Source organism: Phyllobacterium sp. 01N428 (genome assembly GCF_056399405.1).
In genome coordinates this window covers 283,164-340,834 of record NZ_JBFTRH010000002.1, presented here as the reverse complement: position 1 = coordinate 340,834, position 57,671 = coordinate 283,164, and the positions used below count along the sequence as shown (strand labels likewise).

Genomic DNA, 57,671 nt, shown 5'->3' with positions numbered 1-57,671 from the left:
ATTGCCGAGGGGATCAACGCGTATGTGATCATATGACCGACAAACGGAACGTTCAGAAAATGGCCGGCCTCCGCATTGGTGGTATCCACGGCGCTTTGCAGCATTTCGACGTCGATTATGACGCCGTAGTGATCCATGAACCACGCGCCAAGCGCGCTGACGACCACGAAAAAGATCAGGGCAGGCTTGATGACGAACTTGACCGAGAAAGCGAGAAAGAGCGCTACATATCCACAAGCGATGCCAACGACCAGAAATGCGAGGGCGGCCGGCTGACCGTGCAAATAGGCAGCCGATTTCTCCCAGAACGTCCAGTTCGCGGACGCGAGAATAAACACTGCGGTTATGATAGTGAGCGGAACGCTTCCGATTTTCGGACGTGCAAGACGTCTGTCGAATTGACGCGTTGTAACTGACAAGGTGAACTACCCCGCACTCCTGGTTGATGCGCAAGCCGGTTCTGTCCAGGCTCTTCGAAAGGAGGGGCATTCACTGGTTTCCTGACACCAACCTGAACGCAGCAATTAAAAAACCGCGGCGTTAAACCGTTGTCAGATCCGATCAGGCGGTTTGGAGGGCTGCAAACATGGGTCTGGTGACGTGCGATCGCAGCGCTGGCCGTTGTTGAACGGCTGTCACATTACTGCAGCATTATGCGTACTACGTGCATTTTATTTGGAGAGAGTGAGCGATGGGCGACGATAAAGTATTTCATGTCTTGTTTCTTTCGCATCGCGATTCGGTCAGAGGCGTCGTTGCCGAGACACTGCTCAATCGGCTGGGCAAGCTGCATTTCGTCGCCTACAGCGCCGGAACGGACCCTGATGGAGAAATAAACCCTGAAGCGCGCGAATTGCTCGAGCAGACCGGCTTTTCGGTCGAAGGCCTGCGTCCCAAGCATTATAGCGAATTTGGGCTGGAAGGGGCCCGTGAACTCGATTTCGTTTTCACTCTGCATGATGGGGCCCATGGCGAAGCCATGCCCGAATGGCCGGGCGTCCCGGTGACTGCGCACTGGGAATGTCCCGACCCGCTGCTGTCGGAGGGCGAACCCTGGGAGCGCAAGCAGGCGTTCAGCCGTATGATGAGCGAGCTCGACCGCCGCCTGAAGATATTCGTCAATCTTCCGCTTGCGTCACTGGATCGGCTCAGCATCCAGCATCATGTCGATGAGATCGGCAAATCCGTCGGACCGGCCTGAGCCGATCCGACTTTTCTCAAGCGCGGGCCTGGCGGACCGCCACGCTCTCGCGCGAGAACATCACGACCGCGAAGATCAGTACACCGAGGAAAGTAATCATCGAACCTATCCCGACCAACGGCTCAAGCTGCATGTTGCCACGCTCCATGAAGTAAAGGGACGGCAGCATCACGATAAGGCCTAGCATGTAAACGGCATAATGGACGAAGGCCAATCGCTTGGCTGCCTTGGCCGGATTGAGTGCGTAGTAACCGCCGAAAATGGCGCTCGTGACCCATCCGAGCAGGTTGATGTGGGCGTGGGCTGCGATCACCGTGTGATTGCCCGACATTCCCATCTGCAAGCCGGCGGCTATGCCAATCAGCAACCAAATGACGGCAGACTTGAAGAAGAGTTGAGAAATATTCGGCATTGTAGTCCCCCATTTTTGTGCAGCGGAGGATACACGCGCCCACAACCTCTTTCCAGCGTGCCGACCTAATCAAAAGGGGTGAAGACGAGTGGGACTTGCGTCGTTAGACGGAAGCTGCCCGGATATTCTCCATGGGCGCACGCACGGTCCAGACAATGCGATTGACGGACTGTTCGAGCATGCCTTCGCCGCCCAGCGACAAGGGCGTTATCCGCTCGAGAACGGTCTTGCCAAAGCCGCGCGTGCGGCCGAGCTTGACCGGTGGCCCACCTGTTTCGGTCCAGGCGAGGTAGAAGGTCTTGCCCTCGTCGCCAACGAACCAGTCCACATTGATCTCACCGGTTTCCGATGAGAAGACGCCATATTTCGCAGAATTGGTCGCCAGTTCGTGGAATGCAATCCCGAGATACTGGACGGCGTTGGGTTGCAGAACCATGGACGGTCCGGTCATGGTAAGCCGGTTTTCGTCGCCGAAAGGCTTGATCTGCTCAAGCAAAAGATCGGAAAGCGTCGCTCCGCGCCACGTCGCGTGAACCAGCAAATCGTGAGACCGGGCAAGTGCCATGATCCGCTCGCGGATCTGCTGTTCGAATTCGACGACATCCGTTGTACGGCTGCTGGTTTCGCGGATCATCGACAGAATGACGGCGTACTGGTTCTTGACGCGGTGATTTACCTCCCGCATCAACATCAAAATCCGCTCTTCGCTCTCCTTCTTGTCGGTAATATCGCGGGCGATTTTCGATGCACCGACCACGCGTCCGGAAGCGTTCTTTACAGGTGATACAGTGAGCGAGACATGGATGCGCGTTCCATCCTTGCGCTGCCGGACTGTCTCATAGTGATCGATCCTCTGGCCGTTGCGTACGCGCTCTACGATGCCGGGTTCTTCGTATAGCCGATCGGGCGGGATGACTGTCGTGATAGATCGGCCGATCATGTCTTCGGCGGTGTAGCCGAATATCCTCTCGGCCGCCTTGTTCCACGTCGTGACCATGCCCGAAAGATCCTTGCTGATAATCGCATCGTCGGACGATTCAACAATAGCGGCGAGGCGTTCAGCCATCGCTTCGTCGCGTCTCTGTTCAGTGATGTCGCGTAACATATTGAGCGCGCCGACAATCTCCCCTTGCTTGTTGCGCAGCAGCACAGGGAACGGCATGAAAGCGATGCGGCTTCCATCGGGCCTCTCGGCGATGGCATCGACGTCGCGCACCTCGCGCTCCTCGCGCAAGGTCGTCGCCAAGGGGCATTCATCGTGCTGCATTGCCGTTCCGTCCGGCCAATACAGGCGCAGCGCTCCAGACCAGCGTTCCTTGCCGATTTCAGGCATGCGGCCCCAAAGTTCCGCCGCCGCCTTGTTATAGAATGTAAGGATGCCGGACTTGTCCGTCGTATACACGGCTACCGGCAACTCCATGATGATCGAGTCCCGGCTGTAGCTGTCCAATCCGTGCAGTGCTTCGAGAGAAGCCGCAAAATTGCTTTGTGGAATGTCCACGATTTCCCCAATTCAACATTATGTCTCGTTGCGAAAGCGCCTGCTGGAGAGCAGACTTCCGGTCAATCGCGCACATTAAACTATTTATGGTTGCATTGGTTCCATCAATCGTACCGATCAAAATGGTTTATCCCTCGTCTGGAGGGCAGCGAAATCGGCCGAGATTCATATGCGCCGGGGCCAACAAAGCCATACGGGCCAGGTCTCCAAGGAAACCTGACCCGCACAAAATGATAGGCGCCATCGACTTGCGCCGCAAACGAAAGCCAACCGGATGTTATCCGGGGGATCAAATCGCCAGGATGATCGCTGCAACTGCCAAAGCGCCGAACAGGCAGATAGAGCAGGTCATCCAATTGGCGATATCGCCGTTTTCCTTTGTATGCCGCAACATCATCGCCCTGTATCCTCCTGAGCAAAACCGGTAAACCGGCCCGTTCTCAAAAAAACCACGAACAACCACCGCTGATTTTGGCTTCCAGCTTGTATTTCAAATTGTCATGATCATTGCTCAAACCGGCGTGGCAGAAGGCTTAATTCCGTCATTCCGGTCTCAACGTTTCGGATTATAGCGCTTTCAATCTAGGCGTTCAATTTGTGTTGCAAAGGCGATAATCACATTTTGATAGCGAATGAAAAGATTCCGATATTGGCGGTTTTCAGGCGGCAGCTGCCTCGGCCAGGCGCGGAAAAACCATGCGCACGAGGGCGCCCCGACCGCCGTGGAAATTGGCCGGCGCATCGAGCATTTCGAGATGCCCGCCATGGTCCTCGACGATCTTCTTGACGATGGCGAGCCCGAGGCCGGTCCCTTTTTCGCGCGTCGTCACATAGGGTTCCAAAAGCTGGTGGCGGTTCTCGCTGGGAAGGCCCTTGCCATTGTCGAGCACCTCGACGGTGATGGAAGCGCCTGCGCTCTTTGCGCGAACGAGAATATAGCCGGTCTCGACAGCGCCGGACTGCAACGCCGCCTCGATGGACTCGGATGCATTCTTGATGATGTTGCCAAATGCCTGGCCGAGCAGGCGGCTGTCGAAATTGCCGACCAGCGGTTCGTCGGCTATCTCATGTTCGAACTTGATCTGATTGTTGCTGATCTCGACGAGGAACGAGGCATCGCGCAATACAGTGCGAATATCTGTTGCCGCCAGCTGCGGCTTGGGCATACGAGCAAACTCGGAGAATTCATCGACCATCCGACCAATATCGCCGACCTGGCGAATGATCGTCTCGGTGCATTGGTCGAATACCGCGCGATCCTCGACAATGACTTTGCCGTAGCGACGGCGGATGCGTTCCGCCGAAAGCTGGATCGGCGTCAGCGGATTCTTGATCTCGTGGGCGATCCGGCGCGCTACATCCGCCCAGGCGGACGAGCGGTGCGCGGCGACGAGATCGGTAATGTCATCGACCGTCACCACGTACGAGGTGTTCTTGATGTCGGCGTCTTCGCGCGTGATCTGTACGTTCAACGAACGCGCGACACCGCTGCGGGTGATGCTTATCTGCTTGCGGCTGGATGAACGTCCATTATCCCGCGCCACGTCGAAGACGGCGCCGATTTCCGGCAGGATAAGGCCGAGGCTCTGGCCAACGGCCTGCGATGCGTCGACCGCCAACATCTGTTCGGCCGGACGGTTAAGACCCGCGATGATCCCCTCGCTGTTGACGCTGATGACGCCTGCGGTAACGCCCGATAGGACCGCTTCCGTAAAGCGCCGCCGCTCGTCAATCTCGTCCTTGGCCGAAATCAGGTCGCTGTGTTGCGTTTTCAACTGCTCGACCATCTTGTTGAACGTGTGCGACAGAGAGCCGATATCGCCATCCGAACCGCGTACGGGGACGGAAACGTCGAAATTGCCGGTCGCGACGTCTTCGGCAGCGCCGATCAGCTGGCGGATCGGCAGGACGACGCGATTGGCAACAGCAATGCCGCTCCACACGGCGGTGAGCAGCAAGAGCAGGGTGAGTTCGATGTACAGCAAGGCATAGGCGATCTGGGTAGTGGACCGGTTGCTCGCCAGCGCCTGGTATTCGGCATTATTGTCTGTCATCACCCGCATATTTTCGAGCGCAGAGCGATCGACCGAGCGAATGGTGTAGAGGTAAAGATCGGGCAGGGCCTGCGTCTTGATCACCGCGCCGACAAGATTGGTGTCGCCCGGCGGTATCAGAACCGGCTTGTCGCCGGCGGCACTTCGCAGGGCCTCGATCGGGGCGTCCGGCAGCGAATGATCGTTGATGAGGTTGGCCGCGACCACAACCTCCCCATCCGATTTGACCAGGGATGCGCCGAGTAGATTGTTGCGGCCGGCGTCGTAGGTGAGCCAGTCCGAAAAGGCGCCGCGGTCGAGGCTATAGAGCATGCGGCGCTGGTCGAGATCGATTACCATGGACAGCGTCGTCGTCAGCAGGCTTTGGGCGTTGTCCTCAGTGTAGGATTGCGCCGCCTTGATCGACATGTCGATGATCTGGTTGTTCTGATTGTTGATCCACGAATCCATTCGCTGGTCGAGGACGATAAGCGAGAAACAGGCGACGATGATCGACGGTATCGAGGCGATCAAGGCGAAGATCATCGCGACATTGGTGTGAAGGTCGTTGTGCTTTGCCTTGCTCTTGAAAAGAAAGAGCTTCTTCAGCGTCGCGTAGGACAGATAGATCAGGACAAGAATCGACACCGCATTGGCGGCAATGATCAGCTGGGTCGTCTGTTTGGTGGGCGAAATATTGGTTATGCCCATCATGACCAAGAACGAGACGATCATCGTCGCAAGGACGAGGAGCGTCATGATCACGGCTCCTCGCGGCAGCACCTGCGGCTTGGTTATCGTCTTGCTGGCGGGCATTCAATCGCCTCGTTGGGCTCTCCGCGACAGTGCAGGGATGGCCGCATGGTTTCTTTGTCGATTATCGGTAGCGACGACGCTTGTAAAGCTTGCTTCCTCGGCGGGAATTGAGGCAACAGGATGGACGCGCTGTCGCGTTCGCACATTGGAGCATGTTCATGGCGATTCGGCCAATCCTGACATTCCCTGATCCAGCTTTGCGAAGGCCCGCCGACCGCATTGCGGATTTCGGCGCGGCAACGCAAGAATTGGCGCAGGACCTTCTCGCCACAATGCGCGCTGCCCCGGGAATTGGCATCACGGCACCGCATATCGGCGTGCCACTGCGTCTCGTCGTGATCGAGATCGAGCCCGGTGCGCCGCGCTTCTACATCAATCCGGAAATCGAATGGTCGTCAGGCGATCTTGCGCGGCGGGAGGAGGGCAGTGTGTCGATGCCGGGCGTCTCCGACGAGATCGAGCGACCCGCCACCATTCGCGTGCGCTATCAGGATCTCGGCGGGAACATGTTGAGCGAAGAGGCGAGTGGTCTGCTTGCCACTTGCCTGCAGCATGAGATCGATCAGTTGGACGGCATGTTCTGGATTTTCCGCCTGTCGCGATTGAAACGCGAGCGGCTCGTCAAGCGGTTCGAGAAGTTGCAGCGGCTTGGCTGATTCAGCCGCTCAGCGATGGATGGGATCGATCCATGCAACCCCTTCCGGTTTTTCGACCGGATCGATGTCGAGATTGACCACGATCGGCTCCTGACCGGAGCGGACCACCACGCACTCCAGCGTTTCGTCCGCGTTCGCATTGATTTCCTGATGCGGCACGTAAGGCGGCACGAAAATGAAATCGCCCGGACCGGCTTCGGCGACATATTCCAGCCGCTCGCCCCAGCGCATGCGCGCACGGCCTTTGACCACGTAGATAATGCTTTCAAGGTCGCCGTGATGATGTGCACCGGTCTTGGCATTGGCGTGAATGGTGACGGTACCCGCCCAGATTTTCTCTGCCCCCGCCCGGGCCCGATCGATCGCTGCAGCGCGGTTCATGCCAGGCGTCTGCGCGGTGTTCGGGTCGAGAGAATCCCCGGGGATAACCTTGACGCCGTGTTCGCGCCAATCGATGGGGTGATCATGTTCGTGGGTGTGATCTGTCGCCATGGCTCTTCTCCGCTCGTGGGCAAGTTTAATCATCTTGGCAGCGGCGCACCAGCCGTTGCTCGGTACAATTAATTAACCGCAAATCGCAGTAATTGCCTTGACGGTCTGGGCCTCCGCTCGCCAAGGTAGGGGTGCTGCGAGGCAATCTCGTAGTGGTCGGATACCTGAGTGATGCCAATCAGCAAATCGCGAAACGCACCATTTGACCGAGGCGATGAGCGCGGAAGCGACCGTCTTCTGCAGATCGAAGCGGTCTATGACAAGGTTCCCGTCGGGCTCTGCTATGTCAATCATCAGGGTTTTCTGGTCACGGTCAACGACCGGTTTTCCCGTATCTTCGGCATTGCCGGCGAAAATGCCGTGGGCCGGTCCGTGGAAGACGTCGTTCCAGACCACGCATCACTGCTGCGCGCAGCCATCAGCACTGCGCTCTCCGGCGGTTCGGTGTCCGACGCACAGATCGAAGTCACCGGCGAATCGTTCATGGTTGCTGCGGCGACCGTCACCAATGATCTTGGCGAATTCGCCGGCATTTCGGTCGCTTACACCAACATCACCCACCTGAAGGATATTGCGGAACGGCTGCAACAGGTGGAGCTGCGCACCTCCTACGCTCTTGAGAGTGCGGGACAATGGATATGGGATTTGAATATTGCGACGATGCGGGTGTGGCGCTCGCCGCAGTATCGGGCGCTGCTCGGCCTTGATCCTGCCGGACATGAGAGCGAAAGCGTGGCGTGGGATATCGTTCATCCCGACGACAAGGAGCGGGCGATCGAAGCTTTTGAAGACGTCCTCAGCGGGCGCAAGGCGCGCTTCGAAGCAACCTACCGGGTATCGCGTCCGGATGGCGGTGACATCTGGATATTGAGCCGCGGCAAGATCGTCGAATATGCGCCCGACGGTTCCCCGCTGCGACTGCTGGCAACGAGCGTCGATATTACGGCGCAAAAGCGGGTTGAGGCGGAACTCTCGGCCATGGTCCGCGAACGTATGGCGCTGGAGCAGAAACTCCTCGAAGCAAACCGCAAGCTCCGTAACCAGTCCGAGCGCGATCATCTGACCAATCTGCCGAATCGGCGCAAATTCAACCACGTGTTGAAGCGTGCATTTCAGCGCGCCAGCGAGACTGGGGAACAATTGGCAGTTCTCATGGTCGATATCGACCATTTCAAAGCCTACAATGATTTCTACGGGCATCTTGCCGGTGACAAATGCCTTATCCAGGTGGGGCGCGCCTTGAACAAGGTCGCCAAGCAGAACGGCGGTTCGGTCGCCCGTTTCGGCGGCGAGGAGTTTGCGACGCTTATTCCCGGACGGGCGCTTCAGCCTTCCGCCGAAATCGCCGGCGCCATGCTCGACGCTGTGGCGGCCATGAAGCTCGAACACGCCGCAAGTCCTCAGGGCGCAATTTCCGTCAGCATAGGCATGGCGATGTTCGATCCCCGAATGGGCCTCAAGCCGCAGGGGCCGGAGGAGTTGCTAAATCTTGCCGATGGTGCGCTCTACCAATCCAAACATCGTGGCCGCGCGCGATTGACCATCGCAGGGATGTCCGACAGCTAGTCCGGCGTTGGCTCTATCGGTTTCTGTGCGTGCCCCTGATGGTTTTCCGCCAGATCAGCGGGGCATGCAGGGAAGCAGAGCGGCTGCTTGCGGCACCGTCGCCGTTGACCAGCCAGGCAATGCTGTTTCTGACGATCTCGTCCACGGGCTGGGTGAAGGTCGTCAGGGCGTAGGATGACCATCCTGACTGCTCGATATCGTCAAACCCGACAACGCAAAGATCGTCAGGAATGCGCCGGCCAAATTCGTGGCGCGCCGCGTCCATCAAGCCAAACGCCATGAGGTCGTTGACGCAGAACACCGCATCGGGAGGCTCAAGGCCGGAAAACAGCGTCCTGCCGATCGTCCTTCCGCTTTCATAGACGGTGTTGCCGTGACGAACGACAGTTACATCAAGGCCAAAGTCCCTCGCCGCTGCCACGAAGCCCTGTTCGCGCGCCATGAGGCTTGGTGTTCCCACGGCCGAGTTTGCAAAAGCCAATCGGCGGCAGCCCGCGCGCAGGAAGGCACTGACCGCGACCCGCGCCGCCACTCCATCATCGAGGTTGATCCGAAACGGCCCCTCGATCTCATCGTCGCGGTTTATCAGGACGATGCGCTGGCCGCTATCGAGGCAGAGTTTGGTGATCGCCTTGTCGGGCAGCCCAGACAGCAGGATCGATGCATCCGCACGATAATGAAGTGTTTGGCGCAGGGCGGTATCGACGCTTCCGTCCGACCGGTCGGTGTTGATGAGCATCGAGATCTTGCCGGCCAACTGCAATTCATGGGTGAGGGCGCGTACGAGGCGGGCACGATAGGGCGTATCCATTTCGGAGACGACGAGGCAGACGATGCCGCTCTCGCTGCGCATGAGGCCGCGCGCCAGCTGATTGACGTGGTAACCGAGCGCCTCGGCTGCTTGCATGACACGCTGACGCGTTTCTTCTGAGACGCTTGCCCCAGGGGTAAAGGTGCGTGATACAGCCGAGCGGGACACGCCCGCGCGTTTTGCCACATCGTCGGCGCTGACGAACGTCTTGTTCAAGCAAAGGACCCATATTTCAGTTCTGCGGCGCAGTTTGCACGCGATTGCGCGCCTTCGCAATCTCCCTCATTCAAAACATTTAAAGGTTATAGTTGATGAGCCGGCTTGACAGATTGGACGCGCTCGTGAAAGTTTTGCACACGCTTGCAAAATGGCGTGCGGCATGGAGGTGCCGCTTTCTAGGGAGGAAAGATATGCGTTCTGTATTCGCCATTGCTGCTGCATTCGCCGTGGGCCTGCAAGTCATGCCAACCGAAGTGCGCGCCGCAGATAATCTCAACCTGATCTGCTCTGCCGACGTCGTCATCTGCGAATTGATGAAGGGCATGTTCGAAAAAGAGACCGGTATCCAGGTCAATATGGTGCGCCTGTCATCAGGCGAGACCTATGCCAAAATTCGTGCCGAAGCGCGCAATCCCAAGACCGACATATGGTGGGCTGGAACCGGCGATCCGCATTTGCAGGCTGCATCCGAAGGGCTGACGCTGGAGTACAAGTCGCCCATGCTCGATCAATTGCAGGATTGGGCTAAGAAACAGGCGGAGAGCTCGGGATACAGGACAGTCGGCGTTTATGCCGGCGCGCTTGGTTGGGGCTACAACACCGATATCGTCAAGAAGAAGGGCCTCAAGGAAGCAAAGTGCTGGTCCGACCTGATCGACCCTGCTTACAAGGGCGAAATTCAGATCGCCAATCCCAACTCGTCAGGCACGGCATACACCGCGCTTGCGTCGCTCGTGCAGATCATGGGCGAGGACCAGGCATACGACTATCTGAAGAAACTCAACGCCAATGTTTCCCAATATACCAAGTCGGGTTCGGCTCCGGTGAAAGCGGCGGCACGCGGCGAGACAGCGCTCGGCGTGGTCTTCATGCACGATGCCGTCGCGCAGATCGCCGAGGGCTTCCCGGTGAAGGCCGTGGCTCCCTGCGAGGGCACGGGCTACGAAATCGGCTCGATGTCGATCATCAAGGGCGCACGAAATCTCGATGCCGCCAAGAAGTGGTATGACTGGGCGCTGACCGCCGATGTGCAGTCGCACATGAAGGATGCCAAGTCCTTCCAGTTGCCTTCCAACAAGTCGGCGACGGTCCCACCCGAAGCACCGAAATTCGAGGACATCAAGCTCATCGATTACGACTTCAAGACCTATGGTGACCCGGCCAAGCGCAAGGAACTGCTGGATCGCTGGGATAAGGAGATCGGCGCGAGCGCGAACTGATCTACCTTCGCCTTGTCAACCATATGTCCGGCCTTATCCGGACATATGGTCCATAAAAGCATGAGTCTAGGATGAGCGGGTGGCGTGATGGAGCGTAGCGACCGGAGACTGAACATTGCGCTCGGCATCGGGCTCGCAGGGCTTGTCCTCGTGCCCTGGTACAGGATCGAGGCGGGATTCTATGGGCTAAGTTGGCTCAAGAATTTTCCGACAGGTTCCGCCGAAGCACCCGGCATCTTGCAGGCATTCGAATTCGGTCGTTGGAACCTGGCGCTGATCGCCTTGATCTTTGCCGTGGCCATTGCAGCAAGGTTTTTGAAGGTCTCGGCGCTTCGTTCCAACTTGTTGATTGCAGCGGGTGGTGCCGGCATCCTTTTCCTTGTCTGGCAAGGCCTTGCGATTGGATATACGGGCTGGTCGTGGACGATCAACGAGACGATGTTCGGACCGCTGGCGGATGGTCAGCCATCCATGGGCGCCGGCGCTGGGTTAACGGCTTTGGCACTCGTTCTCTTTTTCGCCTTTGGCCTTGCCGAACGCGGCGTTCTTCGCGGCGATGCCTTCGTGGTCGCGTCGATTACGCTGCTCGTGTTCCTTGTCGCGATTTTTGTGTTCTATCCTGTCGGCAGCATGTTTGTCGGCGCTTTCCAGAGCTTCGACGGGTCGTTCGATCCTTCGGGCTTTGTCCGAAACATTCAGGATCCATCAATATGGAGCCTCGATTGCGTCGTGGGCGGAAATCGGTGCGGCATTGCCTGGCGCACCTTTTTTCTGGCGGTCCTCACCGCCTCCGGATCCACCATTCTCGGACTGTGCTTCGCACTTGTCGCAACGCGCACGCGCTTCCCCTTCAAGAAGGGCCTGCGCCTGTTGACGATCCTGCCGATTATTACGCCGCCGTTCGTTATCGGCCTCGCGCTTATCCTTCTGTTCGGCCGTGCCGGTGTCGTGACCCAGCAGATCTCGCATATCTTCGGTGTTGAGCCTGGCCGCTGGCTCTATGGCCTGACTGGCATCTGGATTGCGCAGGTCCTTTCGTTTACGCCGATCTCGTTCCTTGTCCTCATCGGCGTCGTCGAAGGGGTCAGTCCTTCCATGGAAGAGGCGTCGCAGACGTTGCGTGCCGACCGCTGGCGCACCTTCTGGCGGATTTCGCTGCCGCTTATGAAGCCGGGCCTCGCCAATGCCTTCCTCATTGGCTTCATCGAGAGCATGGCGGATTTCGGCAACCCGCTCGTTCTCGGCGGGAGCCATGGCGTGCTTTCGACGGAAATCTTCTTCGCCGTCGTCGGTTCTCAAAACGATCCTTCCCGCGCCGCTGTGCTCGCGATCATCTTGCTGGTCTTTACGCTGTCGGCATTCCTCGCTCAGCGTCTCTGGCTCGCGGGCAAGAGTTTCGCCACAGTTACCGGCAAGGCCGACTCCGGTGCGCATATCGCCTTGCCGCGTTCCCTGTCGATCGGTGTCCACGCCATCGTCATCCCATGGGCGTTGTTCACCCTTGTCGTCTACGGCATGATCCTCGTCGGCGGCTTTGTCCGGACCTGGGGTCTCGACAACACCTTGACCTTCGAACATTACCAGCGTGCCTTTTCGTTCGCTTTCGAGAATGGCGCCATCGCCTGGACCGGCGTTGCCTGGAATTCGTTCTGGACGACGATGGAGATCGCGCTGATTTCCGCGCCGCTCACGGCAGCTGTCGGCTTGCTCACGGCCTATCTCATCGTTCGCCAGCGCTTTATCGGACGCAGCGTCTTTGAATTTGCACTGATGATGAGCTTTGCCATCCCCGGCACCGTCATCGGCATCAGCTATGTCATGGCCTATAATTTGCCGCCGCTTGAGATGACGGGCACCGCCCTGATCCTGGTAGCCTGTTTCGTCTTCCGCAACATGCCGGTGGGCGTGCGTGGCGGGGTTGCCGCGATGAGCCAGCTCGACAAGAGCCTCGACGAGGCGTCCCTGACCCTGCGGGCGACGAGCTTCCGCACCATCCGCAAGGTCATCCTACCGCTGCTGCGCCCGGCAATCGTAGCAGCGCTCGTCTATTCGTTCGTGAGGGCCATTACCTCGATCAGCGCGGTCATCTTCCTGGTAAGTGCACAGTACAATATGGCTACATCCTACATCGTCGGCCTCGTGGAGAACGGCGAGTACGGCGTGGCCGTCGCCTATTCGTCGATGCTTATCGTGGTGATGATCATCATAATCACCGGTTTCCAACTTCTCGTCGGGGAACGCCGGCTGCGGCGCGAGAATCGTGTCGCCACCGCCTTCGTTCCCGCCGCCGTGCCGCAAGAAAAGGCCACGTCATGAACAATCGTACCGGGTCAGTCGTCTTTACCAACGTCAAGAAGCAGTTTGGCAGCTTCACTGCCATTCACGACCTGTCGCTCGATATCGAGCCGGGAACCCTTGTGACGCTGCTGGGACCGTCAGGTTGTGGCAAGACGACGACGCTTCGCATGCTGGCCGGTCTCGAGCACCCGACCTCGGGGCGCATTCTCATCGGCGGCAAGGACGTAACGATGCTCCCCGCCAATGAGCGCGACGTCTCCATGGTCTTCCAATCCTATGCCTTGTTCCCGCATATGTCGGTCCTCGAGAACGTCGCCTACGGGCTCGAGTCATCCGGGATGAAGAAGAGCGAAGCGCGGCAACGGGCGGAAGAGGGGCTGACGCAGGTCGGCCTCGCCGGCTACGGCCAGCGACTGCCGGCAGAGCTTTCGGGCGGCCAGCAGCAGCGCGTCGCCGTTGCCCGCGCCCTGGTGCTCGAGCCACAGGTCCTGTTGCTTGACGAACCGCTCTCTAACCTCGATGCGCGCCTTCGCCGACGCGTGCGGACGGAGATCCGCGAACTTCAACAAAGGCTTGGGTTTACCGCCGTCTACGTGACGCACGATCAGGAAGAAGCGCTCGCGGTCTCCGATCGCATCATCGTGATGCAGGATGGCGTCATCGCGCAACAGGGATCGCCACGCGAACTCTACGAGGCGCCGGCGTCGTCGTTCATTGCCGATTTCATCGGCGAGGCCAATGTGGTGCCTTGCGAGGTGCTGGGCAATGACGGGACAGAGGCGATCATCCGTGTTGCCAGGCTGGAACACAGGGTGCCGGCGCGCAGCGCGCGTCCCGGGCCGGCCAGGATTGCCGTTCGGCCGAATGCCATTACCCTTGAAGCGGCGGAGGAGGCGGCATTTCCCGGCAGCATCCGACATGCGGCCTATCTCGGCGACCACGTCGAGTATGAGGTTGAAACCGAAGCCGGAACGCTTTTTGTCGTCGATCCGGCAATCGACAGGAATCTTGCACCGGCGACCAATGTGAGCATCGGCTTCCATCATCGCGGAATCGCCATTATCAACAACTGATCGCTCGTACCGAGGAAAAGACATGATATCGCATACCCAAGCGGAGCTTGAGGCTCGCTTTGCCCTTGCCAAGACAATGGCCGCAGAGGCCGGAGCGAAGGCTCTCGGCTACTTCAATGCGCGGGAACGGCTCGTGATCGAGACCAAGGCCGATCCGCATGACGTTGTTTCGATCGCCGATCGCGAGGTTGAAGATCTCATCCGCCAAAAAATCGCCGCCGCATTTCCGCAAGATGCGATCCTCGGCGAGGAACATGGCCTGAGCGCGGGAGCCTCCGGTTTCACCTGGGTCGTCGATCCGATCGACGGAACGAGCCCGTTCGTCAACGGCATGCCGACCTGGTGCGTCTCCATCGCCGTCCTTGCAGGAGAAGAGATCGCGATAGGCGTCATTCATGTCCCGTGCAACGACGAATTATACGCTGCGGCTCAAGGGCTCGGCGCTACCCTCAACGGCCGGCCGTTGAAACTCGGCTCCGACCGGACCGTCCGCAATGCGGTGACGGGCATCGGAGCCAACAGTCACGTTGCGCCAGCAGCGCTGGCGGGGATCGTGGAGCGGCTGCTCGATGCCGGGGGAAACTTCATCCGCAACGGTTCGGGCGCGCTGATGCTCGCCTATGTCGCGGCCGGGCGCCTCGTCGGCTACTATGAGCCCTATATGCATGCGTGGGATTGCATGGCGGGTTATTGCCTCGTCAAGGAGGCGGGGGGCTGGCATCACCCGTTCCCGGTTCAAGGCGAAGCGTTGACCAAGGGATCGCCGGTGCTTGCCGCCGCCGAAGGTGCCGTGGACGACCTGCGGGCAATCGCCGGGCTTTAGCCCCTTGCTCAAAATCCGGCGGGGCACTGCAACTCATACGCGAATTCCGCCGAGATCGATTGCAACGATTTTGACACTAATGGATCCTATGCTGCACCCGGTCGATATTACCGCCGGGTCGTCGATGGTGCTTCGCTGAACAGGACGAGAAATTCTGGTTCTTCACTTGCCACAACAAGCACGATCATTGACTTATCCGAGCGAATAACATCGACTAAAGTTTGAAGCTGTAGAGTTGCGTTTTTAAAGCTGGATAGTCATGACAGTCGTGCGGAATCTTTTGTGGGCGCCAACAATTGGCTTGTCCTGGCTATGGGGTCTGGGGTTCTTTTATTCGATCCACGTGACCCTCACCTATGGCTGGCTCGGATTTTTCGGCTTTGCCATCTCCAATGTCGCGGGCCTTTGGCTGTTCGGCTTTATCCTGGGGCGCACCAAGCGCTCGCCGGACCAGATCATGAAGGATATAGAGGGCCGCTACGCGGGCGTTTTCCTCCTCTTCCAGATGGCGGCGCTGGTGGTCACCATTTTCGGGTTCGTGGCCTATCTCTGGCAGCCGATCGTCGGCGAAGGCTCATCGATCGGTGTTGCGATGCTGCTGCTCTTTGCCTGCGCCATCGGCCATGCACTGACGCTGCAGCAGATCAAACTTTTGCACATCGTCTATACGGTCGTCGGCGTTTCCGCTGGGATCGTTCTTCTTATTGGCCTGCGTGAAGCCTCTACCTATCCCGGCGTGCCGCTTGCCCAGTTCGATAGCCGCTTTTACGGCCTGGTCCTACCCACGATCATTGGCTTCCTGCTCGGGCCCTGGCTGGATATCCAGCATTGGCAGCGTGCAGTCACAATCAAGCGTGAAGGCGGGAATGTCGGCCTCGCCTATGGCGTCGGCGCCCTCATATTCTTCGGCTTTCTGTTTCTGAACGCCCTGACGGCATCGGCGGTCGGTCCGATCGGCAGCATTCTTTCCATCGACGGCTTGCCGAGCGCGCAGGGCGCCGTATCGGCAGCGACGGTACTCGCCGCCGAGAACGGCCAGTCCTATCTCGCCATCGCCTTTGTCATCTGGACGACGATCGCTCTTGCATCGACTGTCGACAGCTACTACTGCGCGACGGCATGGTTCTTGAAGGGAAAGAACATGCGCAGCAACAGTCCGTTGCTGGCCCTTATCCCCGATGGGATTGCTTCGTCGCCGCTCTGGCTGCTGATCGGTGCTGTCTGGGTTGCCTTTACGGCCGTACCTGCGAACTTCTCGCTCATGTATTTCATGATGCCGTTCGCGACGCTTTTCGTGAGCGCAGCGGCAAATCTCGCCTGTGAGTCATTGGGCGCGAAGCCGAAGTTTGATCCGGTCTTGAGCTTTCTGATCGGCTGCGGATCGGCGGTTATCTTCGTCATCGGTTATGTCCAGCCGATACCGGAATTCCTGGCCCTTTCGCCGTTGATCGGCTTGATCGGCGCGCTTCCCGTCATCATCGAAATATTCGGTCCGGCCTCGAAGGCCATACCTGTTGAGATTGTCGACCAGCCAATCCGCATGATGTCACCGTCACCGATTGGCACGCCTGTCGCCCAGGGCGATGAGATGTCGCCTTCGCATGGGTTCGACGGCGAATGGTTCGTCATGCAGCTCATTCCCACCTATGACGATACGAATTCGGTCGGCAACGTCTACTTCGCCAACTATGTGCGCTGGGTTGGCAAGGCCCGCGAACTTTTCTTCAATGTTTGCATGCCGGATTTCGACCTGGCGACGACACGCTTCTATATCCTGACGCGCTCGTTCACTCATGATTACCGGCGTGAATCGAAGGAGTTCGAGCAGATCAGCGTGCGCATCAAGATCGCCAGACACAATCGCAAGTTCGTCACGCTCGAACATGAGATCCACAGCGCAACACAGGGCCTGCTCGGCCATGGCGAGCAATCGCTGATGTTCGTCGATCGGGAGAACTACAGCCCACTGGATATTCCGGGCGAAGTGATCAAGGGCTTCCTTGCCTATTGGCCCAAAGACTCGCGCCTGTCACCCAACCACCGGCCGAACATCGCGGACGTCAAGGCGAAGCGGCAGGCTTAACGATATCATCATTGGGATTGCCCCAAGGGTCCCATTGCCGGCTTGTTCGTTCAAACTGAGAATGTAAGTTCCGAAAGGTAACGAGCTCAGTGTCCGCACAGAGGCGTCGAGTGGGGTTGTCTCTATTCAACCGGGGGAGTGGTCGGTCTCGGCCTCCGGGTATCCGGATTGGCGTCCTGCAACTTTCCAAGGTGCCTTTGTCCTATGCGGGGACATCGGCTTTGCCGCGTCTTGCCGTCCTGGACAGAATTGTTTCTATTTGAACAGGGCAGGCAGCTGAACCGTCAAGGATGCTCAGCTTGCGACCTGATAGCGCTCGCTGTCGAACGTCAGAAGCTCGAAGGTCTTCTCCACCGGCTCGGCGGGGCTGAAGAGGAAGCCCTGTACCTGATCGCAGCCTTCCTTTTGCAGGCAAGCGAGCTGCTCGCGGGTTTCGACCCCCTCGGCGGTGATCTTCATGCCCATGCTGGCGCCAAGGCCCATTACCGCGCGGATGATGGCGAGACTTCCGCGATTGTGCGGCAGATCGCGCACGAAGGACTGGTCGATCTTGATCTTGTCGAACGGCATCTTGCGCAGATAGCTCAAGCTGGAATAGCCGGTACCGAAATCGTCGAGCGCGATGCTGACGCCCATGGCCCGGAACTGGCGCAGCAGCGAGATCGCGGCGACGTTGGCTTCGAGAAAGACCGATTCCGTGATTTCGAGCTCAAGACGGTTCGGCTTGAGGTTGTTCTTGCTGAGCGCGTCGCGAACGATCGAGGCGAGATCGGAATGGCGAAACTGAATCGCTGAAATATTGACGGCCACGTGGATGTCCTGCGGCCAACCGGCGGCGATGCGGCACGCTTCCTGGATGATCCATTCGCCAAGCGGGATGATATTGCCGGATTCTTCGGCGATCGGAATGAAGATCGTTGGCGAGATGAAGCCATGAACCGGGTGTTTCCAGCGCAAGAGCGTCTCGAAGCCGACTGTCTTCAGCGTTTGTGCCGAAACGATGGGCTGGAAATGCAGGATGAACTCCTGCCGGGCCAGCGCCCCGCGCAAATCCATGGCCAGGGCGCGTTTTGCCTCGATGCGCGCATCCATCTCGACTTCGTAGAAGCGGTAGCTGTTGCGGCCCTCGTTCTTGGTGCGATAGAGCGCAAGGTCAGCACAGCGCATGATGTCGTTGACGCTGTCGGTCGGCGCTATGGCAATACCGATGCTGATGTGAATGTTGATCTGGATACCATCGATCCAGAAGGGCTGGGAGATGCTCTGCACCAATTGTTCGGCAAGTTCAGTCGCCGCTGCCTGATCCGCTCCGCGCGCAAGCAGCGCGAACTCGTCGCCGGAAAGGCGTGCCACCGTGTAGGTGGCTGGCGAGGTGCCTCGCAGCCGGTCGGCCACCTGCTTGAGCAATTGGTCGCCAATGCCGTGACCGAAACTGTCATTGACGGTCTTGAACTCGTCGAGATCGATACAGAATACGGCAAAGCTGCGCAGGCCCTTCTCAAGGTCCTTGGTCGCTTGGCCGAGCTGGTCGGTAAACAGCGTGCGGTTCGGCAGGTCCGTCAGCACATCGTACCGCGCAAGATAGGAAAGCTGGTCATCGGACTGCTTGGCAGCCGTTACATCGGAGCCAACGCCGCGGTAGCCGACAAACTTGCCGGCATTGTCGAATATGGCCTTGCCAGTCAGCGACCACCAGCGTGTCTCGCCCCGAATATTGACCGGGAGAATATGGTTGCGGAATGTGGTGCGGTTTTCGATGGCCTGCCAGATGGACCCGACCTGCGTCGCTTCTTCCGCATGCGACTGGTCGACCTTGAAAAGTTGCGCGAAGGGCATGCCCTGCAATTCCTTCGTCGTCTTGGCGGCGATCTGGGCAAGGCGGGGGGAGGTGTGCTGCAGCTTGAGGTCAGCATCCGTTTCCCAGATCCAGTCACTGGCATTCTCTTCAAAATCGTAGAGCAGGAGGCTGATCACTTCCTTCTGCTGTTCAACCTTGATCTGATCCAGCGTGCGCATGACGATGAGGTTGCTCATGTGCACGATCGTGAACAGGATAAAAAGCGCGTAGAACGCGAGCAGGATTGCAATGAAAAGAAAGAAATCTTCGCCGGTAGAGGCGAGGGCGAAGAAGGATCCCGTGATGATCGTGCCGGAATAGGCGATTGCCGCAAGCGGCACGACCGCGACACCAATACCCGTGGCCATGAGACCCGCCGCAGTACAGGCAATCAACAACCGGTGATATGGGTCGGCGTCGAGGAACAGCATAAGCGGTATGCTGGCGAGGCAAATACCGTAGAGCGCAGAGACGATAATAAGGTACTTGATGGCATCGAAGCCAAGCTCTTTCACCTTCGGCAGCTTGTACCATTGCGTGCACGCGAACAGCGAACCAACGGTCAACAGCGCCACCACCGTCGCGACACCGGCGAGATACGGGCGCGGTCCGAGATTCCAGAAGACATAGGCAACGACAAATACCACGCACATCGCAACAAGCACCGTGAATGGCGCCAGTCGCAGGGCGACGTCCATCTGTTCGGCATAAACACGGCGTTTGACCGCCGGATTTATGGCGCCGCGCATTCCGAAGATCGATCGGATCGCGTCAACTGTGTGGAACTTGGACGACACGCAAAGCCCTCAAATACGTGAGTTCGTAATTCCCCATGTTAGATTTTTTACGTTCGGCATTCGTTAATGTACTTAGCATTTTTTTTAATAGTTACCAATGTCTTTATCGCCTCATAGTACATTTTCATTAAGATGATTTTTTCAAGTCGTGTATGATTAAATACGCGTTTCCGATTATAAAGAGTACTATTTCATATTGATTTGGTATAGCTATCAATTATATAAGTATAACATTGTAGAATGTTCCATTTGATTGGATTTGTATTTTCGAAGCGCGTCGATGGGTGACTGGCGTCGCGATAATGAGATAACACAACTAGCTGTAAGCGTTCGCGTGTACTTCATTAATAATTGGTCATTTGATCGCCGATGAAGTTCGGCCGCCCCAAGGTCTGATAAATTATAGACCTTTGTTCGCAGAAATATCATTTTGTTCAGCGAGGGACGGAGAGAATGGCCCCCAGCAGTCCGGGAAAAGCGCTGTCCAGATCGTCTCGGCGCAGGGTATTCATGTGTGACGTTCCATCGTTGCGGGTGTGGACGATGCCCGACTCTCGCAGCACCCGGAAATGGTGCGACATGCTGGATTTGGGGCGCCCGCCGTCAAGTGCAGCGCATGTCGCCTCACCCTCGCGCGCAAGTTGCCGCACTATGGAGAGGCGCACCGGGTCGCTCAGGGCATATAGAACCGACTCGACCTGCAATTCGGAAACGGATGGATGACGGAACTGTCTCATGGCCGATAAAGTAGCACAAAATTTTGTGTATTGCTATTGTTCGAATATTATCGAACTATCAAAGAAATTCTGCAAGCCAGATTGGAGAATAATATATGGCATCGCTTTTTGACCCGTTCACCCTCAAGGACGTCACGCTGCGCAATCGCATCGCTGCATCGCCCATGTGCCAGTATTCCGCCAATGACGGTCTCGTCAACGATTGGCACAGCGTGCATCTCGGGTCGCTCGCGCGCGGTGGCGCAGGTCTCGTTGTGGTCGAGGCAACCGGCGTCTCGCCTGAAGGGCGGATCACCCCGAATTGCGTGGGTCTGTGGAACGACGAACAAGCCGCTGCCCTTGCACCGAATGTGCAGTTGATCAAGGATGCTGGTGCCGTTCCGGGAATCCAGATCGGTCATGCCGGACGCAAAGCCAGTGCGAACCGGCCCTGGGAAGGCGACGACCATATCCCGGCCGGCGATCCGCGTGGCTGGGAAACAATCGCGCCATCACCGATCGCCTATGGCGGAGGCCTCAGCAAAGTGCCGCATGAGATGACCAAAGCCGATATTGAACGCGTCAAGCAGGCATTCGTCGATAGCGCCAAGCGCGCGCTGGCGAGCGGCTTTCAATGGCTGGTGCTGCACTTCGCCCACGGCTATCTGGCGCAGAGCTTCCTTTCCAGGCACTCGAACCAGCGCACCGACGAATATGGCGGCAGTTTTGAAAACCGCAGCCGCTTCCTGCTTGAGACACTGAAGGCAGTGCGCGCCGTCTGGCCGGAAAACCTGCCGCTCGCTGCGCGTCTCGGCGTCATCGAGTTTGACGGCAATGACGAGGAAACCCTGGGCGCGGCAATTGAGCTGATCAAGCAGATGAAGGCGGAAGGGCTCGATTTCATCGATGTCAGCATCGGCTTCTCCCTCGGCAAGGCGGATATTCCCTGGGGACCGGCGTTCCTCGGTCCGATTGCAGCGCGCGTGCGCCGCGAAACGGCGTTGCCGGCCTCGACCTCCTGGTACATCAGCACGCCGCAACAGGCCGAGGGGCTTGTGCGCGATGGTTCGGTCGATCTCGTCATGCTGGCGCGTCCATTGCTCGCCGATCCGCATTGGCCATACAAGGCAGCGACGGAACTCGGCGTGGAAAAGCCTGCCTGGATTCTGCCAGCGCCCTATGCGCATTGGCTCAATCGCTATCGGGCGGCATAGGCGCGTTGCGCGCACTGCAACTAGATCCTGGGATGCTTGGAAACGCAGTGTCATGAGCCAGGCTTCGGAGAGAGGAACGAGCTTTCGCCCGTCCCTCTCTTTCTTGGAGGTTGAATCGAGCCCGGACTGTGCCTCGCCCGCCCGTCCGGGTTGGAGTTTTGCCAAACGGCGAAACCGAAGCGATGTCCCCCAGGTTTGAGAGCAAGACCGTTGCCACGGTCGGAGGCCGATCTCCCGACGCAGCGGCTGGCTCTGCGCTTGCGCATTGAAAGCCGTAAGCTCTTCGGTTGTTTTAGAATGCGAATCCTGAAACCTGCCAAAATATGAAACAGGCTTCGTGTCGTCTGAGGCGGCCTTTGCTTATGTTCGGGCACCGGCAAATGCCGCGCCATCCCATTCCAACCTGCCTGGTCGCTCAACCTGAAATGTTCATGCCCGTCTCCAACCTCTATCGAAAATTGCAGATGGTCTGTATAGACGGTCGCAAACAGGCAACAGGGCGGGTGTGCGAGCACCGCAAATGAACATGGCAATTGTGAAAAACAGGGCTAAGGGCCCGGTTGCCGTGGCGGCAAATGATGAGCCGGCCACGCAAGCCACCAAACCGATGGTCGCATTCGAGCAGGTCTCCAAACGCTTCGCGGCTGGCCGCAGCAGCAACGAAGTGGTCGCGCTCGACAATGTTGACCTTGTCGTGCCACGGGGGTCGGTGACCGGAATCATCGGTCGTTCCGGCGCTGGCAAGTCAACCTTGATCCGCCTCGTCAATGGGCTGGAAAGGCCGACCACCGGCCGCGTGCTTGTCGACGGCGTTGATGTTGCGGGGTTAGGCGAGAAGGACCTGCGCTCCGTGCGCCGCGCCATCGGCATGGTCTTTCAGCATTTCAATCTGCTGTCGTCGCGCACTGCCTTCGACAACATCGCTTTGCCGCTCGAAATCGCGGGTGTGGACAGGCAAGCCATCGAGAAGCGGGTGACGCCGCTCCTTGAGCTTGTCGGACTCTCCGACAAGCGCGACCGTTATCCATCCGAACTTTCGGGCGGACAGAAGCAGCGCGTCGGCATTGCCAGAGCGCTTGCGACCGAGCCGAAGCTGTTACTCTCCGACGAGGCGACCTCGGCGCTCGATCCGGAAACGACGCGCTCGATTCTGGACCTCCTGCGGAAGATCAACAAGGAACTCGGCCTGACCGTCCTGCTGATCACGCATGAGATGGAAGTCGTGAAGACGATTGCCGACCATGTCGCAGTGATCGACGGCGGCCGTATCGTCGAGTCGGGGCCGACATTCGACGTCTTCACCGGCCATACCCATGCAACAACCCGGGCGCTCCTTGGCGGTCTTGCCGGCATGCGCTTGCCCGAATTTCTGACCAAGCGGATGTCGAGCGAACCGCATGATGGTTCGCGCACGATACTGCGCGTTATCTTCAAGGGCGAAAATGCCACCGAACCGATGTTGGCCCGGCTCGGCAGCGATCTTGGCATCGAAGTCAACATTCTGGCTGGCGCCGTGGACGAAATCGCCGGGCGTCCGTTCGGCATGCTCGTCGTTTCGCTGCGTGCCGATGAGGCGAAGATCGCCGAGGCGCGGCAATTCCTTGCCCAACATGGCCTGGCTTCGGAGGTGGTTGGCTATGTCTCCTGATATCATCGCGCTTATCGTCAAGGCGACGGGCCAGACGCTCTACATGGTTGCGGTTGCCGGTCTCGTCGGCTCGTTGTTTGGCATTCCGCTCGGCGTATTTCTGGCAACGAGCGGGCGCGGCGAACTCTTTCCTGCGCCCTCGGTCAACAAGGTTCTGGGCGCGATCGTCAACGCGACCCGCTCGACGCCGTTCATCATTCTCGTCGTCGCGATCATTCCGTTCACGCGCCTTGTGGCGGGGACTTCCATCGGCACCAGCGCCGCGATCGTTCCCCTGACCATCGCGACCATCCCCTTTATTGCCCGCCTCGTCGAGACGGCGATCCGCGAAGTCGATCCCGGATTGACGGAAGCTGCCCGCGCCATGGGCGCAAGCCCGATACAGATCGTATTCAAGGTTTTGCTTGCAGAAGCGCGCCCCGGTATCGCCTCGGCCTTGACGCTCAGCGTCGTCAGCCTGATCGGCTATTCGGCCATGGTCGGGGCCGTGGGCGGCGGCGGACTTGGCGACCTCGGCATCCGCTATGGCTACCAGCGTTTCATGCCCGATGTGATGGCCGTTGTCGTCGTGGTTCTCATCGTCCTCGTGCAACTCGTCCAAAGCGCCGGCGACAGGCTGGCGCGCCAGTTCGACAAGCGTACGCGTCCGCGCTGAGCTTGTTATTCTTCAAAAGACAGGAGTTAGAAATGTTGAAGAGATTTCTTGCCACCGCTGCTTTCGCGGCTGTTCTGGGTGCATCCAGCGCCTGGGCCGAAACGATCAAGATCGGCGTCACGCCGGGCGAGCACGCGCAGATCATGGAAAAGGTCAAGGAGATCGCCAAGCCGAAGGGTCTCGATATCGAAATCTTCGAGTTTTCCGACTATGTCGTGCCGAACCAGGCGCTGAACGACGGCGAGCTCGATGCCAATTCCTTCCAGCATAAGCCCTATCTCGATAACCAGATCGCCGACCGCAAGTTTGACATTGTCGATGTCGCCTACACGGTCAATTTCCCGATGGGCGTCTATTCGAAGAAGGTCAAAAGCTTCGATGAACTTGCCGAAGGCGCGACGATCGCCATTCCGAACGATCCTACCAATGGCGGCCGTGCTCTGCTGATCCTTGCCGACAAGGGCGCGATCAAGCTGAAGGAAGGCGCCGGTCTGAAGGTCACCGTCAACGACATCGCCGAGAACCCGAAGAACTTCAAGTTCGTCGAACTCGACGCCGCGCAATTGCCGCGGTCGATCGACGATGTGGATGCTGCCGCGATCAACACCAATTACGCGCTGGAGGCTGGCCTCGATCCGATGAACGGCACCATCCTCAAGGAAGGTGAAAAGGCGCCTTACGTCAACCTGATCGCGGTTCGCACGGCCGACAAGGACAAGCCCTGGGTGAAGACGCTGATCGAGTCCTACCACTCCGATCCGGTCAAGCAGTTCATCCTCGACAAATACAAGGGTGCAGCTGTTCCCAGCTGGTAATCTACTAAATAGAGGCATCTCCCAAAAGGAGGTGCCTCGCCTCAGATGCGCTTCCCCCTGGCGTCGAACAGGTGGAGCTTTTCCTTTAGGACGATCACCCGCAAATGATCGCCTGGCTCGACGACGGATCGCCCGGCCACCCGCACGACCACTTTGTCACCGCCTATATTGCCGTAGACATAGCTCTCCGCACCGACCGGCTCGACGCCGCGAACGGTCAGGTCCAATAGCAACCCGCCGATATGTTGCTGGCTTCCAGCCGCAACCTCGAGATCTTCCGGCCGAAAACCGATCTGCGCTCCCTCTGCTGGAATTGCGAGGCCCTCAGCGCCGATATGCGTGCCATCCTTCAGGAGAAGACCGGCACTGTTTGCTGTAACATGAACAAGGTTCATCGGCGGCGCGCCGATGAAGCTCGCAACGAAGGTGCTGGCCGGCTTTTCATAGATGTCGAGCGGCGCCCCGATCTGCTCGACGACACCGCCATTCATCACGACGAGAATATCGGCGAGCGTCATCGCTTCGAGCTGGTCATGGGTGACATAAACGCTGGTCACGCCGAGTTGCCGTTGCAGGTTCTTGATCTCGACGCGCATCTGGCCACGCAGCTTCGCGTCGAGGTTGGAAAGCGGCTCGTCGAACAGGAACACTTTCGGATTGCGCACAATCGCGCGGCCCATGGCGACGCGCTGGCGCTGGCCACCGGAAAGTTCGCGCGGGCGGCGCTCAAGCAGGTGCCCGAGTTCGAGCGTCTGCGCTGCTTCCCGCACGCGCTTGTCGATCTCACCCTTCGGCATGCCGCGATTGCGCAGGCCGTAGGCCATATTATCGTAGACCTTCATGTGCGGATAAAGCGCGTAGTTCTGGAACACCATAGCGATGTCGCGTTCCGCCGGGCCAAGGTCGTTGACCACGGAATTTTCAATCTTGAGCACGCCTTCGGTGATCGTTTCGAGACCCGCGATCATCCGGAGCAAGGTCGATTTCCCGCAGCCTGACGGCCCGACGAGCACGCAGAGCGCGCCATCGTCGATGGCGATATTAATGCCCTTCACCGCCTCGACGCCGCCGCCATAGACCTTGCGGATGTTGGTCAATTCCACGCTTGCCATTTCATTTCTCCGTTTCGACCAATCCGCGCACGAACCAGCGTTGCATCAGGACGACGACGAGGATCGGGGGGAGAATGGCGAGAATGCAGGTAACCATCACCAGATGCCATTCGGTGTCGGCGTCGGCGAAGGAGATCATCTTGCGCAGGCCGACGACGATGGTCGACATGTCGTTGCGATTTGTCATGAGAAGCGGCCAGAGGTACTGCGTCCAGCCGTAGATGAAAAGAATGACGAACAGCGCCGCAATGTTGGTTTTCGACAGCGGCAGCAGAATGTCCTTGAAGAATCGCCAAGGGCCGGCGCCATCAACGCGTGCCGCCTCGACGAGTTCGCCCGGAATGGTCATGAAGAACTGGCGAAACAGGAGCGTCGCGGTCGCCGAGGCCATGAGCGGCAAAGTAAGGCCCGTATAGGTATCGATGAGGCCAAGATCGACCATGACCTTGTAGGTCGGCAGGATGCGCACTTCGACCGGCAGCATCAGTGTGATGAAGATCAGCCAGAAGAAGAACATGCGGCCGGGAAAGCGGAAGAACACGATGGCATATGCCGAAAGCAGCGAGATGATGATCTTGCCGATGGCGATGCCAAGCGCCATGACCACCGTGTTCCAGAGGAGGCGATCAACGCCGACGCCGCCGATGCGCCCGACACCGCCGAACAGCGCCGAAGAATAATTCTCCCAGAAATGGCGGCCCGGCAGCAGCGAAAGCGGCGGCCGGATAATTTCCTGCAGCGTCTGCGTCGAGGCGACGAATGTATAATAGATCGGGAAAGCGACGACGACGATCCCAAGGATGAGAACGAAGTGTGCAATCAGGCGGCCGATGGGGTTGTTCTGGATCATGGTCACCTCAGCCGTAATGGACTTTGCGTTCGACATAGCGGAACTGGATCGCCGTCAAGGCGATCACGATGATCATGAGGATCACCGACTGCGCCGCCGAATCGCCGAGGATGAGATTGACGAAGCCGTCATTGTAAACCTTGTAGACGAGCGTCTCGGTTGCCTTACCCGGACCGCCGCCGGTCACGGCGTGAATGATGCCGAACGTGTCGAAGAAGGCGTAGACCGTGTTGACGACGAGAAGAAAGAACGTCGTTGGGGCAAGGAGCGGAAAGACGATGGTCCAGAACCGCTTGTTCTCACCGGCACCGTCGATGGCGGCAGCCTCAATCAGCGATTTTGGAATAGATTGCAGCCCGGCAACGAAGAACAGGAAATTGTAGCTGATCTGCTTCCATGCCGCGGCGGAAACAACCAGAACCATCGCCTGGTTGCCGTTGAGCAGCGGGTCCCAGTTATAGCCGGCGGAACGGGCGAGATAGGCGAGCGTCCCCATCGATGGATTAAACAGGAACAGCCACAACATGCCGGCGATGGCGGGCGCAACGGCGTAGGGCCAGATGAGCAGCGTGCGGTAGATGTTTTTGCCGCGGATGACCTTGTCGGCCATGACGGCGAGAAGCAACGCGATCGTCATGGCGATAAGCGTCGTGGCGACCGAAAAGACGATCGTGGCCTGCAGCGAATTCAGATAGTTGGGATCGCTGATGACCCGCCTGAAATTGCCAAGGCCGACAAATTGTGTCGACAGGCCGAAGGGGTCTTCGCGCAGGACGGACTGATAGATCGCCTGCGATGCCGGCCAGTAGAAAAAGATGAGCGTGATGGCAAGCTGGGGCGCCAGCAGTAAATAGGGCAGCAGCTTGTTGGGAAACGTCACGTTGTTGGACGATGCCATGAATGCCTCACATTAAAGGAAATCCCGGCCGCAAGGGCTTGCGGCCGGGTTTCAGACGGAAGGGCTTATTGGCCGAGCGCCTGCTTGATCGCGGCATTGCCGCGCTTGACGGCATTGTCGAGCGCCTGCTGCGCCGTCTGTTTGCCGGCTAGCATGTTCTCGAACTCTTCATTCTCGATATCGCGTACCTGCGGCAGGTTGACGAGGCGCACGCCCTTGGAATTTTCCGTAGGAGCCTTGCCCAGCATCTGCTTGATCGGGATCTCGCGCGCCGGGTTCTTGTCGTAGAAACCGGATTTCTTGGTTGCCTCATAGGCCGCCATCGTCACCGGCAGATAACCCGAGACCTGATGCAGGCGAGCCTGGATATCGGTCTTCGACAGGAAATTAAAGAAGGCGGCTACACCCTTGTACTGCTCGTCCGACTTGCCGGCGAAGACCCAAAGCGAGGCGCCCCCCGGAATCGTGTTCTGCGGCGCTCCTTGCGCACCTGCCTCGTAGGGAAGCTGGCCGGTGCCGAAATTGAGGCCCGACTTTACCACGTCGCCAAGGCCGCCTGACGATTCAGTGAAGATGGCGCATTCGCCTGAGGTGAACAGCTGTTTTGCTTCGGAGGTACGACCGCCGTAACGGAAGGTGCCATCCTTGGCGAGGTCGGCGATCTCCTGGAAGTGCTTGACGAAGGTCGGCGCGTTGATCTTCAACTCGACATCGGTGGCAGCGATGCCGTTCTCGTTGGTGCCCCACGGCAGATTGTTCCAGGCCGCGTAATTTTCGGTCTGGATCCAGGTGAGCCAGGTCGAGGTGAAGCCGCAAGACGCTGCACCGCTGGACTTGATCTTCTTGGCGGCGTCCCACACTTCCGTCCAGGTTTTTGGCGGATTGTTCTCATCGAGGCCAGCCTTCTTGAAGGCGTCCTTGTTGTAGTACAGGATCGGTGAGGAGCTGTTGTAGGGGAAGGACAGCATGGTGCCGTCAGGCTTGGAATAATAGGCGACGATGCCCGGCAGATAGAGGCTCTTGTCGAACTTCGAGCCGCCCATGGAAAGAATGTCAGCAACCGGCTTGACCGCGCCTTCCGCGCCCATCATCACGCCAGTACCGGCGTCAAATACTTGAAGAATGTCCGGGGCCTGCTTGGCCCGGAATGCGGCGATGCCGGCATTCAATGCTTCCGGGTAGGTTCCCTTGAAAACCGGAACAACCTTGTAGTCGCCCTGGCTCGCGTTGAATTCCTTAGCCAGCGTCTCGACAACTTCATTGTTGGCGCCGGTCATTGCATGCCACCAGCTGATTTCGGTGACGGCGAAGGATGCGGTGGAGGAGGCAAGGACAAGGCCAAATGCAAGGCTCAACGAGGTAATACGATAGGTCATATCAATCTCCCATGGATGAAGGCGTCATCTATAGTGCGCTTGATGCCAGTATCTCTATTATGTGACAAACAGACAACAGTAATGTGCCTTGTCCGGTTCCGCCTGTGGAAAAAATGCGCAGCTGTTCATTCGCCGGCGACGGCCGAGGCTGCGGGGCGGTTCCGGGATCGCGGCGCACCTGCCGATGATTTATTTGCCGGCTATGGTCAGACGAGGGTGACGCCGGCCTTGCGCATTTCGCCGACCATGGCGGCCAGCGAACCGCCGAGATTGATGCCGCGGCAGGCATCGAGAAGAACATCGGCGGCAAAGCCGTGCTCCACGGCGTCGAGCGCGGAATAGGCCACGCAGTAATCCGTGGCAAGTCCGGCAAAGGTCACATTGGTAATCCCCCGGTCACGCAAATAGCCGGCGAGGCCAGTTGGGGTCTGGCGGTCGTTCTCGTAAAAGGCCGAGTAGCTGTCGATGTGATGGCGGAAACCCTTGCGGATGACGAGTTCGGCCTTGGTCCATTCCAGCTCGGCATGAAATTCGGCCCCGACGCTGCCCTGGATGCAGTGATCGGGCCACAGCGTCTGATTGCCGTAGAACATCGGAATAGTCTCGAAAGGTGCCTTACCGGGATGGGTAGAAGCGAAACTCGAGTGACCGCCGGGATGCCAGTCCTGTGTCAGGATGACATGGTCGAAGCGCATGATCAGCTTGTTGATGATCGGAATGATCTCGTGGCCACCTTCAACGGCGAGGGCGCCGCCCGGGCAAAAATCATTCTGAACATCAACGACGATCAACGCGTCCTTGGCCATATCCATCTCCAATGTCTCGTGAAGAATTCAAGTATGACCAATCGGCGAGCCGCGTCAACGCGCGTAATGCAGATCGCCGTCGATCCATACCTGATTGACGTCGAGCCGATCGTCAAGATGCACGATGTTGGCGACGTAACCGGGCAGAAGGCGACCGTAATGGTGGTCGATGCGCAGGCTCTCCGCCGGATAGAGCGAGGCCATCCGCAAGGCTTCTTCCAGTGGTAGACCAAGCTCGTTGTGCACGAAACGCACCGCTGAAATCATGTCGAGGTCGGCGCCCGCAAGCGTTCCGTCGTCGAGTGTCAGGCGTCCGCCGGCGCGGGTTATCCGGCGCCCGTTCAGCGTGAACGAGGTGATGTCGGTGCCGATGGTCGACATGGCGTCGGTGACGAGGAAAATGCGCGACGGCCCTTGCTTGGCTCTGATGGCAATTGCCATCGATGCCTTGTCGACGTGGAACCCATCGGCGATAAGACCGGCGGAAAGCTCGCCCGACTGCAGCACAGCACCAACGACCCCGGGGCTGCGATGGCCAAGCTGGCTCATGGCGTTGAACAGATGTGTCGCCATGGTCGCGCCGGCTTCCGTTGCGGCGAGGGCGACTTCGTAGGACGCGCCACTATGACCGAGGCTGACAATGACGCCGGCATCGGTCAAAGCCTTGATCTTGTCGGCGGGAACCGTCTCAGGCGCCACCGTGGTCAGGAGCACAGGCAATTGTTGTGCCGCCTCGATAAGCGCGACAAGATCGGCATCCTCCATGGGCCGGATGAGCTTCGGGTCGTGCGTCCCTTTGTGGGATACCGAAAGGTGGGGCCCTTCGATATGAAGTCCGATGAAGCCCGTCACCTTGTCGAGCGCGGCAGCCTTGCCGGCATTCAGCGCCGCCGCGGTGATTTCAGGCGTGTCGGTAATCAGCGTCGGCAGCAGGGCGGTCGTCCCGAAGGCGAAATGCGCATCGCAGATCGTCCGGATGACGTCGACACTCGGACCGTCGTTGAGAAGGACGCCGCCGCCGCCATTGACCTGGATATCGATAAACCCGGGCACCAGCTTGCCGCCGCCGAGTTCGACACGGCGGATATCGTCCGGCAGGGCGGCGCCGGAAATGCTCGAGACAACGCCCTTGTCGATGACGAGCGCCGCGTCGCTATGCCAGTTCGCGCCGTCGAAGATCTCGGCGCCCGTCAATGCGTAGGCGGTGCTCATATTGTTTCCGTCACCTTGCGCAGATGCGGTGGTTCGTCGGGATTGAGGCCGCGGCTGCGGGCAAATCCTTCCACGAAGGCATAGAACGAAACAAGCAGGGCGAGCGGATCGGTGAGTGGGTGCGATGTGGCGACGAAGGGCAGCGCAGTTGCCTTCGACGGCTTTGATGAGGTGAGGAACACCGCCGCGCCCTGCTCGGCGAGGCGGTCCGCCGCTTCAACAAGCGAATCTTCGGCAGCGTCGCGCGCCGCCAGAACCAGCACGGGGAAGCCCTTGCCGACAATGGCCTTCGGCCCGTGCATCACTTCCGCGCCGCTATAAGACTCGGCATGAACGCCGCTCGTCTCCTTGAACTTCAATGCCACCTCATTGGAGATAGCAAGGGAAGGCCCGCGACCAAGCACGAACAGCGAGTTTTCGTCCTTGAGTGCACCGGCAAAGGGCGACCAATCACATTCGACGGCTTTGGCCAGCGCGTCGGGTAGGGCATCGATAGCGGTCAGCAGCTTTTTGTCCTCGGTCCAGTGGCCGATGAGCGCCAGACCGGCAACGGCGGAACTGACGAAGGATTTGGTCGCCGCCACGCTGCGCTCGGGACCAGCGAGAATATCGATGGGGAAATCGCTCGCATTGGCAAGGTCGGAATTGATGACGTTGGTGATTGCGATGGTGAGCGCGCCGCTCTCGCTTGCCGCGCGAGTCATGCTGACGATGTCCGGGCTCTTGCCCGATTGCGATATAGAGAGCGTCGCTGCTTCGGCGAGCTTCAGCGTCACGCCATAGATCGAGGCGACCGATGGCCCGAGCGAAGCGACCGGAACCCCGGCGGTCAACTCGCTCGAATATTTGAGAAACGAACAGACATGGTCCGACGAGCCGCGAGCAATCGAGGCGAGGAATGGCGGGTTCTTCTCGCGCAGCTTCGCGCCGGCAGCGGCAAGGGTTTCGCGGGAACTTTTGAGGAACCGTTCTGTCACCGCGGGAATGGAAAGGATTTCCTCCCGCATGAGGGTGGTCGTTTTGGTCGTCAAAGCACTGCTCCTGATATTTCGGAAGAGTCGCCAAGCTTCAGCTCGGCCACAAATTCATAGGCATCCGCACGGTAGATCGATCGGGTGAACTCGATGACCTTGCCCGATTCCAGATAGGATATGCGCTCTATATTCAGGCTGGCGGAGCCGGCCGGAACCTGGAGCAATGTAGCATCATTTTCCTTCAAGATGGCCGCAGAAATGCGCTGGATGGCGCGCACCGGGCGGTTGCCCCCTTCGGCCAGCACCGCATAGAGCGAGACTGTGACCAACTCGGGATTCGGCAGCACGTTGATGGACAGCGCAGCGCGTTCGATGGCCATGGGCGTGTCGTTGGCAACGCGCAGGCGGCTGATCCGCGCCACCTTTTCCCCCGAGGAAAGTCCGAGCGTGACCATCTCTTCGGGTGAGGGCGCATAGATACCGCGATCAAGCCAGGTAGAGCGCACCACCATGCCGCGCCGGGCCATGTCTTCTGTGAACGAGGTAAGGTGCGACAGCGATTGCTCGACACGGGCCGAGCGCGGTGCAACGAAGGTGCCCGAGCCATGCCGCTGCACGAGCAGGCCGCTGTTGACGAGACCCTGCACGGCCTTGCGCACCGTGACGCGTGAAATCTCGGCCATCGCCGCAAGTTCGCGCTCAGGCGGCAAGGCGTCGCCGGGCCGCAGCATGCCGTCGCGCACCGCATTCTCGATAAGCCGCTGGAGCTTTACATAAAGTGGGCCGCCGCTTGCCTGCTCGTTGAGCGAAGGAAGAATGTCAATCAGACCGTCAGCCATGCATATGCTCCACGCCTGCGCCGGAAAAGTGATGCACGGCGAGTTGGACCGCGCCCGTCAGGGGATCGTTGAGCGGCTCCTGCAGCCGGGCCTTGTAACGTGGTGAAAGCAGGGGGCCGTAGAGCGAGCCAAGCCCGCCGAGGAGGGAAAGGTGGCTCTCGTCCGATGGCATCACTGCATCAAGACCTTCTTCGATGTTCCGGACTGAGCGCCCGATCAGCGCGACGGCAACCGGATCCTCCAGCGAAGCATATTCGAACAGCATCGGTGCAAATGTACCGAAATCGCCCGGGCTTGCGGAATGGGCGAACTGGACAATCTGGTGCGGATTGCCGCCGAAGCGCCGCATGACTGCGTCGGTCAACGCCGAGGAGGGGTGAAACCCGTCATAGGCAAGCAATGTCTCTTCCAGCAGGTCGCGTCCGAGGCGCGCGCCACCGCCAAGATCGCTGACCTTGAAGCCCCATCCGCCGGCAAAACGTATCTCTTCTCCCGATCGGGTGACATAGACCGAGCCGGTGCCGACAATGACCACCGTTCCGTCCGCATCGCCGAGCGCGCCCTGCAGGGCAATGACACCGTCGGAATAGACCAGCGCGTTCTTGAAGGGGAGCATTGCCTGGAGCTGCGCGCCATTGCCGCCGACATTGGCACCGGCGAGCCCCAGGACAGCAGACGCAGAAGCGACAAGCGACGTGGACACTCCGGCAGCCGTGAAGGCAGCTTCGGTTGCGTCGAGTATATTCATTCGCGCAGTATTCATGTCGGTCATGATATTGGCGGAACCGCTTTTGCCCGTGGCCAGAATCCGGCCGCCCGCATCGGCCAGCGCCGCCCTGCAGCTCGTTCCACCACCATCGATTCCCACGAGATAATTCACGTTTCACCGTCCTCCACGAGTAGAATACCAATAAAATACCAATAGCCAAGTGTTAATTCGTGCATTTTGTACATTTCCAATATACCATTGAATAAATTAAACAAAAACCTCGGAAAACTTGACCGAACAGAAATTTTTTAAGATTTGCTGGACAAGTGGTATTTTTTTGGCATTATTTATCGCAACGAGGAGAGAGTGGTGGCAGTTTCCCGCACAGAGGAGCGCAATGAGAGGGCATTCGGGCTGGACGAACGTTCGCCGGAAGATGTTCTGCAATTGCTGCATGAAGCGCAAATCGAGGCGGCCGCCTCGGTATCGCAGGCGCTTGGCTCCATTGCCGAAGCCGCCACTCTGGCCGCCCATACGCTCGCATCGGGTGGTCGTCTGGCTTATGCCGCCGCCGGCAGTTCCGGCCTGATGGCGCTTGCGGATGCACTTGAAATCCCCGGGACCTATGGGATATCCCCTGAGCGCATCGTCATCCTTATTGCCGGCGGCATTGCCAGCCTTGGTCGTCTTGCCGGTTCCTATGAAGACGATACCAGCCAAGCGACCGCGGACATCGCGGCCGCCGGACTTGGCGCCGGCGACTGCCTGATTGCGGTTTCGGCAAGCGGTACCACGCCCTATGCGCTCGCCGCCATTGAAGCTGGCAAACAGCGTGGGATGAAGGTCATTGCCATTGCCAACAATCCGGCCGTTCCGCTGTTCGACAAGGCCGATATTGCGATCACGCTGGAGACCCCGCCGGAAATGGTTGCCGGATCGACGCGCATGGGCGCAGGCACGGCACAGAAGATTGCGCTCAACCTTCTGTCGACCCTGATGGCGATCCATCTCGGCCATGTCCATGACGGCTATATGGTCAATCTTACCGCCGACAACCTCAAGCTGCGCGACCGCGCGGCCGCAATCGTCGCTGCGGTGGGAGGATGCGAACGCGGCGACGCGGTCAGGCTGCTCGAAGCGAGCGGCGGCTCGGTCAAGGCGGCAATTCTGCTCGCCGCCGGTGCGGAAAGCCCGCAAAAGGCATTGGAAATTCTCGAAAGCAATCAACAGAGGCTTCGCCCGTCGCTTTCGGAAATTGGTCGTAAAGACCTCAAGGAGAGCTTCGGCTCTCGTTAACGGCACAGCTCGCAAGGGGTGCAACAGGAGACTAAAATGGGAAGCACGACTTTAAAATCACTGCTTATGGCGACGAGCATCCTGGCTACGGCCGGTTTTGCCCACGCCGCAGACACCACGCTGACGATCGAAAGCTGGCGCACCGACGATCTTGCCATCTGGCAGGAGAAACTGATCCCGGCATTCGAAGCCAAGAACCCCGGCATCAAGGTCAAGTTCGCGCCAACGCCGCCGACGGAATATGACGCGGCTCTCGGTGCACGCTTCGATGCGGGCAGCGCCGGCGACATCATCACCTGCCGTCCGTTCGACAAGTCGCTCGAGCAGTTCAAGCGCGGCAACCTTGCCAGCCTCAACGACCTCTCGGGCATGAAGAACTTCTCGGACGTCGCCAAGGCCGCATGGACCACTGATGACGGCAAGGACGCGTTCTGCGTGCCGATGGCTTCGGTTATCCATGGTTTCATCTACAACAAGGATGCATTCGACAAGCTCGGCATTGCGATCCCGACCACCGAGGCAGAGTTCTTCGCCGCGCTCGACAAGATCAAGGCTGACGGCACCTATATCCCGATGGCCATGGGCACCAAGGACCTCTGGGAAGCTGCGACCATGGGCTACCAGAACATCGGACCGACCTACTGGAAGGGTGAAGAAGGCCGCGCCAAGCTGATCAAGGGCGAGGAAAAGCTGACCGATGCCGATTGGGTCGAGCCCTACAAGGTGCTCGCCAAGTGGAAGGACTATCTCGGCGACGGTTTCGAAGCCCAGACCTATCCGGACAGCCAGAACCTCTTCACGCTCGGCCGAGCTGCGATCTATCCGGCCGGCTCGTGGGAAATCGGCCTGTTCAACACGCAGGCCCAGTTCAAGATGGGGGCATTCCCGCCGCCGGTTAAGAACGCCGGCGATGCTTGCTACATCTCCGACCACAACGATATCGGTGTCGGCCTCAACGCCAAAAGCGCGCATCCTGAAGAATCCAAGAAGTTCCTCGAATGGGTCGCTTCGCCGGAATTCGCTGAAATCTACGCCAATGCGCTGCCGGGCTTCTTCAGCCTGAACTCGACAGCGGTGAAGATGCAGGACCCGCTGGCGCAGGAATTCGTTTCCTGGCGCGAGAAGTGCAAGCCGACGATCCGCTCGACCTACCAGATCCTGTCGCGCGGCACGCCGAACCTCGAAAACGAAACCTGGGTTGAATCAGCCAACGTGATCAACGGCACCGATACGCCGGAAGTTGCCGCCAAGAAGCTGCAGGACGGTCTCGACAGCTGGTACAAGCCGGCCAAGTAAAACAACGATAGCCGGAGCGTCCGTGAGGGAGGCTCCGGCTATTTCTTTATCGGAACATTGGGCGCTTCTTGCGCTATCATCCGTGTGAACGGCCGTCATGCGCCGCAAAAGTCGTGACCAAGAATATCAGGGGACTCTGATTTAATGAGCACAGTCGAACAAGCAATCGTTGATCGGGGCGCCGACAGGCGGCCGCGGCGTTGGCACATTCTGGTGTTCCTGGCGCCGGCGGTGCTCGTCTATACCGCCATCATGATCCTGCCGCTCATCGAGACGCTGCGGCTGTCCCTCTTCAATGTGAAAGACGGTCAAAGCGTTTTCGTCGGTCTCGGCAATTTCAATGTGCTATTCGGCGACCCGCGCTGGGCTGCGAGCTTCTGGAACGCGCTGCGCAACAATTTTATCTTCTTCCTCATACACATGATCGTGCAAAATCCGATCGGCGTCGCCCTTGCGGCACTGCTCTCGGTGCCGAAGCTGCGTTTTGGCGCTTTCTACCGAACGGCAATGTTCCTGCCGACGCTTCTGTCCTTCGTCATCGTCGGTTTTATCTGGAAGCTAATCCTGTCGCCGATCTGGGGCGTATCGCCATTTCTCCTCGATCTCGTCGGTTTGAAGTCGATCTTCTCGCCCTGGCTCGGCAAGCCCGGCACGGCGCTTATTGCGGTCTCGCTCATCTCCGTCTGGCAATATGTCGGCATACCGATGATGCTGATCTATGCGGCGATGCTCAATATTCCCGATGAAGTTCTCGAAGCTGCGGAATGCGATGGCGTCACCGGCTGGAGCCAGTTCTGGAAGATCAAGCTGCCGTTGATCCTGCCGTCGATCGGCATCATTTCGATCCTGACCTTTGTCGGCAATTTCAATGCCTTCGATCTCGTCTACACGGTTCAGGGCGCGCTGGCGGGTCCTGACGGTTCGACGGATATTCTGGGCACTCTGCTTTACCGCACTTTCTTCGGCTTCCAGCTGCAGATCGGTGACAAGTCCATGGGCGCGACGATTGCGACAGTGATGTTCCTCATCATCCTCACGGGCGTTTGCCTCTACCTCTTTGCCATCCAGCGGCGCATGCGCCGGTACCAGTTTTAAGCGAGGCACCAAAATGGCAAAACCAACCGCATCGCCGCTTCGCACGGGCCTCGTCCATCTCGCACTCGGAGCCTATACGCTCATCGCGCTGTTTCCAGTGTTCCTTGTCGTCATCAACTCGTTCAAGGACCGGGCCTCGATCTTCCGCGACCCGCTTGCGATCCCGACACCCTCAACGTTCAGTCTCATCGGTTATAATACGGTGCTCACCCAGGGCGACTTCGTCCTCTATTTCCAGAACAGTTTCATCGTTACCGCCGTATCGATCTTCTTCGTGCTGCTCTTTGGCGCGATGGCGGCTTTCGCCCTCTCCGAGTATCGCTTCAAGGGCAATACGCTTATGGGCCTCTACCTTGCCCTCGGGATCATGATCCCGATCCGCCTTGGAACGGTCGCGATCCTGCAGGGTATGGTCGCGGCGGGCCTCGTCAACACGCTGACAGCGCTCATACTTGTCTATACCGCCCAGGGCCTGCCGCTTGCAGTGTTCATCCTCAACGAGTTCATGCGGACCGTCTCCGACGATCTGAAAAATGCCGGCCGTATCGATGGTCTTTCGGAGTATTCGATCTTCTTTCGCCTGGTGTTGCCGCTGGTTAAGCCCGCAATGGCAACGGTGGCCGTCTTCACGATGATCCCGATCTGGAACGATCTCTGGTTTCCGCTCATCCTGGCGCCAAGCGATGCGACGAAGACCGTCACGCTCGGATCGCAGGTGTTTATCGGCCAGTTCGTGACCAACTGGAACGCCGTTCTTGCCGCCCTTACGCTGGCGATCGTGCCGGTGCTGGTCCTCTATCTCATCTTCTCGCGGCAGCTGATCCGCGGCATCACGTCGGGAGCCGTCAAATGACGACAGAAAAGCCTATCCGTGTGCTTGTTGCCGGCCTCGGCAATATGGGCCGCAGCCACGCGCTCGCTTATCACAACAATCCCGGCTTCGAGATCGTCGGCCTGGTAAACCGGTCTGTCGTCCCGTTGCCGGAGGAACTCGCTTCCTACACGATCCATCCGTCCTTCGAGACTGCGCTGGCCGACCTCAAGCCGGATCTCGTATCGATCAATACCTATTCCGACAGCCATGCCGACTATGCGGTTGCGGCCATGGCGGCAGGGGCCGACGTCTTCGTCGAAAAGCCGCTCGCGACGACGGTAGCTGATGCGGAACGGGTCGTTGCCGCGGCTAAGCAATACGGCCGCAAGCTGGTGATCGGTTATATCCTGCGCCACCATCCGTCATGGATGCGATTGATCAGCGAGGCACGCAAGCTTGGCGGTCCCTACGTTTTTCGCATGAACCTCAACCAGCAATCGTCGGGCACGACGTGGGAAACCCATAAGTCGCTGATGAAGACGACGTCGCCCATCGTCGATTGCGGCGTGCACTATCTCGACGTGATGCTGCAAATAACCGATGCCACGCCGACGGAAGTGCGCGGCATGGGCGTGCGGCTCTGCGATGAGATCGATGCCGGCATGTATAATTACGGCCATCTGCAAGTGCTGTTTGATGACAGGTCGGTGGGCTGGTACGAGGCCGGGTGGGGTCCGATGATGTCTGAGACGGCCTTCTTCGTGAAGGATGTGATCTCGCCGAATGGCTGTGTCTCGATCGTCATGGACCAGAACGCGAAGTCCGACGATATCGACTCGCATACGAAGACTTCGACCATCAAGCTGCATTCGGCAAAGACCGGCAAGGACGGCCGCTTTGCGACGCCCGATGAGCTTCTGAACATGGCCGGGGAACCCGGGCACCAGGAACTCTGCGATCTCGAGCAGGCCTTCGTGCTGAAAGCAATCCGCGAGAATCTCGACCTGGACCGGCACATGCGTGACGCCGTGCGCTCGCTGAGCGTCTGCCTTGCTGCGGATGAAAGCGTGCGGACCGGCAGGCCGGTAAAGCTATAATTTAGAATCAACGAACGGGAACAAGACATTGGGTTCTTTGAAGATTGAGAATATCCGCAAGTCGTTCGGCCAGGTCGACGTTCTTAAGGGCATCGACCTTGAGGTTGCGGATGGTGAGTTCGTCATATTTGTCGGCCCCTCGGGCTGCGGCAAGTCCACCTTGCTGCGGGTCATCGCCGGACTCGAAGACGCGACCTCCGGCGATATTCTGATCGACGGCAAGAAGGTTAACAACACGCCGCCCGCCAAGCGCGGCATCGCCATGGTGTTCCAGACCTACGCGCTCTATCCGCACCTTTCGGTACGGGACAATATGGGTCTCGGGCTGAAGCAAGCAGGCAAGCCCGCCGAAGAGATCAAGGAACGCACCAAGATCGCGTCATCAATGCTGTCCCTCGACGATTATCTAGAGCGGCGCCCGGCAGAGCTTTCGGGCGGTCAGCGCCAGCGTGTAGCCATCGGCCGTGCGATCGTTCGCGAGCCGGAACTCTTCCTCTTCGATGAGCCGCTTTCCAACCTTGATGCAGCGCTCCGGGTGAACACACGCCTCGAAATTGCGCGCCTGCATCGCCAGCTCAAGGCGACCATGATCTATGTGACGCATGACCAGGTTGAGGCAATGACCCTCGCCGACAAGATCGTGGTCCTCAATAAGGGCAGGATCGAGCAGGTCGGCTCGCCGATGGAACTCTACAATGCGCCGCAGACGATTTTCGTTGCCGGCTTCATAGGTTCGCCGCAGATGAACCTTATCGATGCCACGAAACTCGGACAGAGCGGCGCCAAGACAATTGGCGTTAGGCCGGAACATATCGATGTCAGTAAGACATCGGGCGAATGGAAAGGCTCTGTCATCCATGTCGAGCATCTCGGCGCCGACACGATCATCTACCTTCAGACCGATTTTGGTCCGCTGACGGTACGCCTCTTCGGCGAGCACCAATATGAGGTCGACAGCACGTTGTTTGCGACGCCGATGCCGGGCCGCACCTATCGTTTCGACAATGACGGGCAGGCCATCAAGGGCTGAGACGCCGAGCCGGGCCGTAGCCCGAAAATCGCGCTGTGGGCGATAGGGGCACCAAATCCGCCCATGACATCGATGGGGTATTGCGCCATAGTCCGGCTCGCGCGGAATCACGCGCGAGTTGCAATACTTCAGGGCAGGACGACGACGATGGGCTGGACACCGGATACCAAGCGCTACGACAAGATGAAATATAATCGCTGCGGCAAGAGCGGTCTGCGGCTGCCGGCCATTTCGCTCGGCCTGTGGCACAATTTCGGCAACGACACCCCGCATCAGCTCAAGCAGGCGATCTGCCGTCAAGCCTTCGATCTCGGCATCACCCATTTCGACCTCGCCAATAATTACGGACCGCCTCCGGGCTCGGCTGAGGAAGCGTTCGGCGAAATCTTGCGAACCGATTTCAAGGGATACCGAGACGAACTGATCATTTCCTCGAAGGCCGGCTACAATATGTGGCCCGGTCCCTACGGCGAGTGGGGCAGCCGCAAATACATCATCGCGAGCTGCGACCAGAGCCTCAAGCGCCTCGGTCTCGACTATGTCGACATCTTCTATTCGCACCGTTTCGATCCGGATACGCCGCTGGAAGAAACGATGATGGCGCTCGATCACATTGTCCGGTCCGGGCGCGCGCAATATGTCGGTCTTTCCTCGTATAATTCAAAGCGCACGCGCGAGGCGGAGGCCATCCTCGAAGAGCTTGGCACGCCGTGCCTCATCCACCAGCCGAGCTATTCGATGATCAACCGCTGGATCGAAGATGACGGCCTGATCGACACGCTTGAAGAACTTGGCATCGGGTCCATCGTCTTTTCGCCGCTGGCGCAGGGCATGCTGACTGACAAATATCTGAAGGGCGTTCCTGAAGAGAGCCGCGCTGCGCAGGGCAAATCCCTCAATCCGGAATTTTTGAGTGACCGCAACCTCAAGAATATAAGCGCGCTCAACGCCATTGCCTCAAAGCGCGGGCAAACGCTGGCGCAGATGGCGCTGGCGTGGGTTCTGCGCAAGGGACGTATCACCACGGCGCTGATTGGGGCGAGCAAGCCGCAGCAGGTCGTCGATTGCGTCAAGGCGCTGGACAATCTCGAATTCAGCGATGCGGAGCTCGCGGAAATCGACAGCTACGCCAACGACGCCAATATCAATCTCTGGGCAGCTTCGGCCGAACGCAAGGGTCCTGAGCGCAAGCCCGTGAAAATGGATTGATGCCCGCCATTTGCAATCGCCTGGGCCGTCAGCGTCACAGGCGATTGGCAGCGCAGCGCTAATATGCGAAATGTCTGCGCCAGAGTTATGCTGATTGGAGCCTTTCAATGAAGATTGCGATGATCGGGACCGGATATGTCGGTCTGGTATCGGGTGTTTGCTTTGCCGAATTCGGCTTCCAAGTCACCTGCGTCGACAAGAACCCCGCGATCATCGAGCGCCTGCAGGCCGGCGAAGTCACGATCTTCGAGCCGGGGCTCGACGATCTGCTCGACCGTAATGCCAAGGACGGACGTCTCGTATTCACCACTGATCTTGCGACGACTGTTGCCGATGCGGATGTCATCTTCATCGCCGTGGGCACGCCGTCGCGCCGCGGTGATGGCGAGGCTGACCTCCAATATATCCATGCAGCCGCAGACGAGATCGCAGCGGCGATGAAACCCGATGCCGTCATCGTCATCAAGTCGACCGTCGTCGTCGGCACCAATGCCGATGTGCGGGCGCGCATCGCCAAGGCAAGGCCGGGCGTTGCGTTCTCGATGGTATCGAACCCTGAATTCCTGCGCGAAGGCTCTGCTGTAGAAGATTTCCTCCGGCCGGACCGTGTGGTCGTCGGCGTGCATGATGAGGCGGGTGCGATCGCGATGAGGCGGGTCTACCGCCCGCTTTACCTACGTGAGACGCCGATGATCGTCACGACGCTCGAAAACGCCGAGATCATCAAATATGCCGCGAACGCTTTCCTTGCCATGAAGGTGACCTTCATCAACGAGGTCGCCGACCTTTGCGAGAAGGCCGGCGGCAATGTTCAGGACGTCGCCCGCGCAATCGGCATGGACAATCGCATCGGTTCGAAATTCCTGCATGCCGGGCCTGGCTTCGGCGGTTCCTGCTTCCCGAAGGATACGCGCGCCTATGCCGCCACAGGCCGCAAGCTTGACGCGCCACAAACGCTGATCGAGCAGGTGGTCTCGATCAACGAGCAGCGCAAGCGTTCCATGGCGGAGCGGGTGATAGAGGCCGCGCAGAAGCACGGCGTGAAGAGCGTCGCGGTCCTCGGCATCGCCTTCAAGCCGAATACCGACGATATTCGCGAGTCTCCGGCACTCGATATCATTCCGCTATTGCAGAAAGCGGGGCTGACAGTTCGGGCGCATGATCCGGAGGCGCGCACCGCCGCCGAACAGGTGCTGAGCGGCGTCAACTGGAGCAAGTCGGCCTATGAGGCCGTGGAAGGGGCGGGGATTACGCTGCTTCTCACCGAATGGAACGTCTACCGGGCCCTCGACCTGAAGCGAGTCGCAAGCCTGATGGATGGGAACATCCTGTTTGACCTGCGCAATGTCTATAGCGGGCAGGACCTCGACGGCACCGGCCTCGAGTACCATTCCGTGGGGCGGCCGCTGATCGGCAGAGCAAATTGAGCCACTTAAGGTTCAGCCTTGAAGCTCTAGCGGAAACGGTGTTCTCTCCCAGAACTTGCCGATCTTGTACGTTTTGACCGTAGCCGCTCCCCAAAAGGGTTGTGGTTAGGGCGCAGCCCTATACAACGTCACCGTCGTGCGCCGACCTTTGCTGTAGTTGATGCCGGAGACGGTGGCGATGGCGGCGACGGATTTCTCGCCCTCCGGCAGGCTGGCGATGAAGCCGTTGCGCTGTCCTTCATCGACTGCTGCAATCGCGCATTTCGGATCGGCCATAATATGCTGGGCGGCTCCGGCGCCGTCGGTCAGCACTGTATTCGTGCCGGCAAGGAAGACGAGGCTGGGTTCGGCATAGCTGGCGGAGGCCAGAACGCTGTCCGGGCAGGGCTTTGCTGCCTTGTAGGCATCGGCGATGGCCGGGCTAAGCCACATTGGCGTCAGGGCAGGAACGACGCCCCATGTGAGCAATCCGAGGGTAATTATAGCAAAGGTTGCAGAAGCTTGCAGTGCACCCTTCAAGTTGTGATTCAGGATGAGCCCGCTGGCGAAGAGCCCCGCGGCGAACGCTGTGAAGAAGGCGATGATGCCGGGAAGCGAGAAGGAGCCTGTCATCACGTAAGGCAGGACGAGGCCTGCGCCCATAAGCGCGAGCGTTGCGGCGGCAAGGCCGAGCAGGGTCAGCCGTTCGATCCAGATCTGCCATTTGCCCTGATACGGCCCCGATGCTACCCCGGTGTCGATAGCCCAGGCCATGATCAGGAGAAGCGCTGGATAGGCGGGCAGGACATAGTGCGGCAGTTTGGTGGGGATCAATTCCGTCACCAGCCAGAACGGCACGTACCAGGCGACGAGAAAGGCAAGGCGCGGATCTTCGCGCAAGCGCCCCAGCGCCTGCAGGCCGCCGCGGACTGCCAGCACGCCGAACGGCCAGATGAAGAAGACGAAGATCAGGGCGAAATAGCCAGGCGGTGCGCCATGGCTTTCCTGCGCGTCACCCACCTTGGAAAGGAAATCCTTGTTGACCGATTCGTTGAAGAAGGCGCCGCCGCTTTTCATGGTGATCATGATCAGCCAAGGCAGGACGATCGCAAGCAGGATGAGGATGCCGGCAAGGGGCTTCAGCCGCTTCAGCCAGCGCCATTCGCGGTAGTAGAGGCTGAGCGATGCCATCGTGAGCAGGCTGACGAAAGGCGTAATGGGTCCCTTGATCAACACGCCGACAGCCGTCGCCACCCAGAAGGTAAGCGCGGGCGCCCAGGTCTCGGCCGCTTGCCTGCGGCTCGCCATCCACATGAAGGCGAGCGCCGCCTGTGCAATGACGACCGTTGCAAGCACCGTGGCGTCCGTCTTGGCGACGCGCGCTTCAAAGCCGAGCATGACGATCGAGGCGAGGGCAATCCCGGCGAGAAGACCGGCGCTCTGCCCGAAGAGGAAAGCGCCGAGCGTTGCGGTTGCCAGCACGGCTACGGTCGCGCCAGCCACCGAGACGAGGCGGTAGGCCCAGGCGGGCGCCTTGTCGTCAAAGCCGGTCAGCTTCAAGGCAGCGCTTTGCAGCCAGTAGATGCCGATCGGCTTCTTGTAGCGCGAGGCGTCCTGAAAGCGGATATCGACATAGTCGCCGCTTTCCGCCATCTGGTGAGTGGCCTGGATATAGCGCGACTCGTCGCGGTCGAGCGGGGGGATCGAGGCGATGCCCGGCACGAACGAAACGATGCAGATGAAGACCAGCAGCAGATAGTGGCTCAGGCGTAACCGCCGCGGCGTTGTGGCGGCAGGCGTTGTCTCTATGTGGCTCGCCAATGCGCTCACGAGTCTTGCGTCATCGCTTTCTTCTCATTGGCGATCAGCCAGAGATTGCGAACGTAAACGACAAGTCCGAGGCCTTGTCCGGCGATGAAGACGGGGTCCTTGCGCACGATGGCATAGACAAACAGCAGCGCGCCGCCGAACAGCGAGAAGAACCAGAACGTGACAGGCACGACGCTGCGTTTTGCACGTTCCGATGCCAGCCATTGCAGGACGAAGCGCATGGTAAAGCACGCCTGCGCAAAGAAGCCGAGCACGACCCAGGCATCGAACTGCGCGACGAATACCGAGTGCAGCCAATTGGTTATAGCGTCAGCCATGGCTGATCTCCGTGATAGTTGGGACAGTCTTGCGGCGTTTTCTCAGCCACCAGACACCATATAGATCGAGAATGCCGCGCAGGCCGCGGTCGAGAATGCCGTAGTTGGACTTGCCGTGCCGCCGTTCGCGATCGACGACGTCGACATGGACGACGCCATAGCCTTCGCGAATGACGAGGGCGGGCAGATAGCGGTGCCAGCCGTCGAAGAAGGGCAGTTCGCGAAAGATCTGCGTGTGCAGCGCTTTCAGGCCGCAACCGGAATCGCGCGTGTTGTCCTTGAGGATCGCACCGCGCAGGCGATTGGCATATTTCGAGGCGAACTGCTTGAGCTTGGTGTCGGTGCGCTTCAGGCGCTGGCCCGCAGCGATGCCAGTCCTTGGACCGGCTTCAAGAAGGGCATCGGCAAGCTGCGGCAGATAGGCAGGGTTGTTCTGGCCGTCGCCATCCATGGTCACGACGACGTTGCCCTTGGCGGCGAAGACGCCTGAACGAACCGCGGCGCTCTGGCCGGCGGATTTGTCATGGCGCACATGGCGCAGCGGCTTGCCTGCCATGATGCGGCCGGCGAGCACGTCGCCGGTGGTATCCGTCGAGCCGTCATCCACGACAATGACCTCGTAGCTGCGGCCATCCATGGCGGCATCCACTTCATCGAGGAGAAAGGCTAGATTGGCGGCCTCGTTGCGGCAGGGAATAACGATGGTGATTGCCGGATTGCTCAAGTCAGACGCTTTCGTATTGTCTCATCAGGCGCGCTCCATAACATTGAACGCACCGGCTTGCCATACCTCAAATTCACGCATCGCCCGGGCTGATCACCGCTTATCGCGAATGTCTGACAATGTCCTTGTCGGCGTGATTGCTTCCGGATCGAGCCGGATTTCGATGATGGCGGGCTTGCCGCTGGCAACTGCCCGTTGCCATGCCGCTTCGAAAGCATCCGTCGTTTCGACAGTCTCGCCATGGCCGCCAAAGGCACGGGCAAGCATCGCGAAATCGGGATTGGTGAGTTCGGTGGCTGAGACGCGCCCCGGATATTCGCGCTCCTGGTGCATGCGGATCGTGCCGTAAATGCTGTTGTTGATGACGAGGACAATGATCGGCAGATCATACTTCACCGCGGTTGCGAAATCCTGGCCGTTCATCAGGAAACATCCGTCGCCGGCAAAACACACCACCATGCGGTCCGGGTGAAGCTGCTTGGCGGCGACAGCGGCCGGCAAGCCGTATCCCATCGAGCCGGAAGTCGGGGCAGCTTGCGTGCCGAAGCGGCGGAAACGATGAAAACGATGCAGCCAGGTGGCGTAGTTGCCCGCACCGTTGGTCATGATCGCATCTTCCGGAAGGACGCTTTCGAGGTAGGTCATGATGGGCCCCATCGCAACCTTGCCCGGGCCGGTCTGCGGCGGCGTCGACCAGCCAAGATAGGATTGGTGCGCCGTTTCGGCTTCGCCCGGCCAGTTGATATGCGATGGTGGCGCAAGGTGTTCCACCACGGCCGCGAAGGCATCGGCCGCGGCATTTATGGCAAGGCTTGGGCGATAGACCCGCCCGAGTTCCTCCGCATCCGGATGAACGTGGATCAGCATCTGTTTCGGGTAGGGACTGTCCATCAGCGTATAGCCTGAGGACGGCATTTCACCGAAACGGCCGCCGACGAGGAGCAGAACGTCGGCCTCCTTGACCCGCGCGCCCAGCGCCGGATTGATGCCGATGCCGACATCGCCGGCATAATTGGGGTGGAGATGGTCGAACAGCATCTGGCGACGAAACGAGCAACCAACCGGAAGCTGCCATTTTTCGGCAAAGCGCGTGATTGAATGAACCGCTTGCTCGCTCCAGCGCGAGCCGCCAAGAATCATGAATGGCTTCCGGGCGCCTTGCAAAAGATCGGCGAGTTTCTCGATAACAGCAGCGGAGGGGCCGGTTTCAACCGGCTGCCAGCCTTGCGCCGCGACGGCTTCCACCTTGTCGGTGAGCATATCTTCGGGCAGCGCAAGTACGACCGGCCCAGGACGGCCGGAGGTCGCAACGGCAAAGGCGCGGGTGACAAACTCGGGGATGCGGCGGGCATCGTCGATCTCGGCAACCCATTTTGCCGTGTCAGCAAAAAAGCGGCGGTATTCGACCTCCTGAAAGGCCTCGCGTTCACGGGCGTCGCGCTGCACCTGGCCGATGAAGAGGATTAGCGGCGTCGAATCCTGCATGGCGATGTGGATGCCGGGGGATGCGTTGGTTGCACCTGGACCCCGGGTGACGAAACAGATACCGGGCTTGCCCGTGAGCTTGCCCCAGGCGTCCGCCATCATCGCGGCCCCGCCCTCGGCCCGGCACACCGTCACGCCGATATTGGCGTCGTAGAGCGCGTCCAGCACCGCAAGATAGCTCTCGCCCGGAACACAGAAGAGCCGCTCGGCGCCATTGGCGACCAGAGCTTCAACGATCAGTTCACCGCCGGTTTTCATCGGTAATATCCTTCAATTCGTTCAATATGTCGGCGCTGTGTTCGCCGAGGCGGGGCGAGGGACGCTCGTACTGCAGGGGGGTCTTGGACATGACGATAGGCGTGCGCACGGAAGGGATAGTGCTGCCGAGGCTATCTTCAAGGTCAAGGCGCAACTGGCGCGCGATGATCTGCGGGTCGTCGAACATTTCGCCAATCCCGTTGATGGGGCCGGCGGGGACGGCATTGCCGGCGCAGGCCTCGAGCAATTCCGCCCGGCTCCGCTTTGCCGTTTCGGCGCGGATCAATGCGGTCAACTCCGCGCGGTGTTCGAGGCGGGCACGATTGGTCAGAAATCGCGGATCGCTTGCCAGCGCATCGAGGCCGACGATCGAACAGAAGCGGGCAAACTGACCGTCATTGCCAACGGCAAGGATCATATGCCCATCCGCTGTCGGCACCACCTCGTAGGGCGAAATATTCGGATGGGCATTTCCCATCCGGTGCGGGCTCTTGCCGGTCGCAAGGTAGTTCATGGCCTGGTTGGCCATGACGGCCGACTGGACGTCAAACAGCGCCATGTCGATCATCTGGCCTTCGCCGGTCCTGGCGACATGCGCCAGCGCGGCCTGAATGGCGATCACCGAATAAAGTCCCGTGAAGACGTCGGCGACGGCGAGGCCGACTTTTTGCGGTTCGCGGTCCGGCTCGCCGGTGACGGACATCAGCCCCGACATGCCCTGGATGATGAAATCATAGCCCGCCTGCGCCGCGTAGGGACCAGTCTGGCCAAAGCCGGTGATCGAACAGTAGACCAGCTTGGGGTTGTCGGCGCTGAGGGTTTCATAGTCGAGGCCGTATTTGCGTAGCCCGCCCACTTTAAAGTTCTCAAGAACGACATCTGCCGTCCGGCAAAGCGCGCGCACGGTCTCCTGTCCCTCGGGCGTCGCGAAATCGGCAGTAATCGAACGCTTGCCGCGATTGCAGGCGTGGAAATAGGCGGCGGAAAGGTTCTCCCCCTCGCTGCTGGTGATAAAAGGGGGTCCCCAGCCGCGCGTTTCATCGCCGCCGGCAGGGTTTTCCACCTTGATCACATCGGCGCCGAGGTCCGCGACGATTTGTCCGGCCCAGGGTCCCGCCAGTACGCGGGCAAGTTCAACGACACGGATACCTTTGAGGGGTGCATCAGGCATGATCAGTTTCGTACCAGTTCTTTCGTTGAATGTTGGGCGACGCGCAGCGCCCAGGACGCAAAATCCTGCATGATCTCGTCACGGTTGATTTCGTTGAGGCCCTCATGGCGCGTGTCTTGATAGATCCGGCTTTCGACGTCGGTGAAACCGAGGCGCAGGAGACGCTCTTCGAGGTCCTTGATCGACTTGCCTTTCGCTGTTGCCGGATCCTCGGCGCCGCCGACAAGATTGAATGGCAAGTTGCGGCGCAAGGTGGCGAGAAGAGCATCGTTGGTACCGACGTTCATGAAGTCGAAAATGTCGCGCCACATGCTGACCGTCGGGTCCCAGCCCGAAAGCGGATCGGCGAGATAGGCATCCACCTCGTCAGGATCGCGCGATAGCCAGTCGGAAGCCGTGCGGGCATTCTTGACCCTGCGGCCCCAGTCGCGAAAGGTAAGCTTTGGCAGGATCATGCTCGGGACGTCGGAACCGAGGAGCATCCGTTCTGCCCGTAAAATACCGAGCGCAAGGCGATTGAGGGACGCCGTTGAAAAGTTGGCGTTCCAGATTGCGGCCCCGCTGACATTCTCGGGGTGCTTCAGGATATAGTTGAGCGCAACCAGCCCGCCCATTGAATGGCCGAAGAGGATGAGCGGCATTCCGGGATTCCGGTTGCGGGCGAGGTGGTTGACGACGTCGACATCGTCGAGCACATGCTGGCGCCCGGCTTGTTCGGCAAAGCGTCCTGCAGGGGCTCCCGGCGCTTTGGTCAGACCATGGCCGCGATGGTCATGGGCATAAACGTGAAAGCCCCTTGCGCTCAGAAACTGCGCAAAACGGGCATAGCGCAAGGAGTGCTCGCTGACGCCGTGGCAAATCTGGACAATGCCGCATGGCTCCGCTTCTGCCTGGGAGACCCGAACGGCAAGCGCGGCCCCCGTCGCAGTGCGTATTGTCTCAACATCTTTGAATGCCATTCGCAGCCTCCCGCCCGCAATTGAAAGGGTGGCGCGCGATTAGTCAATGCGGAATAAGTCCATATCAATATCGCCCAAATTATCGCGGAGCTGCCTATTAAATAAACAGATAAAACTTTGTGCAACTTTCTTTTGCAAAACCACTTGCAATCGATAAAAACATGCCGCAGAACTTCACTCCGAAAGAAACGGGTTCTGACCTTTCGTCGCTTTTGCAGATGATCGAGCTGCCCATCTTGCCAGTTACATGGCCGTTCAAGGGAGACGAGGACGCTCCCCGAATGCGGCACCAGAGGGGAAACCGGGTGACGGAAATATCCGCGCCCGGTTTCGCTCATTTTGGGACAGGTATTATCTGAAACCAGCGTGAGGTGCGGGCCGGGCCGCGAAATAAAACGCCCGCGCATTGCCACCGGAGCGCCTTTCCCCTAAATACGGCGCAACTTCATTCACACGAATACGAACATCGGAGTGACGCGCGTTATGGCACGCCAATTCATTTATCATATGGCCGGTCTCAATAAGGCCTATGGCACCAAGAAAGTTCTCGAGAATATTCATCTCTCCTTCTATCCCGACGCCAAGATCGGCATTCTCGGCCCGAACGGCGCCGGTAAGTCGACGATCCTCAAGATCATGGCGGGAACGGATAAGGAGTTCACCGGGGAGGCCTGGCTTGCTGATGGAGCAACGGTTGGCTATCTCGCGCAAGAGCCTGCCCTCGACGCCAGCAAGGACGTCATGGGCAATGTGATGGAGGGTGTCGCCGACAAGAAGGCGATCCTCGACCGCTATAACGAACTGATGATGAACTATTCCGACGAGACCGCCGATGAAGGCGCCAAGCTCCAGGACATCATCGACGCCAAGAACCTCTGGGATCTGGAATCGCAGGTCGAGATGGCGATGGAGGCGTTGCGCTGCCCGCCGGGCGACGCCGATGTCAGCAAGCTATCCGGCGGTGAACGCCGCCGCGTCGCGCTGTGCCGCCTTTTGTTGTCGCAACCTGACCTGTTGCTTCTCGACGAACCGACCAACCATCTCGATGCCGAAACGACTGCATGGCTTGAAAAGCACCTGCGCGAATATCCCGGCGCCGTCCTCCTCATCACCCACGATCGCTACTTCCTCGACAATGTGACCGGCTGGATCCTCGAACTCGATCGCGGCCGCGGCATCCCATACGAGGGCAACTACTCGGCCTATCTCGAATCCAAATTGAAGCGCATGCAGCAGGAAGGCCGCGAAGAGGCTTCGCGCCAGAAGGCACTTGAGCGCGAGCGCGAGTGGATCGCCGCAAGCCCGAAAGCACGCCAGGCCAAGTCCAAGGCCCGTATCAAGGCCTATGACGAACTGGTCGATGCGGCCAATGACCAGCGTCCGGGCGACGCCCAGATCATCATTCCAGCAGGCGAGCGCCTTGGGCAGGTGGTGATCGAAGCCGAGAACCTCACCAAGTCTTTCGGCGACCGGGTCCTGATCGAGGACCTCACCTTCAAGCTGCCTCCGGGTGGCATCGTCGGCGTCATAGGTCCGAACGGCGCCGGCAAGACGACGCTGTTCAAGATGATCACTGGCCAGGAGAAGCCGGACTCCGGATCGATCCGCATCGGTGACACTGTCCATCTCGGCTATGTCGATCAGAGCCGCGATCACCTTAAGGGCGACAAGAACGTCTGGGAAGAGATTTCGGGCGGCAACGACATCATCAAGCTTGGCAAGCACGAGATGAATTCGCGTGCCTATGTCTCTGCCTTCAATTTCAAGGGTGGCGACCAGCAGCAGAAAGTCGGCAATCTATCGGGCGGTCAGCGCAATCGCGTGCACCTTGCCAAAATGCTGCAGTCCGGCGGCAATGTCCTGCTTCTCGACGAGCCGACCAATGATCTCGACACCGAAACGCTTTCGGCGCTCGAGGATGCGCTCGAAAAGTATGCGGGCTGCGCCGTGATCATCAGCCACGATCGCATGTTCCTAGACCGTCTTGCGACGCATATCCTTGCCTTTGAAGGTGATAGCCACGTCGAATGGTTCGAAGGAAACTTCGAGGAATATGAGAACGACAAGATCCGCCGCCTCGGCCCGGACAGTGTCAATCCGAAGCGTCCCACCTACAAGCGCCTGACGCGGTAAGGCCGCATGTTCGAGCGGCTAAAGGAACGAGGTTTTGATATACTGGCGCTTCACCACGCCGAAGCCATCGTCACCATGGACATGGCCGGCGCGGAGAACGATCTCGAAACGGTGCTGCTCGATCTGACGATCCCCGTCACCGAAATTGTCGCGGGCGGGGGAGGCGAGGCGCGGCTGACGCAGCGCCTGCGCCGTGGTCTCGCCGAACGGGGCTGGAGCAAGCGCAATATCCGCGTTCGCAAGACCGTGCGCTGGTCCGAATTCGATGAGGAAAGGGAGGTCGCCTCCCTCTCCCATGAAATCGATCATGTGAAGGCCTTCGGGCCGCAAGGCTCGGTGTTCGCGCTCGAAATCGAGTGGAACAACAAGGACCCCTTCTTCGACCGCGACCTTGAAAGCTTCAAGCGGCTGCATGCCGAGGGCGCTGTTTCCGTCGGCGGGCTTATTACCCGCGGCGAGAGCCTTCAGAACGATATGCGGACGATCCTGCGCCGCTTCGCAGATGAAAGGGCGGTCGATGAACTCGGCCAGCTCGACAGCTTCAATTACGTTCCGACGCGGCGTCAGCGCGAAATGATCCTGACAAGGGCCGAGCGGACCGGCGACTTCCGGCAAGCATGGGTGGATGCATTCGTCGGCGACAAGTTCGGCGAGGCGACGACCCATTGGCGCAAGCTGCGCGACCGCGTCTTGCGCGGCGTCGGCAACCCATGCCCGCTTGTCCTTATCGGCATACCTTCATCGGTGGTGACGTTCGATCACTCCGCGGCCTCCGCCGCCGAATTATAGGCGTAGGTCTTCCAGGTCGGCTTGTAGTCTTCGTCGGCCTGATTGCCCCAATAGGTCCAGTTTGGCCGGGTCCCGCGCGCAAAAAGTTCGAGATAGGGACCCTTCGAGCAGCTTTCGATCAGATCGTACTGCTCGTCGGGCTTGCGCGAGTGTTCGCGTTTGCGCGACGAAAGATAGTTCACCTGGCTGCGGCCCGGCGCCAGTGTGCGGGCGTTCTTGCCGCGAACGCCGAAGAGCAAGACTTCGGTGACGTTGCGGAAATAGAAGCCGACGCCGCGCCCGTCAGAGCCGCCATCCTTGCGCACCTTGTGCCAGATGATGTTCGACTTGTACTCGAATCCCCAGGATTGCATGACCCGCAGCCCTTCCGGCAGCAGCGCATTCGGCACCCACAGGTAGAGATGCGCAGGTTGCGCCGTCAGGTCGGCGATCGGCAAGGCGCAGATGTCGTCGGTCGTCATCGTGCCGTAGCGCGACAGGCGCTTGTGCTCCGGAGCGACCTTTCCGGTGCGATTGGTGAAACGCCACGGCGGATCGGCAAGGACGGTGTGATAACGCTTTCCTGCGGTTCGTTTCGCCAAATCTATGGCTGCGTCCATAACTTCAGCGTTCACGACAAACCTCCGGTGAGAAAAGAACGAAAGCAGAACACATAACGATTGTCAATCGGAGACGATTCGCCTTTCCAGTGGGTTGTAGCATGCCATAGGCGCAAGGTATTGCCGAGCCGCAATAGTTCACCGAATTCTCATGACTCTTTTTGACAGATTCATCAGGGATATTTGCTGGTGTTGCCCGCAGTTTTTCATAAAATGCGGCGGCTTTCACGGCGCATATTTTCAGGAGCGTTTATGAACGACCTTTTTTCAACCGGCCCCGAGATATTGCCCGCGCGCAAGCTCAGCGGGCGTGTCAGCGGCCTGTTCGAGGCACGCGCCGGCGATTTCGTGACGGCGCCGTCGGCGGAACTCAGGGTTACTTTCGACGGAATTGTCGGTGATTTCCATGCCGGTCCGACGCGGAAATCCGGCGGTCGCGAGCCTTGGTATCCGCGCGGCACCGAAATGCGTAACGAGCGGCAACTCTCGATTCTTGCGCCGGACGAACTCGTACAAGTTGCAGCCGGCATGGGGCTTGCCGAACTCAGGGCCGAGTGGATCGGCGGCAACATGCTGATCGACGGGATCCCGTCGCTTTCGATGCTGCCGCCACGGACGCTGATATTTTTCGAGGGTGGTGTCACGTTGAAGGTCGACGGCCAGAACGCGCCCTGCAAGATTGCCGGGCGCTCGATCGGCGAACATGCGGGAACGGCCGACCATACCGCGACTGCGCTCGATTTCGTTCGGGTCTCGCGGCGGATGCGCGGCATCGTCGCCTGGGTCGAAAAGCCCGGAACGATCGGTAATGGCGAAAAGGTGGATGTGCGCATTCCCGAACAATGGATTTATCGCCCCTGAGGCTTGCGCGCGCCCGGGAATTGTGGCGAATGATCAGGCAGGTCCGGTGCCTGCGGCAAGCGTTGCGGGAGAATCGGGAAGCCGGTGAAAATCCGGCACGTGCCCAACGCTGTAAGGGGGATGGACGCGCATTTGCCACGGAACTTTCCGGAAGGCGCGCGGCTCAGTTGAACCTCAGTCAGAAGACCGGCCGGACCTCATAGCTCGAACCGCGTGGACAGCGGCGAGAGTTTCAAGCGTTGTTGGGAGCAAACAATGCACGATAAATGCCATGGTCCGACTGCCGCCGACAATTTTTCCAAAGATGAACGCGCGGCGGTCTACAAAGCCATCCATACGCGCCGCGATGTGCGCGACCAGTTTCTTCCCAAGGCCATACCCGACGATGTGCTTATGCGCCTGCTCGATGCGGCCCACCATGCGCCCTCGGTCGGCTTCATGCAGCCCTGGAATTTCATCCTGATCAGCGATCCCGAGCGCAAGCAGGAGGTGCACCAGGCCTTCACCCGCGCCAATGAGGAAGCGAGGGCAATGTTCACTGACGATCGCCAGGCGCTTTATGCTGCGCTGAAACTCGAAGGCATCCTCAAGGCGCCGCTCAACATCTGCATCACCTGCGATCGCACCCGTGGCGGGCGCGTCGTCCTTGGCCGCACCCATAACCGTCAGATGGACCTCTACAGTACCGTCTGCGCAGTGCAGAATCTCTGGCTTGCAGCGCGCGCCGAGGGCATCGGCGTCGGCTGGGTCAGCATTTACCATGATGCCGACATGCGCCGAATCCTCGGCATCCCCGCGCATGTCGAGATCGTCGCCTATCTCTGCGTCGGCTACGTGGATGAGCTCTACCAGGCGCCGGAGCTTGAGCAGCGCGGATGGCGCAAGCGACTGCCGCTCGATGAACTCATATTTCGGGACCGCTGGAGTGGATGCGATGATCCAGAAACGCTCAGCTCGGATCATCCTCATCCGGATCGAGCAGGCGTGTCGCCCGCCACTCCGTCAGTTTCCGGTTGATCGCTTCCAGCACGAAGAAACGCGCCGACTCCTTGTCGTAACCGTCGTCACGAAGCACATCGTAATCCGTATGCTGGTGGCGGACATGCGCGACCGTCGCCAGCCACACCGCAATCGGCGGCGGCAGCGTCTTCATGTGCGGGGCATTCGCGGCGGCGCGGATCGGCTCGGAATCCGAATAGGGTACGGCCGGTAGCAGAAGTGTCAAAGCCTTATTGATGGCGCGCTGGCGGTTCGTTCCGATGCTCATGCCGCTATCCTAGCCGATTCTCGTCCTATTTCAGGCGCGGCAAAAAATGTCGTCAACGGCAAAAACAACTTGCTTATGCGGCGTTTGTCACATAAACATATCTTTATGTCTTTTGAGGATTGGAAGCATGGACAAGCGTGATCTCAACCTGGACCTGATGGTCGATACGCTGAAAGCGGCAGCCGAGCCGAGCCGCCTGCGCATCCTCGCGCTGCTGTCACGCGGGGACCTTACCGTTTCCGATCTTACCTCCATCCTCGGCCAGTCGCAGCCGCGCGTGTCGCGGCATTTGAAGCTGCTGTTCGAGGCCAGCCTCATCAATCGATACCAGGAAGGTTCCTGGGCTTATTTCCGCCTGGCCGACTCGCTGATCGTCGGTGACATCGCCCGGTCGTTGCTCGACCGCCTCGATTTTTCCGATCCTTTGCTCGAACGCGACCTCGAGCGACTTTCCTCGGTGAAGTTGCAGCGGCGCGAACGCGCAGCCGCCTATTTCAGCGCAAATGCAACGAGCTGGGATATGATCCGGTCGTTGCACGCGCCGGATGGCGCGGTGGAAGCAGCGCTCCTCAAGATCGTCGGCCGCAAGCCGTTTCAGGCGATGCTCGATGTCGGCACGGGGACGGGCCGTCTGCTTGAACTCTTCTCGCCGCTCTATATTCGCGGCGTCGGTATCGACATAAACCGCGATATGCTGACGGTTGCTCGCTCCAATCTCGATCGCGACGGGATCACCAATGCGCAGGTGCGCCATGGCGATGTCTATTCCCTGCCGGTAGACCGGGAATCCTTTGATCTTGTTACCGTCCACCAGGTTCTGCACTTCCTCGATAACCCCGCCGAAGCAATCCGCGAAGCGGCACGTGCATTGCGGGCAGGCGGGCGCATGCTCATCGTCGATTTTGCTCCGCACGAACTTGAGTTCCTGCGCGACAACCATGCCCATATGCGTCTCGGCTTCAGCGATGCGCAGATGCGCGAATGGCTTACGGAAGCCGGTTTGATGCTCGAAGAGAGCACGGAACTTGAACCGAAAGACAAGAACAAACTAACCGTCAAACTGTGGCTGGCACGCGACCCGCGCCTGCTGATTGCAGATCCCGATTTAACCTCCCGCGTCACGGAGAGTGTCTGATGAGTTTCTTTCGCCAATCGCGCCGCCCCGATATCGGTCACAATATCCGTGTGTCCTTCGAGTTCTTCCCGCCGAAGACGGAAGTCATGGAGGAACGGCTTTGGGAGACGGTGACGCGCCTTGCGCCGCTCAACCCTGAATTCGTCTCGGTGACCTACGGTGCCGGCGGTTCGACGCGCGGGCGCACCGCCCGCACGATCAACCGCATCCTGACGGAAACAGACGTCAATGCCGCTGCGCATCTTACCTGCGTCGATGCGACGAAGGAGGAAGTCGATACGGTGGTGCGCGAGTTTGCCGCCATGGGCGTCAAGCGCTTCGTTGCATTGCGGGGCGATCCGGCAAGCGGCGTAGGCTCGCACTACAAGCCGACACCCGGCGGCTATGAGAACGGCGCTGATCTCGTTGCCGGGCTGAAAGCCTTTGCCGATTTCGATATCTCGGTTTCGGCCTATCCGGAAAAGCATCCGGAAAGCCCGGATTTCGCCACAGACATCGACATGCTCAAGCGCAAGGTCGACAATGGCGCGACACGGGCGATCACCCAGTTCTTCTTCGAGAACGATCTCTACGAGCGCTATGTCGAAAAGGTTCGCCGTGCCGGTATCTATATTCCGATCCTTCCGGGCATCCTGCCCATCCACAATTTCACGCAGGTGACGAATTTCTGCTCGAAGGCGGGCACGCACATTCCCAACTGGCTGGCCGAGCGCTTCGAGGGTCTCGAGAACGACCCGCAGACGCACCAGCTTGTCGCTTCTGCAGTCGCCGCCGAACAGGTGCTCGACCTCGTCGAAAGGGGTGCGCAGGATTTCCACTTCTATACGATGAACCGGGCCGACCTTGCTTTTGCCATCTGCCATCTCATCGGAATTCGGCCGGGCAGCAATGTCGTTGAGGCCAATTTGGCCGGTGCCGCGGCATAATGCCCGGCTCTGAAATGGGAAACGGCCCGACTGCCATGATCGGGCCGCTCCATGTTTCACCTACTTAACGGTCAGAGACCATCTACGTAGCGCTCTTGTATTTACTCAGGGGATGAGTCCTACGACCATTGCACCGATAAATGCGAACGCTGCACAGATCATAAGGACATTCATCGATCGAGTTAGTCCCATCGTTTGTCTCCTGCAGTTAACCGATTTAGCATAGCGCAAATTTGCCACAGAAAAAGCCCAAATATTACGGTCTCATGACGCCGGGGTGAGAAAATTTTTGCCTGATAAACCTAAGTTTCT

At 59.2% G+C, this 57,671-nt stretch carries 51 protein-coding genes and 1 riboswitch (1 of these 52 only partly in view); of the genes, 26 read left to right on the top strand and 25 right to left on the bottom strand.

Annotated features, from left to right (window positions below):
- Nucleotides 1-419 carry the beginning of a phosphoethanolamine transferase gene (locus tag AC1DNI_RS09680; RefSeq protein ID WP_477691721.1) on the bottom strand. 1,222 nt of this gene lie to the left of the window's left edge, so the window shows 419 of its 1,641 coding nt (coding positions 1-419); it begins with the start codon at nt 417-419; its stop codon lies off the left edge, out of view.
- Nucleotides 420-691: 272 nt separating this feature from the next.
- On the opposite strand from AC1DNI_RS09680, the gene AC1DNI_RS09675 reads away from it, so the two are divergent.
- Nucleotides 692-1,201 carry an arsenate-mycothiol transferase ArsC gene (locus AC1DNI_RS09675; RefSeq protein WP_477691720.1) on the top strand — a complete coding sequence of 170 codons (510 nt, stop codon included), beginning with the start codon at nt 692-694 and terminating at the stop codon, nt 1,199-1,201.
- A gap of 16 nt (nt 1,202-1,217) precedes the next feature.
- Here AC1DNI_RS09675 and AC1DNI_RS09670 read toward each other — a convergent pair whose 3' ends face one another.
- From AC1DNI_RS09670 to AC1DNI_RS09660, 3 genes are all read right to left on the bottom strand, one after another.
- Entirely contained in the window at nt 1,218-1,613 is a 396-nt protein-coding gene (locus AC1DNI_RS09670; RefSeq protein ID WP_477691719.1) for a hypothetical protein, read from the bottom strand.
- A gap of 103 nt (nt 1,614-1,716) precedes the next feature.
- Nucleotides 1,717-3,114: a PAS domain S-box protein gene (locus tag AC1DNI_RS09665; RefSeq protein ID WP_051614983.1), complete on the bottom strand. Its 1,398-nt coding sequence runs from the start codon at nt 3,112-3,114 to the stop codon at nt 1,717-1,719.
- A 659-nt stretch (nt 3,115-3,773) separates the two neighbouring features.
- Nucleotides 3,774-5,963: a sensor histidine kinase gene (locus tag AC1DNI_RS09660; RefSeq protein WP_091944891.1), complete on the bottom strand. Its 2,190-nt coding sequence runs from the start codon at nt 5,961-5,963 to the stop codon at nt 3,774-3,776.
- A gap of 158 nt (nt 5,964-6,121) precedes the next feature.
- Between AC1DNI_RS09660 and AC1DNI_RS09655 the strand changes: the two genes are divergently transcribed.
- A complete protein-coding gene (locus AC1DNI_RS09655; RefSeq protein ID WP_477691718.1) occupies nt 6,122-6,619 on the top strand; it encodes a peptide deformylase in 498 nt (165 codons plus the stop codon).
- Nucleotides 6,620-6,628: 9 nt separating this feature from the next.
- Here the strand turns inward: AC1DNI_RS09655 and AC1DNI_RS09650 are convergent, their stop codons facing one another.
- Nucleotides 6,629-7,111 carry a cupin domain-containing protein gene (locus AC1DNI_RS09650; protein WP_091923697.1) on the bottom strand — a complete coding sequence of 161 codons (483 nt, stop codon included), beginning with the start codon at nt 7,109-7,111 and terminating at the stop codon, nt 6,629-6,631.
- A 171-nt stretch (nt 7,112-7,282) separates the two neighbouring features.
- Between AC1DNI_RS09650 and AC1DNI_RS09645 the strand changes: the two genes are divergently transcribed.
- The gene (locus AC1DNI_RS09645; RefSeq protein WP_477691717.1) at nt 7,283-8,677 is read left to right on the top strand and encodes a sensor domain-containing diguanylate cyclase; all 1,395 of its coding nucleotides are present in this window, start codon (nt 7,283-7,285) and stop codon (nt 8,675-8,677) included.
- Between the two features lie 13 nt (nt 8,678-8,690).
- Here the strand turns inward: AC1DNI_RS09645 and AC1DNI_RS09640 are convergent, their stop codons facing one another.
- On the bottom strand, nt 8,691-9,704 hold the full coding sequence (locus AC1DNI_RS09640; RefSeq protein WP_477691716.1) for a LacI family DNA-binding transcriptional regulator: 1,014 nt from the start codon (nt 9,702-9,704) through the stop codon (nt 8,691-8,693).
- A gap of 194 nt (nt 9,705-9,898) precedes the next feature.
- Between AC1DNI_RS09640 and AC1DNI_RS09635 the strand changes: the two genes are divergently transcribed.
- The 5 genes from AC1DNI_RS09635 to AC1DNI_RS09615 all read left to right on the top strand — a co-directional run bounded on the left by AC1DNI_RS09635 (nt 9,899) and on the right by AC1DNI_RS09615 (nt 17,204).
- Nucleotides 9,899-10,927 (top strand): ABC transporter substrate-binding protein, encoded by a 1,029-nt coding sequence (locus AC1DNI_RS09635; RefSeq protein WP_091923692.1) that lies wholly within the window; start codon nt 9,899-9,901, stop codon nt 10,925-10,927.
- Nucleotides 10,928-11,014: 87 nt separating this feature from the next.
- Nucleotides 11,015-13,243 (top strand): ABC transporter permease, encoded by a 2,229-nt coding sequence (locus AC1DNI_RS09630; RefSeq protein WP_477691792.1) that lies wholly within the window; start codon nt 11,015-11,017, stop codon nt 13,241-13,243.
- The gene (locus AC1DNI_RS09625; protein ID WP_027231968.1) at nt 13,240-14,298 is read left to right on the top strand and encodes an ABC transporter ATP-binding protein; all 1,059 of its coding nucleotides are present in this window, start codon (nt 13,240-13,242) and stop codon (nt 14,296-14,298) included. Before AC1DNI_RS09630 ends, AC1DNI_RS09625 begins: the two co-directional genes overlap by 4 nt.
- Nucleotides 14,299-14,320: 22 nt before the next feature.
- A complete protein-coding gene (locus AC1DNI_RS09620; protein ID WP_477691715.1) occupies nt 14,321-15,121 on the top strand; it encodes an inositol monophosphatase family protein in 801 nt (266 codons plus the stop codon).
- Nucleotides 15,122-15,380: 259 nt separating this feature from the next.
- Complete coding sequence (locus AC1DNI_RS09615; protein WP_477691714.1) at nt 15,381-17,204, top strand: acyl-CoA thioesterase; 1,824 nt, start codon at nt 15,381-15,383, stop codon at nt 17,202-17,204.
- A 294-nt stretch (nt 17,205-17,498) separates the two neighbouring features.
- Here the strand turns inward: AC1DNI_RS09615 and AC1DNI_RS09610 are convergent, their stop codons facing one another.
- Together AC1DNI_RS09610 and AC1DNI_RS09605 are read right to left on the bottom strand one after the other, a co-directional pair.
- Nucleotides 17,499-19,838, bottom strand: coding sequence for a putative bifunctional diguanylate cyclase/phosphodiesterase (locus AC1DNI_RS09610; RefSeq protein ID WP_036814465.1), 2,340 nt, complete (start codon nt 19,836-19,838; stop codon nt 17,499-17,501).
- Between the two features lie 434 nt (nt 19,839-20,272).
- Nucleotides 20,273-20,575 (bottom strand): ArsR/SmtB family transcription factor, encoded by a 303-nt coding sequence (locus AC1DNI_RS09605; RefSeq protein ID WP_027231964.1) that lies wholly within the window; start codon nt 20,573-20,575, stop codon nt 20,273-20,275.
- Between the two features lie 95 nt (nt 20,576-20,670).
- Between AC1DNI_RS09605 and AC1DNI_RS09600 the strand changes: the two genes are divergently transcribed.
- From AC1DNI_RS09600 to AC1DNI_RS09585, 4 genes are all read left to right on the top strand, one after another.
- Entirely contained in the window at nt 20,671-21,768 is a 1,098-nt protein-coding gene (locus AC1DNI_RS09600) for an NADH:flavin oxidoreductase/NADH oxidase (RefSeq protein ID WP_477691713.1), read from the top strand.
- A gap of 607 nt (nt 21,769-22,375) precedes the next feature.
- On the top strand, nt 22,376-23,416 hold the full coding sequence (locus tag AC1DNI_RS09595) for a methionine ABC transporter ATP-binding protein (RefSeq protein WP_477691791.1): 1,041 nt from the start codon (nt 22,376-22,378) through the stop codon (nt 23,414-23,416).
- Complete coding sequence (locus tag AC1DNI_RS09590; RefSeq protein WP_477691712.1) at nt 23,406-24,071, top strand: methionine ABC transporter permease; 666 nt, start codon at nt 23,406-23,408, stop codon at nt 24,069-24,071. Before AC1DNI_RS09595 ends, AC1DNI_RS09590 begins: the two co-directional genes overlap by 11 nt.
- A 32-nt stretch (nt 24,072-24,103) precedes the next feature.
- Nucleotides 24,104-24,886 (top strand): MetQ/NlpA family ABC transporter substrate-binding protein, encoded by a 783-nt coding sequence (locus AC1DNI_RS09585; protein WP_153668585.1) that lies wholly within the window; start codon nt 24,104-24,106, stop codon nt 24,884-24,886.
- A gap of 41 nt (nt 24,887-24,927) precedes the next feature.
- On the opposite strand, the gene ugpC is transcribed toward AC1DNI_RS09585, so the two are convergent.
- The 9 genes from ugpC to AC1DNI_RS09540 form a co-directional block, all read right to left on the bottom strand.
- Nucleotides 24,928-25,998 carry a sn-glycerol-3-phosphate ABC transporter ATP-binding protein UgpC gene (ugpC, locus tag AC1DNI_RS09580; protein WP_477691711.1) on the bottom strand — a complete coding sequence of 357 codons (1,071 nt, stop codon included), beginning with the start codon at nt 25,996-25,998 and terminating at the stop codon, nt 24,928-24,930.
- 1 nt (nt 25,999) lies between these two features.
- Nucleotides 26,000-26,848: a sn-glycerol-3-phosphate ABC transporter permease UgpE gene (gene ugpE, locus AC1DNI_RS09575; RefSeq protein ID WP_477691710.1), complete on the bottom strand. Its 849-nt coding sequence runs from the start codon at nt 26,846-26,848 to the stop codon at nt 26,000-26,002.
- A 7-nt stretch (nt 26,849-26,855) separates the two neighbouring features.
- Entirely contained in the window at nt 26,856-27,746 is an 891-nt protein-coding gene (gene ugpA / locus AC1DNI_RS09570) for a sn-glycerol-3-phosphate ABC transporter permease UgpA (RefSeq protein WP_477691709.1), read from the bottom strand.
- Between the two features lie 65 nt (nt 27,747-27,811).
- Nucleotides 27,812-29,122, bottom strand: a complete 1,311-nt coding sequence (ugpB, locus tag AC1DNI_RS09565; protein ID WP_477691708.1) for a sn-glycerol-3-phosphate ABC transporter substrate-binding protein UgpB — start codon at nt 29,120-29,122, stop codon at nt 27,812-27,814.
- 206 nt (nt 29,123-29,328) lie between these two features.
- Complete coding sequence (pncA, locus tag AC1DNI_RS09560; protein ID WP_477691707.1) at nt 29,329-29,928, bottom strand: bifunctional nicotinamidase/pyrazinamidase; 600 nt, start codon at nt 29,926-29,928, stop codon at nt 29,329-29,331.
- Between the two features lie 54 nt (nt 29,929-29,982).
- On the bottom strand, nt 29,983-31,140 hold the full coding sequence (gene nagA, locus AC1DNI_RS09555; RefSeq protein ID WP_477691706.1) for an N-acetylglucosamine-6-phosphate deacetylase: 1,158 nt from the start codon (nt 31,138-31,140) through the stop codon (nt 29,983-29,985).
- The gene (locus AC1DNI_RS09550; protein WP_477691790.1) at nt 31,137-32,147 is read right to left on the bottom strand and encodes an SIS domain-containing protein; all 1,011 of its coding nucleotides are present in this window, start codon (nt 32,145-32,147) and stop codon (nt 31,137-31,139) included. The genes nagA and AC1DNI_RS09550 overlap by 4 nt, the downstream gene beginning before the upstream one ends.
- Nucleotides 32,148-32,167: 20 nt before the next feature.
- Nucleotides 32,168-32,953: a GntR family transcriptional regulator gene (locus AC1DNI_RS09545; protein ID WP_027231952.1), complete on the bottom strand. Its 786-nt coding sequence runs from the start codon at nt 32,951-32,953 to the stop codon at nt 32,168-32,170.
- Nucleotides 32,946-33,833: a glucosamine kinase nucleotide-binding domain-containing protein gene (locus AC1DNI_RS09540; RefSeq protein ID WP_477691705.1), complete on the bottom strand. Its 888-nt coding sequence runs from the start codon at nt 33,831-33,833 to the stop codon at nt 32,946-32,948. The genes AC1DNI_RS09545 and AC1DNI_RS09540 overlap by 8 nt, the downstream gene beginning before the upstream one ends.
- Nucleotides 33,834-34,031: 198 nt before the next feature.
- On the opposite strand from AC1DNI_RS09540, the gene AC1DNI_RS09535 reads away from it, so the two are divergent.
- The 8 genes from AC1DNI_RS09535 to AC1DNI_RS09500 all read left to right on the top strand — a co-directional run bounded on the left by AC1DNI_RS09535 (nt 34,032) and on the right by AC1DNI_RS09500 (nt 42,926).
- A complete protein-coding gene (locus tag AC1DNI_RS09535; protein ID WP_477691704.1) occupies nt 34,032-34,958 on the top strand; it encodes an N-acetylmuramic acid 6-phosphate etherase in 927 nt (308 codons plus the stop codon).
- 36 nt (nt 34,959-34,994) lie between these two features.
- A complete protein-coding gene (locus AC1DNI_RS09530) occupies nt 34,995-36,254 on the top strand; it encodes an ABC transporter substrate-binding protein (RefSeq protein WP_477691703.1) in 1,260 nt (419 codons plus the stop codon).
- Nucleotides 36,255-36,398: 144 nt separating this feature from the next.
- The gene (locus AC1DNI_RS09525) at nt 36,399-37,349 is read left to right on the top strand and encodes a carbohydrate ABC transporter permease (protein ID WP_477691702.1); all 951 of its coding nucleotides are present in this window, start codon (nt 36,399-36,401) and stop codon (nt 37,347-37,349) included.
- A 13-nt stretch (nt 37,350-37,362) separates the two neighbouring features.
- Nucleotides 37,363-38,202 (top strand): carbohydrate ABC transporter permease, encoded by an 840-nt coding sequence (locus tag AC1DNI_RS09520; protein ID WP_027231947.1) that lies wholly within the window; start codon nt 37,363-37,365, stop codon nt 38,200-38,202.
- Complete coding sequence (locus AC1DNI_RS09515) at nt 38,199-39,260, top strand: Gfo/Idh/MocA family protein (protein ID WP_477691701.1); 1,062 nt, start codon at nt 38,199-38,201, stop codon at nt 39,258-39,260. The genes AC1DNI_RS09520 and AC1DNI_RS09515 overlap by 4 nt, the downstream gene beginning before the upstream one ends.
- 28 nt (nt 39,261-39,288) lie before the next feature.
- Nucleotides 39,289-40,290, top strand: a complete 1,002-nt coding sequence (locus tag AC1DNI_RS09510) for an ABC transporter ATP-binding protein (RefSeq protein WP_477691700.1) — start codon at nt 39,289-39,291, stop codon at nt 40,288-40,290.
- A gap of 147 nt (nt 40,291-40,437) precedes the next feature.
- A complete protein-coding gene (gene mgrA, locus AC1DNI_RS09505) occupies nt 40,438-41,499 on the top strand; it encodes an L-glyceraldehyde 3-phosphate reductase (RefSeq protein WP_477691699.1) in 1,062 nt (353 codons plus the stop codon).
- Between the two features lie 107 nt (nt 41,500-41,606).
- On the top strand, nt 41,607-42,926 hold the full coding sequence (locus AC1DNI_RS09500) for a UDP-glucose dehydrogenase family protein (protein WP_477691698.1): 1,320 nt from the start codon (nt 41,607-41,609) through the stop codon (nt 42,924-42,926).
- 105 nt (nt 42,927-43,031) lie between these two features.
- On the opposite strand, the gene AC1DNI_RS09495 is transcribed toward AC1DNI_RS09500, so the two are convergent.
- From AC1DNI_RS09495 to AC1DNI_RS09470, 6 genes are all read right to left on the bottom strand, one after another.
- A complete protein-coding gene (locus AC1DNI_RS09495) occupies nt 43,032-44,735 on the bottom strand; it encodes an ArnT family glycosyltransferase (protein ID WP_477691697.1) in 1,704 nt (567 codons plus the stop codon).
- Nucleotides 44,732-45,052 (bottom strand): lipid-A-disaccharide synthase N-terminal domain-containing protein, encoded by a 321-nt coding sequence (locus AC1DNI_RS09490; protein WP_027231938.1) that lies wholly within the window; start codon nt 45,050-45,052, stop codon nt 44,732-44,734. The genes AC1DNI_RS09495 and AC1DNI_RS09490 overlap by 4 nt, the downstream gene beginning before the upstream one ends.
- Nucleotides 45,045-45,776 (bottom strand): glycosyltransferase family 2 protein, encoded by a 732-nt coding sequence (locus AC1DNI_RS09485; RefSeq protein WP_027231937.1) that lies wholly within the window; start codon nt 45,774-45,776, stop codon nt 45,045-45,047. The genes AC1DNI_RS09490 and AC1DNI_RS09485 overlap by 8 nt, the downstream gene beginning before the upstream one ends.
- A 93-nt stretch (nt 45,777-45,869) precedes the next feature.
- Nucleotides 45,870-47,519 carry a thiamine pyrophosphate-binding protein gene (locus tag AC1DNI_RS09480; protein WP_477691696.1) on the bottom strand — a complete coding sequence of 550 codons (1,650 nt, stop codon included), beginning with the start codon at nt 47,517-47,519 and terminating at the stop codon, nt 45,870-45,872.
- Nucleotides 47,503-48,690: a CaiB/BaiF CoA transferase family protein gene (locus AC1DNI_RS09475; protein ID WP_477691695.1), complete on the bottom strand. Its 1,188-nt coding sequence runs from the start codon at nt 48,688-48,690 to the stop codon at nt 47,503-47,505. The genes AC1DNI_RS09480 and AC1DNI_RS09475 overlap by 17 nt, the downstream gene beginning before the upstream one ends.
- 2 nt (nt 48,691-48,692) lie before the next feature.
- Nucleotides 48,693-49,649 (bottom strand): lysophospholipase, encoded by a 957-nt coding sequence (locus tag AC1DNI_RS09470; RefSeq protein WP_477691694.1) that lies wholly within the window; start codon nt 49,647-49,649, stop codon nt 48,693-48,695.
- 483 nt (nt 49,650-50,132) lie between these two features.
- Between AC1DNI_RS09470 and ettA the strand changes: the two genes are divergently transcribed.
- The gene (gene ettA / locus AC1DNI_RS09465; protein ID WP_477691693.1) at nt 50,133-51,782 is read left to right on the top strand and encodes an energy-dependent translational throttle protein EttA; all 1,650 of its coding nucleotides are present in this window, start codon (nt 50,133-50,135) and stop codon (nt 51,780-51,782) included.
- Between the two features lie 6 nt (nt 51,783-51,788).
- Nucleotides 51,789-52,571 carry a BglII/BstYI family type II restriction endonuclease gene (locus AC1DNI_RS09460; protein ID WP_036814458.1) on the top strand — a complete coding sequence of 261 codons (783 nt, stop codon included), beginning with the start codon at nt 51,789-51,791 and terminating at the stop codon, nt 52,569-52,571.
- Here the strand turns inward: AC1DNI_RS09460 and AC1DNI_RS09455 are convergent.
- Nucleotides 52,541-53,185 (bottom strand): MT-A70 family methyltransferase, encoded by a 645-nt coding sequence (locus AC1DNI_RS09455; protein ID WP_228017962.1) that lies wholly within the window; start codon nt 53,183-53,185, stop codon nt 52,541-52,543. The two genes, AC1DNI_RS09460 and AC1DNI_RS09455, sit on opposite strands and share 31 nt — an antisense overlap.
- Nucleotides 53,186-53,422: 237 nt before the next feature.
- Here AC1DNI_RS09455 and AC1DNI_RS09450 point away from each other — a divergent pair, with 237 nt between their 5' ends.
- Together AC1DNI_RS09450 and bluB are read left to right on the top strand one after the other, a co-directional pair.
- Nucleotides 53,423-54,031 (top strand): MOSC domain-containing protein, encoded by a 609-nt coding sequence (locus tag AC1DNI_RS09450; protein ID WP_477691692.1) that lies wholly within the window; start codon nt 53,423-53,425, stop codon nt 54,029-54,031.
- A 27-nt stretch (nt 54,032-54,058) separates the two neighbouring features.
- Nucleotides 54,059-54,240: riboswitch (cobalamin riboswitch) on the top strand.
- Nucleotides 54,241-54,286: 46 nt separating this feature from the next.
- Complete coding sequence (gene bluB / locus AC1DNI_RS09445; protein ID WP_477691691.1) at nt 54,287-55,048, top strand: 5,6-dimethylbenzimidazole synthase; 762 nt, start codon at nt 54,287-54,289, stop codon at nt 55,046-55,048.
- On the opposite strand, the gene AC1DNI_RS09440 is transcribed toward bluB, so the two are convergent.
- Entirely contained in the window at nt 54,981-55,298 is a 318-nt protein-coding gene (locus AC1DNI_RS09440) for a DUF2293 domain-containing protein (protein ID WP_091923644.1), read from the bottom strand. The two genes, bluB and AC1DNI_RS09440, sit on opposite strands and share 68 nt — an antisense overlap.
- Nucleotides 55,299-55,425: 127 nt before the next feature.
- Here AC1DNI_RS09440 and AC1DNI_RS09435 point away from each other — a divergent pair, with 127 nt between their 5' ends.
- Entirely contained in the window at nt 55,426-56,433 is a 1,008-nt protein-coding gene (locus tag AC1DNI_RS09435) for an ArsR/SmtB family transcription factor (RefSeq protein ID WP_027231927.1), read from the top strand.
- Entirely contained in the window at nt 56,433-57,359 is a 927-nt protein-coding gene (gene metF, locus AC1DNI_RS09430; RefSeq protein WP_477691690.1) for a methylenetetrahydrofolate reductase [NAD(P)H], read from the top strand. The genes AC1DNI_RS09435 and metF overlap by 1 nt, the downstream gene beginning before the upstream one ends.
- The last annotated feature ends 312 nt before the right edge of the window (nt 57,360-57,671 follow it).

Bases quoted from the DNA above. Each gene is read 5' to 3' on its own strand.
- AC1DNI_RS09675 (WP_477691720.1), top strand. From the start codon at position 692: ATGGGCGACGATAAAGTATTTCATGTCTTGTTTCTTTCGCATCGCGAT.
- AC1DNI_RS09670 (WP_477691719.1), bottom strand. From the start codon at position 1,613: ATGCCGAATATTTCTCAACTCTTCTTCAAGTCTGCCGTCATTTGGTTG.
- AC1DNI_RS09660 (WP_091944891.1), bottom strand. From the start codon at position 5,963: ATGCCCGCCAGCAAGACGATAACCAAGCCGCAGGTGCTGCCGCGAGGA.
- AC1DNI_RS09655 (WP_477691718.1), top strand. From the start codon at position 6,122: ATGGCGATTCGGCCAATCCTGACATTCCCTGATCCAGCTTTGCGAAGG.
- AC1DNI_RS09650 (WP_091923697.1), bottom strand. From the start codon at position 7,111: ATGGCGACAGATCACACCCACGAACATGATCACCCCATCGATTGGCGC.
- AC1DNI_RS09645 (WP_477691717.1), top strand. From the start codon at position 7,283: ATGCCAATCAGCAAATCGCGAAACGCACCATTTGACCGAGGCGATGAG.
- AC1DNI_RS09635 (WP_091923692.1), top strand. From the start codon at position 9,899: ATGCGTTCTGTATTCGCCATTGCTGCTGCATTCGCCGTGGGCCTGCAA.
- AC1DNI_RS09630 (WP_477691792.1), top strand. From the start codon at position 11,015: ATGGAGCGTAGCGACCGGAGACTGAACATTGCGCTCGGCATCGGGCTC.
- AC1DNI_RS09625 (WP_027231968.1), top strand. From the start codon at position 13,240: ATGAACAATCGTACCGGGTCAGTCGTCTTTACCAACGTCAAGAAGCAG.
- AC1DNI_RS09620 (WP_477691715.1), top strand. From the start codon at position 14,321: ATGATATCGCATACCCAAGCGGAGCTTGAGGCTCGCTTTGCCCTTGCC.
- AC1DNI_RS09615 (WP_477691714.1), top strand. From the start codon at position 15,381: ATGACAGTCGTGCGGAATCTTTTGTGGGCGCCAACAATTGGCTTGTCC.
- AC1DNI_RS09605 (WP_027231964.1), bottom strand. From the start codon at position 20,575: ATGAGACAGTTCCGTCATCCATCCGTTTCCGAATTGCAGGTCGAGTCG.
- AC1DNI_RS09600 (WP_477691713.1), top strand. From the start codon at position 20,671: ATGGCATCGCTTTTTGACCCGTTCACCCTCAAGGACGTCACGCTGCGC.
- AC1DNI_RS09595 (WP_477691791.1), top strand. From the start codon at position 22,376: ATGGTCGCATTCGAGCAGGTCTCCAAACGCTTCGCGGCTGGCCGCAGC.
- AC1DNI_RS09590 (WP_477691712.1), top strand. From the start codon at position 23,406: ATGTCTCCTGATATCATCGCGCTTATCGTCAAGGCGACGGGCCAGACG.
- AC1DNI_RS09585 (WP_153668585.1), top strand. From the start codon at position 24,104: ATGTTGAAGAGATTTCTTGCCACCGCTGCTTTCGCGGCTGTTCTGGGT.
- ugpC (WP_477691711.1), bottom strand. From the start codon at position 25,998: ATGGCAAGCGTGGAATTGACCAACATCCGCAAGGTCTATGGCGGCGGC.
- ugpE (WP_477691710.1), bottom strand. From the start codon at position 26,848: ATGATCCAGAACAACCCCATCGGCCGCCTGATTGCACACTTCGTTCTC.
- ugpA (WP_477691709.1), bottom strand. From the start codon at position 27,746: ATGGCATCGTCCAACAACGTGACGTTTCCCAACAAGCTGCTGCCCTAT.
- ugpB (WP_477691708.1), bottom strand. From the start codon at position 29,122: ATGACCTATCGTATTACCTCGTTGAGCCTTGCATTTGGCCTTGTCCTT.
- pncA (WP_477691707.1), bottom strand. From the start codon at position 29,928: ATGGCCAAGGACGCGTTGATCGTCGTTGATGTTCAGAATGATTTTTGC.
- nagA (WP_477691706.1), bottom strand. From the start codon at position 31,140: ATGAGCACCGCCTACGCATTGACGGGCGCCGAGATCTTCGACGGCGCG.
- AC1DNI_RS09550 (WP_477691790.1), bottom strand. From the start codon at position 32,147: ATGCGGGAGGAAATCCTTTCCATTCCCGCGGTGACAGAACGGTTCCTC.
- AC1DNI_RS09545 (WP_027231952.1), bottom strand. From the start codon at position 32,953: ATGGCTGACGGTCTGATTGACATTCTTCCTTCGCTCAACGAGCAGGCA.
- AC1DNI_RS09530 (WP_477691703.1), top strand. From the start codon at position 34,995: ATGGGAAGCACGACTTTAAAATCACTGCTTATGGCGACGAGCATCCTG.
- AC1DNI_RS09525 (WP_477691702.1), top strand. From the start codon at position 36,399: ATGAGCACAGTCGAACAAGCAATCGTTGATCGGGGCGCCGACAGGCGG.
- AC1DNI_RS09520 (WP_027231947.1), top strand. From the start codon at position 37,363: ATGGCAAAACCAACCGCATCGCCGCTTCGCACGGGCCTCGTCCATCTC.
- AC1DNI_RS09515 (WP_477691701.1), top strand. From the start codon at position 38,199: ATGACGACAGAAAAGCCTATCCGTGTGCTTGTTGCCGGCCTCGGCAAT.
- mgrA (WP_477691699.1), top strand. From the start codon at position 40,438: ATGGGCTGGACACCGGATACCAAGCGCTACGACAAGATGAAATATAAT.
- AC1DNI_RS09500 (WP_477691698.1), top strand. From the start codon at position 41,607: ATGAAGATTGCGATGATCGGGACCGGATATGTCGGTCTGGTATCGGGT.
- AC1DNI_RS09490 (WP_027231938.1), bottom strand. From the start codon at position 45,052: ATGGCTGACGCTATAACCAATTGGCTGCACTCGGTATTCGTCGCGCAG.
- AC1DNI_RS09480 (WP_477691696.1), bottom strand. From the start codon at position 47,519: ATGAAAACCGGCGGTGAACTGATCGTTGAAGCTCTGGTCGCCAATGGC.
- AC1DNI_RS09475 (WP_477691695.1), bottom strand. From the start codon at position 48,690: ATGCCTGATGCACCCCTCAAAGGTATCCGTGTCGTTGAACTTGCCCGC.
- AC1DNI_RS09470 (WP_477691694.1), bottom strand. From the start codon at position 49,649: ATGGCATTCAAAGATGTTGAGACAATACGCACTGCGACGGGGGCCGCG.
- ettA (WP_477691693.1), top strand. From the start codon at position 50,133: ATGGCACGCCAATTCATTTATCATATGGCCGGTCTCAATAAGGCCTAT.
- AC1DNI_RS09460 (WP_036814458.1), top strand. From the start codon at position 51,789: ATGTTCGAGCGGCTAAAGGAACGAGGTTTTGATATACTGGCGCTTCAC.
- AC1DNI_RS09450 (WP_477691692.1), top strand. From the start codon at position 53,423: ATGAACGACCTTTTTTCAACCGGCCCCGAGATATTGCCCGCGCGCAAG.
- bluB (WP_477691691.1), top strand. From the start codon at position 54,287: ATGCACGATAAATGCCATGGTCCGACTGCCGCCGACAATTTTTCCAAA.
- AC1DNI_RS09440 (WP_091923644.1), bottom strand. From the start codon at position 55,298: ATGAGCATCGGAACGAACCGCCAGCGCGCCATCAATAAGGCTTTGACA.
- AC1DNI_RS09435 (WP_027231927.1), top strand. From the start codon at position 55,426: ATGGACAAGCGTGATCTCAACCTGGACCTGATGGTCGATACGCTGAAA.
- metF (WP_477691690.1), top strand. From the start codon at position 56,433: ATGAGTTTCTTTCGCCAATCGCGCCGCCCCGATATCGGTCACAATATC.